Source organism: uncultured Cocleimonas sp. (assembly GCF_947495625.1).
Classification (GTDB): domain Bacteria; phylum Pseudomonadota; class Gammaproteobacteria; order Thiotrichales; family Thiotrichaceae; genus Cocleimonas.
This window is the reverse complement of record NZ_CANLZW010000032.1, coordinates 1-54,504: the sequence shown is the minus strand read 5'-3', so window position 1 is coordinate 54,504 and position 54,504 is coordinate 1. Positions and strand designations below refer to the sequence as shown.

Genomic DNA, 54,504 nt, shown 5'->3' with positions numbered 1-54,504 from the left:
ATTGAAGCGGAACGAATTGAAGCGGAACGAATTGAAGCGGAACGAATTGAAGCGGAACGAATTGAAGCGGAACGAATAGAAGCAGAACGAATTGAAGCGGAACGAATAGAAGCAGAACGACTCGAAGCAGAACGCATCGAAGCAGAACTCATCGAAGCAGAACTCATCGAAGCAGAACGACTCGAACAAAAAAGGCTAGAACAAGAAAAGCTTGATAAAGTGAAACACGAGAAAGAGAGGCTCAAAGCAGAGCAACTAGAAAAGGAGCGGCTCGAACAAGAGCAATTAGAAACAGTAATGCTAGAACAAGAAAATCTTGAGCTGGCAAAAATTGAGCAAGAAAAAGCTGAAATAGAGCAAAGAGAAAAAGCGGCTTTAGAAAAAGAAAGGCTCGCAATGGAGAGAATAGGCCGCGAGCAAGAAAAATTAAGGTTAGAGCGCGAGAAATTAAAGCATGAAAGGATGTTGCTCAAACAGCAAAAAATTGAAGCCAGTAAATCAAATCTTGAAAAACAGTCTGATCCTAATGATTTGGCGGCTAAATTAAATCAGGCTTTGGAGACGCAATCTAAAACTCAGAAAAAGGCCAGTGCTGTTCAAGAGCCCGAGATACAAACTGTTGCAAACGAATTAGAATCGACTTCTAGCTCTAACGCGTCATCAGATTTTGAACAGGTAGATGATCAGGGGGGGGCTCAAGAAGTTCTCACTGAAGATATCGATGATATCCTTTATGATTTTGAAGAAGAGTCTGAAATAACGCCTGAAAGTGGGGGGGTGAGTTTATTTGTAGATGATAATGTAGATAATGTCTCTGATGAATCAATGTTAGAGAGTTTTGTGCCAGAAAAACACATGTTATCTATCTTCTTGCGTCAACTGGAAATAGCTAAACAAACCTATCAGCTTATCGAAATTAAACTAAACGGTTTTTTAATTATTATCGATCATAGGTTAAATACGGTTTACTGTAATATCGCTTTGGATTCTCCTAAATTTAAAGAATACTGTTCTGTATTGGTTGAGCCCGGGGAATTTTCTGTTAGAGATTTAGATTATGATGAAGCTAAAACACACCAAAGTTTTAGGCGAGAGAAGTCAGAGCTCTCTCATTCGATAGAGTCGTTTGTTTGGGCTGCTAGTGTGTTTACCTCTAAAGGCAGGTCGCCTCAGAACACGGATTTATCAAGAATTATCGGTTTGAAAAATCAGTTAAATCTAAAGCAATTGATGATTGTGCCTCACATGGCTGAAATAATTGATTTATTGCAAGAGGGAGCTTACAGCTTATCTGAGGTACAACAGAAACTAATTGTAAAGCATGCTCAAGTTATTGATGTTTACAATGCCTTGTTAAACCTTGGTTTGATTGAGTTTAATCCGAGCCCGGGTAAAAATAATAAACCTTCCGCAGCAAAAAAAGACGATGCTCCGAAAAAATTATTTGGTGGGTTCTTCAAGCGCAAAGGAAGATAAATCCTTTCGATATTCCTTATAATATAATGTGCAGATGAAATGAATTTTTGTATGATTCACCCTATGAAAAATAGAAACAGTCACAAAGGAGTAATGCTGTGCCACATAGATCTAACCCTGTAATTGCAAAGAAAGGTCCTTACGTCGTTGAATTAGAGCCAGGGAAAACTTATTACTGGTGTGCTTGTGGGAGATCTGAAAATCAGCCTTTTTGTGATGGTTCTCATAAAGATACAAACCTCGAACCGCTAAAGTTCGAGGTTGATGAACAGAAAAAATATGGTTTATGTGGATGTAAGCACACTAAAAATAGCCCTTTTTGTGATCGGGAGCATAGTAAGCTTTAATATTCATATATGAAATAGAGTGAATAGTGTAAACGAGTGCTGTTTTATGGTTTTTTAAGTAAGTTTTCTTTGTCGAAGTTTCTGCGATAGTAAACGGCTATGTTGCCAATGCGCTGCAAGAGTTCGGCTTTGTATTTTTTGCCTAATTCTTCGATTAAAGCATCTCTGGAGCCACGATCCCCAAGATTTACTTTTAGTTTTACCAGTTGATGAAACTCTAGCGCAGAATCTAATTCTTCACCGATTGAGTCTTTCATGCCATGTTGTCCAACGGTAACAATCGGCTTGAGTTTGTGAGCTAATGCTTTAAGCTGTTTAATTTCTAATTTATTCATGGGCGCAATCATAATGCGGGTAGATGTAAATGGCTAGAAGCAAAACCAGTGGAGACTGGTTAAAAGAACACTTTAATGATGAATATGTCAAAAGATCGCAGAATGATGGTTATAGATCTAGGGCTGTTTATAAGTTGGAAGAGATTCAACAGAAAGACAATTTAATCCGCCCAAACATGCAAGTCGTCGATTTGGGTGCAGCTCCAGGCGGTTGGAGTCAGTATGCTGTCGAATTAGTGGGAAAAAATGGTCGTGTGGTTGCTAGCGATATACTTGATATCGATCCATTGCCATTTGTTGAGTTCATTAAAGGGGATTTTACGGAAGAAAGCGTCCTTAATGATATTTTGAACGTATTGAATAAAGATTCAACTAATTACAAGGCAGATGTTGTAATTTCAGATATGGCCCCAAATATGTCAGGTGTGGAAGCAACAGATCAACCTCGATCAATTTACTTGTGCGAACTTTCCTTAGATATGGCTTGTCAGATATTAAAGCCAGGTGGTTCTTTCGTTGCAAAGGTGTTTCAAGGTGATGGATCGGATGCGTTTTTAAAAGACGTTCGTAGTCATTTTAAAAAGGTTAAAGTACGTAAGCCAAAGGCTTCTAGGCCTCGTAGTCGTGAAGTATATGTTGTAGCTCAGGGTTTTTATAACTAATTATCTTTTAAATAATAGTGTAAGATCAGAGGCAAATAGTTTGTTCTTTTTTAACAAGCATAAGATTTAAGTAGAGGAATATTTCTTGAACGATTTAAATAAAAATATAGTCATGTGGGTGGTGATAGCGCTGGTCTTGGTTGCTGTTTTCAGTAAATTCAATGTGCCTACTGCGCAATCAACTGGCATGTCTTATTCGGATTTCATCAAGCGCGTTGATAATAAAGGCGTTAAAGAAGTTGAAATCAGTGGTCAAACTATCACTGGTCAAAGTACTTCTGGTGAAAAGTTTCAGACTTATGCGCCTTACAACGATCCTAAATTAGTGGATGAGTTGATCGTTAATGATGTGAAAATTAACGTAAAAGAGCCAGAAGGTCGTTCAGTTCTTGTAGATATTCTGGTGAATACTATTCCATTCTTATTGATCATCGGTCTTTGGATTTACATCATGCGCCAAATGCAAGGCGGTGGTGGTAAAGGTGGTCCAATGTCATTCGGGAAAAGTAAAGCGCGAATGATGACGGAAGACCAGGTTAAAGTAACATTTAATGACGTTGCAGGTTGTGAAGAAGCGAAAGAAGAAGTTTTTGAAATAGTAGAGTTCTTACGTGACCCGAGCAAATTCCAGAAATTGGGTGGAAAAATTCCTCGCGGCGTTTTATTGGCTGGTTCTCCTGGTACAGGTAAAACGCTTCTTGCTAAAGCAATTGCTGGTGAGGCTAAAGTACCTTTCTTTAGTATTTCTGGTTCTGACTTCGTTGAAATGTTTGTTGGTGTTGGTGCATCTCGAGTTCGTGATATGTTTGAACAAGCAAAGAAGCACGCGCCTTGCATAATTTTTATTGATGAAATTGATGCGGTAGGTCGTAAGCGTGGCTCTGGAATGGGTGGCGGTAATGACGAGCGTGAGCAAACACTTAACCAACTTCTGGTTGAAATGGACGGCTTTGAAGGTACTGAAGGCGTTATTGTAGTTGCTGCTACTAACCGTCCTGATGTTCTGGATGAAGCATTGCTTCGCCCAGGTCGTTTTGATCGCCAAGTCGTTGTTCCGTTACCAGATGTTCGTGGTCGTGAACAAATCTTGAAAGTACATATGCGTAAAGTACCTTTAGGTGAAGATGTTAAGCCTGCAATTTTAGCGCGTGGTACTCCAGGTTTTTCTGGTGCTGATCTAGCAAACCTTGTGAATGAAGCCGCACTATTTTCGGCAAGAGGTGATAAACGCGTAGTTAGCATGGAAGAGTTCGAAAAAGCCAAAGACAAAATCATGATGGGTGCTGAGCGTAAGTCCATGGTGATGAATGAGAAAGAGAAATCAAACACGGCTTATCATGAAGCAGGACATGCAATCGTCGGTTTGACAGTTCCTGAGCATGATCCTGTTTATAAGGTGACTATTATTCCTCGTGGCCGTGCTTTGGGTGTGACAATGTTTTTACCTGAAGAAGATAAGTACAGTGCCAGTAAGCAAAATCTGGAAAGTCAGATTTCTACACTATTTGGTGGACGTATTGCTGAGGAAATGATTCTTGGTAAAGAAGGTGTAACTACTGGAGCATCAAACGATATCGAACGCGCCACATCCATCGCACGTAATATGGTGACTAAATGGGGGTTGTCTGAAAAACTAGGCCCATTGTCATACAGTGATGATGAGAATCAAGGGTTTATGGGTGCGCCAACTAAGAGTGTATCTGATGATACGGCTCATGAAATTGATGATGAAGTTCGTAAAATAATAGATACTAACTACATTCGTGCTGAAACTATTCTGAAAGAGAATATTGATAAGTTAGATGCAATGGCTAAAGCACTTATTAAGTATGAGACAATTGATCAGCTGCAGATCGCGGCCATAATGAAGGGAGACGTACCTCCTCCGCCAGAGGGTTGGACTGATGATGATTCTCCTCTTGATGGCGATAATGATGGTGGTTCAGTGGTAGAAGCCGAAGCATCTAAAGATGATAAAAAATCTAAAAAAGATGTAATTGGTGATCCTGCTGAGTCTATTTAGTCTATTTGTTAAGAGTTGTGAAAAAGGACGCATTTAGCGTCCTTTTTTATTGTGAACTTATTATTAAGGTCACCCCCCCTACTTGTAGGCCTTTTTTTATTTAGTAGTTCTTTTATGGTTTCTTTTACCTGCGTTTGTTTAATTGGGTAGGGGTATTTAGATAAAGGAAAAGTGCTATAATGTGCCGCACAAATTAAACAAAACCCTAAGCAGTACAAAATTTATGAGTAGAAAATATTTTGGCACAGATGGTATCCGTGGAGAAATAGGTAAAGCACCTATGACTCCAGATTTTGTTTTAAAGCTAGGCTGGGCTGCGGGCAAAGTGTTAGCCGCTCACGGCACTCCGCTTGTTGTTATTGGGAAAGATACTCGTATCTCAGGCTACATGCTCGAATCAGCGCTTGAAGCTGGTTTAGTGGCTGCTGGCGTGAATATTCGTTTGCTGGGGCCTATGCCAACTCCTGGTGTGGCATATCTAACTACAACCTTCAGAGCGTCGGCTGGCATAGTTGTCAGTGCCTCTCATAATCCTTATCAGGATAATGGCGTTAAGTTCTTTTCTGCGGAAGGGACTAAGCTTTCAGATGAGACTGAGCATGAGATTGAAGAATATCTAGAGCGAGAGTTGGTTACTGTTAGTTCTGATAAGCTAGGTAAAGTAGAGCGCGTTGATGATGCTGCAGGCCGTTATATTGAGTTTTGTAAGCGCGCCATACCTTCTCACATTACGTTAGAAGGTCTTCGTATTGTTGTTGATTGTGCCAACGGAGCTACTTATCACGTCAGCCCTGATGTGTTTTCTGAATTAGGTGCTGACGTCGTAAAGATAGCGGCGAAACCAGATGGATTTAATATCAATGATGGTTGTGGTGCTACATCTTTGGCTTTATTGCAAAAGAGCGTCAAAGAGTATCGAGCAGATTTAGGCATCGCCTTAGATGGTGATGGTGATCGTTTGATGATGGTTGACCATAAGGGTGAAGTAGTTAATGGAGATGAAATTTTAGCTATAATTGCTGCTCATAGAATGCAGAATGAAGGACTCAAAGAGGATGTGGTTGGCACCTTGATGAGTAATCTTGGCTTGGAGAAAGCGATGGTGGAAATGGGTCTGAATTTTCATCGTGCAGATGTAGGCGATCGATATGTGATGGAATTGCTGCGTAAGTCGGGGGGTATTCTTGGTGGAGAGTCGTCTGGGCATATCATCGTTCGCGATCGAATAGCAACAGGTGATGGGACCATTGCTGCGCTTCAAGTTCTTTATGCGGTAATTGTAAGTGGTAAAAGCTTGCATGACTTGAAGCAAGTTATGACTAAATACCCTCAAACACTAATTAATGTTCGGATCAATAATAAAATTGACCTGAAAGATAATAAAGAAATTCAGGCCGCTGTTAAAGATGCTGAATCGCAGATGGGGAATAGTGGTCGTGTTCTTTTGAGAGCGTCAGGTACTGAGCCTCTAATTAGAGTGATGGTAGAGGCTGTAGAAGAAAAACATACGAAGCAATACGCGCAACTTATTGCTGATGTTGTAGAGAAAGTCGCGCGTTAATGCACAAAACAATTGATTTATGTGTGGGCTAGGGTTAATCTTCCGCGATTCGAAAAACACGGCAGGGAAAACACATGCGTAAAACTCTGGTAGCTGGTAATTGGAAACTAAACGGTTCTAAAGAAAGTATTAAAGAATTGTTAAATGGTGTTCTGGCGGGAATGTCAGAAGCTAAAACAGAAGTAGCAGTATGTGCTCCTTATATTTATATACCTCTTGTGCAAGAGTTGTTATCAGGTACTGATGTAGCTTACGGCTCAGAAAGTATATCTGAGCATGATTCGGGTGCATTTACAGGTGAAATATCTGGACCTATGTTGAATGATTTTGATTGTGAATATGCAATCGTAGGACACTCGGAAAGACGTACTTTGTTTGCAGAGAAAGACGAAGATACAGCAAATAAATTTGCAGCTGCACGTAAGCATGGTTTGAAGCCAATTTTATGTGTTGGTGAGTTATTAGAAGAGAGAGAGCAAGGGATCACAGAAGAGGTGGTTGCTCGTCAATTAGACGCAGTAATTGAGCTTGAAGGTGTAGAAGCTCTTGCAGATGGTGTTATTGCTTATGAGCCTGTTTGGGCTATAGGTACAGGAATGACAGCATCGCCACAACAGGCACAAGATGTGCACGCGTTTATTCGTGGAAAGATTGCTGCATTGAATGCTGATGTGGCTGAGAAAGTACAAATTTTATATGGTGGAAGCGTAAACGGTGGAAATGCCGATGAGCTTTTTGCCATGGCTGATATAGACGGTGGTCTTATTGGTGGCGCTTCATTGAAAGCAGAAGATTTTTTAGCGATTTGCAAAGCAGGTTAAAGACTAAATTGAGTCTACTCTGGCTTGCTGCGCTTGCTTAATAAGGTAAAGGTTTTACATGTTATATAACGTATTGTTAATTATTCAAATCATGGTAGCTCTAGGTATTATTGGTCTAGTGCTAATTCAGCACGGTAAAGGTGCGGACGCAGGAGCTGCTTTTGGTGGCGGTGCTTCAGGCACAGTGTTTGGTTCGCGTGGTTCGGGTAATTTTTTAACAAAACTAACTGCAGTACTCGCAACGGTATTTTTTGCTAATTCGCTAATGCTCGCGTGGTTAGTTGCACACCCTGATGGTGTTGTGGGTGAGTCAATTATACCTACTGCAATCACTGAGCCTGCTCCTGCAGGATCGTCAGAAGTAGATCTACCAAAAGGCTCGGGTGATGTTGCTCCTGCTATTGAAAATGAAGCTCCCTCAGATATACCAAAATAGCGTCATATTAGCCGATGTGGTGAAATTGGTAGACACGCACGCTTGAGGGGCGTGTTGCGCAAGCAGTGCCGGTTCGACTCCGGCCATCGGCACCAAATTCCTGAATTTATTCAGACTAAATCCCGCTTCATGCGGGATTTTTTGTGTCCGAAATATTTTATTTTCAATGGTATTCTCAAGTGGAGTTGGCGATTTTAAATGGTCAAATACCCTTCATTGAAGAATATGAGGGTTTAGGCTACTCCAAAAGAGATATAATTATATGATCTAATCTGCGCATAAATTAACTTAATTACAATGGAGAAGTATTGCAAATGGGAAATGAAAGTTCGAAAATCATTTATACACTTACTGACGAGGCACCACTTTTAGCAACAGCCTCATTACTTCCCATTTTGAGAGCGTTTATGTCAGCGGCAGGGGTTGAGATAGAGATAGAGAAGAGTGACATATCCCTGGCGGCAAGGATAATTGGTGAGTTTGGAGATTTTCTTCCTGAAGAACAGAGAATTCCGGATAATCTGGCGGAATTAGGCAAGGTCATTGCTGAGCCAAGCGCGAACATAATTAAGTTGCCTAATATTAGTGCTTCGGTACCACAGTTACTGACTGCAATTGATGAGTTGCAATCGCATGGGGTTAGTGTTCCTGATTATCCGGAGTCTGCCGAAACAGATGAAGAAAAAACCCTTCAACAGCGTTATTCGAAGATTTTAGGTAGTGCAGTTAATCCAATTTTACGTGAAGGTAATTCCGATCGTAGAGCGCCACCAGCGGTTAAACGCTATGCACAGAAAAATCCTCACGAAATGGCTGACTGGAGTCCTGCATCAAGAACTCATGTGGCTCATATGCGTCACGGTGACTTTTATTCCAGCGAAAAATGTAAAACCGTCGACAAAGACTGTAGTGTCAGGATGGAGTTTGTTAATAAAGAGGGTAAAGTAACAATCCTCAAAGAAAAAACAGATCTACTGGAAGGTGAAATCATAGACAGCATGTTTATGAGTAAAAAAGCACTCTGTCAATTTCTCGAAGATACGATGGATGACGCCAAGGAAACTGGCGTAATGTATTCCTTACACGTTAAAGCAACGATGATGAAAGTGTCGCATCCGATTGTTTTTGGTCACGCGGTAAAAGTATTCTATAAAGACCTGTTCAAAAAACATGGCGAGCTATTCGATAAGCTGGGTGTTAACCCAAATAATGGAATTAGCAGTGTTTACGAAAAAATAGAAACACTTCCTGGTTCTGTTCGAGAAGAAATTCTAGAAGATATTCATAATTGTTATGCAGAACGACCAGAATTAGCCATGGTAAATGCAGCTAAAGGTATTTCGAATTTGCATGCACCAAATGATGTGATTGTTGATGCGTCTATGCCAGCCATGATTCGTAATGGCGGTAAAATGTGGGGGCCTGATGGCAAGCCTAAAGACACAAAAGCTGTGATGCCAGAAAGTACTTATGCGCGTATTTATCAAGAGATGATTAACTTCTGTAAAAGTAATGGAAAATTTGATCCTACGACAATGGGTACAGTGCCTAATGTTGGTTTAATGGCGCAAAAGGCAGAAGAATACGGCTCGCATGATAAAACTTTCGAAATTACTGAAGACGGCACAGCAAGAATAGTGTGTGAAGAAAGTAATTTTGTTATCGAACAGGAAGTCGAGAAGGGTGATATCTGGAGAATGTGTCAAACCAAAGACTTTCCTATTCGTGACTGGATTAAATTAGCGGTGGATCGCGCGCGAGAAGCTCAAATTCCTGCTGTTTTCTGGCTTGATGAATACCGCCCTCATGATTTTGAGCTCATCAAAAAAGTTAAGCATTATTTGAAAGATCATGATCTTACGGGTGTGGATATTGAAATCATGTCTCCTTTACGTTCAATGCGTTATACCCTGGAAAGAATAATTCGCGGTAAAGATACAATTTCTGTGACAGGTAATATATTGAGAGATTATCTAACGGATCTTTTCCCGATTATGGAATTAGGAACTAGTGCAAAAATGTTATCTGTTGTTCCGCTGATGGCGGGTGGTGGATTATTTGAAACCGGTGCGGGAGGAACTGCACCTGTTTTAGTTAAGCAGCTATTAGAGGAAAACCATTTAAGCTGGGATTCTTTGGGTGAGTTTTTGGCAATTACTGTCTCTCTTGAAAAAGCCGGTGACTTTACCGGTAATGATAAGGCAAAGTTATTAGCCAAAACGCTAGACCAGGCAGTTGGAAAATTACTGGATGAAAATAAATCACCTTCTCAACGAACTGGAGAATTAGATAGCCGCGGAAGTCATTTCTATCTGGCTATGTATTGGGCTGAAATTCTGGCAGAACAAAATGAAGATGCAGAGCTTGCAGCTCAGTATGCGCCTTTAGCAAAAATATTAGCCGAGAATGAAAACAAAATCATTGAAGAAATGAATTCAGTGCAAGGTGTTGCGGTTGATATCGGTGGTTATTTCTATGCTGATGCAGAAAAAACCAAGAACGTCATGCGACCTAGTGAAACATTTAATAAAGCCATAAGAGATTTTAGGGCTTAATTGTTTTATCGCCTGACGATCAAATTAATTATATTTTATCGTCAGGCTTAAATTCTCATAGTTACTGTATTAATCAAAATAAAAATAAACAGTTAATTTGTGATGTTGTTGTAATGCATAGCCTGAAATGATTTATGAAACGTAGATAAATAATCGTTTCATTTAGTCCATTTAAGCAGTACCAAAAAAAGTGCCCAAAAGTAGGGGGGTGACTTTCATATCGTTTCTTCTTGTTTCAATACTTTAGTAATCAATTAGCATGATTCTTACTTATGGTTTATTAGTATTATTTATTCAATGATATTTTTTATGTTTATATAAATATAAGAAAAAATTATATAAATATTTTTCACTTGGTTTGTTGTGAACTGGGTAAAAATAAGTGTATATTCGACTTAGTCAGTAAATAAACATCATTAAGAATTCATTGATTGTTTAATATAATAATAAAATCTTAAGTGCTATGGAGAGTTTATGCTTGCAGAATATTTGCCTGTTCTTGTATTTCTGAGTGTTGGATTTGCAATGGCGATTTTTATGTTGATACTAGGCTCTTTGCTTTCACCTCGTCGCCCTGGCGAAGCGAAGGATTCCCCATTTGAATGCGGTTTTGAAGCGTTCGGTGATGCTCGCATGAAGTTCGATGTGCGTTACTATCTGGTTGCTATTCTATTTATTATTTTTGATCTCGAAATAGCCTTTCTATTCCCCTGGGCGGTGGTACTCGACAAAATAGGTCTGTTTGGCCTTATCGCAATGGGCGTCTTTCTTGGTATTTTAATCATCGGGTTTATTTACGAGTGGAAAAAAGGAGCCTTGGAATGGGAATAGAGGGAAAACTCAATGAAGGCTTTGTAACCACAAGCGCAGATAAACTCATCAACTGGGCAAGAACTGGCTCAATGTGGCCGATGACCTTTGGTTTGGCGTGTTGCGCTGTTGAGATGATGCAGGCAGGTGCGTCACGTTATGATATGGATCGCTTTGGTATCCTGTTTCGCCCAAGTCCACGTCAATCGGATGTAATGATTGTTGCTGGCACACTCACCAATAAAATGGCTCCCGCTTTACGCAAAGTATACGATCAGATGGCAGAACCGCGCTGGGTGATTTCCATGGGTTCATGCGCGAATGGCGGTGGTTATTATCATTATTCTTATGCGGTTGTACGTGGTTGTGATCGTATCGTGCCGGTTGATATTTATGTGCCGGGTTGTCCTCCAACAGCAGAAGCTTTGTTATATGGGATAATTCAGCTACAAAATAAAATAAAGAATACCAACACGATTGCCCGTCAGGAAGAAGTTGCATGACGGAAGCTTTAAGAACGTTAGAGACACACATTACTAAGTCTTTATCCGAGAAACTAATTTCCAGTAAAATTGAAATCAATGAGCTTACGATTGAAGTAGCACCTGTGGACTTGCTTTCGACAGTTATTTTTCTGCGTGATGATGAATCCTGTTGTTTCGAACAATTAATCGATTTATGTGGCGTCGATTATCTCGCCTATGGTGAATCTGAATGGGATGTTGATGCAAGTAGTTTCTCCAGAGGTGTTAAAAGAGAGTTCTCATTTGATGATAGTGAATTAGATGAAATGGATGTTGAATTTGAAGGTAAGCGTTTTGCTTCAGTGATTCATTTACTCTCAATAAAACATAATCATCGTATTCGCTTAAAGACTTACTGCGATGATAATGAATTCCCGGTTGTGGATTCTGTTACAGATATCTGGAATTCTGCCAACTGGTTCGAACGCGAGGCATTTGACCTTCTTGGGATTATGTATAGCGGTCACCCAGACTTACGTCGAATACTCACCGATTACGGTTTTTCGGGGCATCCATTCAGAAAAGATTTTCCATTAATTGGGCAAGTAGAAATGCGCTACGATGAAGAGCAGCAAAGAGTAGTGTATGAGCCAGTATCGATAGAACCTCGGGTTCTTGTGCCAAGAGTTATCAGGGATGATTTACGCTTTACTGCCGCTAAAGAAAATAAGACGAAAACAGAGGCTGAAGAATAATGCCTGAGATTCGCAATTTTACACTAAATTTTGGCCCGGCTCATCCCGCTGCGCATGGTGTTTTACGCCTTGTTTTAGAAATGGATGGCGAGGTTATTCAGCGCGCAGATCCTCATATAGGTTTATTGCATCGAGGCACCGAAAAGTTAGCCGAGAGTAAACCGTATAATCAAAGCATTGGTTATATGGATCGTCTCGATTATGTTTCGATGATGTGCAATGAGCACGGTTATGTTCTGGCATTGGAGAAAATGCTGGGAATTGAAGCGCCAATTCGTGCGCAATATATTCGAACCATGTTTGATGAAATCACCCGCATTCTTAATCATCTTCTCTGGATTGGCGCACATGCTTTGGACGTTGGTGCGATGACCATGTTTTTGTATGCATTTCGCGAGCGTGAAGATTTAATGGATGTTTACGAAGCTGTTTCAGGTGCGCGTCTTCACGCTACCTATTACAGGCCGGGTGGTGTTTACAGGGATTTACCGGATGTTATGCCACTGCACGAAAAATCACGCTGGCACAGTGATGCGGATATCGAGCGTCTGAATCAAACGCGTGGCGGCACGGTATTAGACTTTATAGAAGATTTTACCAATCGTTTTCCTAAATGTGTGGATGAATACGAAACATTACTGACAGACAACCGAATCTGGAAACAACGATTGGTTGATATTGGAATAGTTTCACCTGAAAGAGCGTTGCAACTTGGTTTAACCGGAGCAATGTTACGTGGGTCAGGTGTCGAGTGGGATTTAAGAAAGAAACAACCATACGCAATGTACGATCAAGTGGATTTTGATATTCCTGTGGGTAAGAATGGTGATAGCTATGACCGCTATTTAGTCCGTATCGAAGAGTTTCGTCAATCAAACCGTATCATCAAACAGTGTGTTGATTGGTTGCGTAAAAATCCGGGTCCAGTGATGCACCCTGATCATAAAATCACACCACCAAAACGCGAAGAAATGAAAGGTGATATGGAAGCATTAATCCATCACTTCAAATTAGCGACTGAAGGTTATTGTTTGCCAGAAGGTGAGGCTTATGCAGCAATCGAGCATCCTAAAGGTGAGTTTGGTTGCTATATTATTTCCGATGGTGCGAATAAACCCTATCGTTTAAAAATCCGCGCTCCTGGTTTTGCTCATATGTCAGCCATGGATGAACTGACTAAAGGTCATATGCTAGCTGATGTGGTAACGGTTATCGGAACCATGGATATTGTATTTGGAGAGGTAGACAGATAATGGCTACTACGAAAACTATTTTATCTAAGCACGAGACTGATGAAATCGACAGATGGCTAGAGCGATTTCCTAAAGATAAGGCTCAGTCAGCATTATTGGCAGCCTTAAGGGCAGTGATGCATGAGGATCATTATCTCTCTACAGCCAAGATGGATGCGGTTGCCGATTATTTGAATCTTCCAAAAATTGCCGTTTATGAAGTAGCCAGTTTTTATTCGATGTATGAACTGGATGAAAAAGCAGCGGCTAAAAATACGATTGCGGTTTGTACTAATGTGTCTTGCATGCTCAATGGGTCAGATGGCATCGTTGAACATATTGAAGAAAAACTAGGTATTAAAATGGGTGAAACAACAGCAGATGGAGAATTTTTCTTTAAAGTTGAAGAAGAATGTCTCGCTGCTTGTTGCGGTGCTCCAATGATGCAGTTGAATCATGTCTATCACGAAAACTTAACTAATGAAAAAGTTGATGAACTTCTTGATGCCGTCAGAAGTAAGCGCTCCTTAAAAGATAAGGAGGCAAGCTAATGGTTGATCAGGTTTGTTTTGCAACGAAGCAATATGGTGATGATTGTTATTCCCTTGAAAATTATTTGAAGTCAGGCGGTTATCAATCCTGGCAGAAAATACTGGAAGAGGGCACGGATGTTAATGACCTGATTGAAGAAGTTAAAAACTCTGGATTACGTGGCAGAGGTGGCGCTGGTTTTCCAACAGGGCTTAAGTGGAGCTTTATGCCACGCAATATGCCCGGTCAAAAGTACATCGTTTGTAATTCGGATGAATCAGAGCCCGGTACCTGTAAAGACAGAGATATTTTACGATTCAATCCACATGCATTAGTTGAGGGTATGGCTATCGCTGGCTATTGTATTGGAGCGACGGTCGGCTACAACTATATGCGTGGTGAGTTCATGGATGAGCCATCTATACGCTTTGAGCAAGCTGTCAAAGAAGCTTATGAAGCTGGTTATCTTGGTAAAAATATTCAAAAAAGTGGTATTGATTTTGATTTATATGGCGCTTTAGGCGCTGGTGCATATATTTGTGGCGAAGAAACGGCACTGCTTGAATCACTGGAAGGCAAGAAAGGACAGCCAAGATTCAAGCCACCATTTCCCGCTAGCTTTGGTTTATATGGGCGCCCTACAACTATAAACAACACTGAAAGTTTATCTTCAATACCAGCAATTCTAAGAGGTGGTGGCGAGTGGTTTAAAAATATGGGTGTTGAAGGTTCTGGAGGAGAAAAGCTATTTTCTGTCTCTGGCCATGTAAATAATGCTGGGAACTTTGAAGTTCCGATGGGTATGCCTTTTTCAGAATTACTTGAGATGGCCGGCGGTGTTAGAAATGGGAATAAGCTCAAAGCAGTGATTCCTGGCGGATCATCAGTCCCGGTACTAACTGGCGACCAGATGATGGAATTGACCATGGACTACGACACTATTGCTAAAGCAGGCTCTTATTTGGGTTCTGGTGCAGTAATCGTTATGGATGAAACCACTGATATGGTTAAGGTTCTACAACGCATTTCTCGTTTCTACTTTTCTGAATCGTGTGGGCAATGCACACCTTGCCGTGAAGGTACGGGTTGGTTGTACCGTATGTTGTGTCGCATCGTAGAAGGTAAAGGGACTTTAGAAGATATTGATCGTCTGGATGAGGTCGCACATAAAATTGAAGGTCGCACTATCTGTGCCTTGGGCGATGCTGCTGCAATGCCAGTGTGGAGCTTTGTGCAAAGCTTTAGAGAAGAGTTTGTTCACTATGTAGAAAATGGTTGCTCAATGGTGGATGAAAGATGAGTAATTCTGATAACAAATTCGTAACAATCACTATCAACGATAAGGAGATAGAGGCTGTTCCTGGGTCGATGCTTATTGATGTTGCTGATAAATCAGATATCCATATTCCACGATTCTGTTATCACAAAAAATTATCTGTAGCCGCAAACTGCCGCATGTGCCTTGTTGATGTCGAGAAAGCACCCAAGCCATTGCCAGCCTGCGCTACACCAGTAAATGAAGGTATGGTAGTCTGGACAAGGTCTGAAAGGGCATTGACTGCACAGAAAGATACCATGGAATTCTTGCTTATCAACCATCCATTGGATTGTCCTATTTGTGACCAGGGTGGTGAATGCGAGTTACAAGATTTATCAATGGAGTTTGGCAGCGGTTCATCAAATTTCCATGAAATGAAACGTGTAGTAGTCGATAAGGATATCGGTGAACTTGTAGCGACTGAAATGACTCGATGTATTCAATGTACCCGATGTGTACGTTTTGGTGAAGAAATTGCTGGAATGCGTGAAATGGGTGCAACCGGCCGTGGTGATCGAATGGAAATCGGAACTTTTGTTGAAAAGAGTTTAGATTCAGAAATATCAGGGAATATTATTGATATTTGCCCCGTTGGTGCACTTACTGCCAAGCCCTCACGTTATCATTCACGAGCCTGGGAAATGATGCAAACGCCCTCCATCGCGTCTCATGATAGCGTGGGTTCTAGTGTCAAGTTACATACATTCAAACAAAAGTTAGTACGTGTCATTGCTGCTGAGAATGAAGACATAAATGAATGCTGGATTTCTGATCGAGACCGTTTCAGTTACCAAGGTGTTTATGCTGAAGATCGTGTAGAAAAACCAATGATCAAATATAACGGTATCTGGAAAGAGGTTGACTGGTCAACAGCGTTAGATAGAACCGTTGAAAATCTCACTGAGGTTGCGGCCAAAGATATTGCAGTGTTAGCTTCTCCCCGAGCTACGCTTGAAGAACTATATTTACTGCAGAAGTCTATGCGCGGTATTGGTGTTTCAAATATCGATCATCGCCTTCGCCAGATTGACTTCAACGATCAAGAAAGTGCAGGAGCTTTTCCGTCACTGGGTATGAAGATTGCTGAAATTGAAAATCTGGATAGCATTCTGTTGGTAGGTTCTAATGTTAGAAAAGAACAGCCAATGATTAATCATCGCATTCGTAAAGCCGCTCTCAACGGCGCTAAAGTGATGTGTGTTAATCCTATGGAGCTAGATTTTAATTACGAGGTAGACACTCAAAGAGTGAGTAATCCGGTTGAAATGATTAACACCTTGGCAATTATTGCGAAAGCCAGCTATACCTTGAGTAAAAATAAAATTCCGGCCGGTTTAAAAGATTTATTTACTGGCGTTAGAGTCAATAAAATAGATAAAGCAATCGCCGAAAATTTGATGAAATCAAAAAAATCTGCAGTGTTTCTGGGTAATATTTCTAAACAACATCCAGGGTATTCGACGTTACGGGCTTTATCTAAAGCGATTGCGGCAAATACAAAGTCTACATTAGGCTATTTGTCAGAATCAGCAAATTCAGCTGGAGCATGGCTAGCAGGTGTAGTGCCTCATAAAAAAGAAGCTGACCAAGTTGCAGATGTCATCGGTAAGAATGCAAGCGAGATGCTCTCGAGAGCCAAAAAAGTATACGTACTTTTGGATTTGGAGTTAGAACGAGATTCGGATAATCCACAGCAAGCTAAAGCAGCGATGAATCAGGCAGATACGGTAATCGCTATCACTCCTTATGCAAATAAAAGCCTACTGGCGTTGGCTGACATAATATTACCGAGTGCAGCCTATGCCGAAACCTCAGGTACTTATGTAAATACAGAAGGTACCTGGCAAAGTTTTAAAGCGGCAGCGAAAGGAAGCGGCGAAGCAAGACCAGCATGGAAAATACTGCGTGTTTTAGGTAATAAATTAGACGTAAAAGGCTTTGATTATGTGAGCTCTAAAGACGTGAGAAACGAGCTTCGTGAACTTTGCAAAGATATTAATAATGAAAACTCAGTAAGTGTTGAGGGTATATATACAAAACTCGATGACGTGCCTACTCAATGTTTATACCGTATAGGTAATGTTGGTGAGTATTCGGGTGATTCTTTAGTTAGAAGAGCAGCTGCATTACAGAAAAGTAGTCCTGAGCAAAATGCGGTGCAACTCAATTCTAAAGAAATTGCTTTGCTTGGATTGAAGGATTTGGTTGATGACAACAGTAAAGAAGTTACGACAGTTGAGGTAAAGCAAGGTGAAGTTGTCGTTTCTATGCCTTTAATCATCAATGACTATATTCCCGATAAATGCGCTTTGCTGGCTTCGGGAACTCAATCAAGTAGTTTATTAGGCTCAGCTTTTGGGGAAATAGAAATAACAGCATAAATTTAGAATAGTATTTAGTGTAATACAGCGTGTTTTAAACCAGCTTTTAAACGGACAAATGTAACAGGGATAAATTGGATACTTTAACGACATTTTTAAACAGTTTCCTGCCAGAGGGTTTAGCCACTCTGATTGTGATCTTGCTTAAGATCATCGCTATCCTATTGCCGTTAATTCTAGCTGTGGCGTACACTACATTTGCCGAGAGAAAAATTATCGGTTATATGCAAAGTCGCATGGGGCCGAATCGTGTTGGACCAAAGGGTTGGTTGCAACCCATTGCTGATACCGTAAAACTGATGTTTAAGGAGATTATTACTCCAACACGTTCAAGCAAGGTCGTATTTTTTATTGCTCCAATGCTGGCGTTAGCCCCAGCGCTAGCTGTCTGGTCAGTAATTCCATTTTGGGATGGGGGGGTTCTAGCCAATGTGAACGCTGGTTTATTACTTATTTTGGCGATTAATTCACTGGATGTTTTCGGTATTATTCTTGCTGGCTGGGCTTCAAATTCCAAGTATGCGATCTTGAGTTCACTTCGTGTTGGCGCACAGGTAGTCTCTTACGAAATTGCAATGGGCTTCGCTCTAGTAGGCGTTCTAATGGTTTCAGGGAGCTTGAATCTAACAGAAATAGTAAGAGCTCAAAGTGGGGGGCTGTTCGGTTGGAATGTATGGCCACTCTTTGGTTTGTTCGTGGTGTTTTTTATCTCTGGTGTAGCAGAAACCAATCGTGCTCCATTTGATGTGGCAGAAGGCGAGTCAGAAATCGTTGCTGGTTTCCACGTAGAGTATTCTGGTATGGCGTTTGCGCTATTCTTCCTCGCTGAATATGCCAGTATGATATTGATTTCAACGTTAACCGCTTTACTATTTTTCGGTGGTTGGCTGTCTCCATTTGGAACATCTATGGATGATATTCCTGTTCTCGGTTTTCTAATGGGTGATGGGTTCCACTGGTTGCTGTTAAAAGCGATGTTCTTTCTATTTTGCTATTTATGGTTTAGAGCGACGTTCCCTCGATACCGTTACGATCAGATTATGCGTTTAGGCTGGAAAATATTAATTCCTGTAACGCTAGTCTGGATTTTTGGTGAGGGTGTTGCAATAGCGCTAGGGTGGCAGCCATGGTTGTAAATACAGGTTTAAATAGTATTAAAAGGTCACCCCCCCACTTTAAGGCACTTTTTTCTGGAATGACAAAGCCGTTAGAAGAAATGAAATTTGAAGCTGTGAATCAAAGAGCAAATAAAGGAGAGTGCAATGATTAGATCAATCAAACATTACATTAAATCCTTTACGCTATTTGAATTGTTTAAAGGACTGGGTGTTACTGGAAAGTATTTATTCAAACGTAAAATCACCATTCAGTATCCAGAACAAAAAACCCCGATGTCACCTCGTTTCAGGGGGCATCATGCTTTGCGCAGATACCCTAACGGTCAAGAGCGATGCATTGCTTGTAAATTGTGTGAAGCGGTTTGCCCTGCCTTGGCAATTGACATAGAAATGGAAGAACGTGAAGACGGAACACGTCGAACCACTAAATACGATATTGATTTCTTTAAGTGTATTTACTGTGGGTTCTGCGAAGAAGCCTGTCCGGTAGATGCTATTGTAGAAACCCATATTTTTGAATATCACTTTGAAGAACGTGGCAAAAACATCATCACTAAGGAAGAGTTATTAGCCTTTGGTGATAAGCATGAAAGCGAAATCGCAAAACGAAAAGCAGCAGACGCGCCTTATAAATAATAATTAAATAATGATGTTTGGTAGAACTAATTTTGTAGAACTAAGAAGTAAGTAAGGTTAAACAAGGAAGAAAATGACATTCGAGCTATTCATATTTTACGTATTTTCAGCAGTAACACTGTTTTCTGCAGTACGTGTAGTGACTGCGCGTAATCCTGTTTATGCTGCTTTATTTTTGATTTTGGCGTTTTTTACCAGTGCCGCAACGTGGGTATTACTTGAAGCAGAATTTCTGGGAGTAGTGTTAGTACTCGTTTACGTAGGCGCTGTCATGGTGCTATTTTTATTCGTGATTATGATGCTGGATATCAATATAGATATCTTGAAAGAAGGCTTTACGCGGTATATGCCACTAGGTATTTTGGTTGCAGTTGCAGTCGCTGCTGAAATGATTTTGGTAATGAAGTCAAAAACCTTTGATCGACCGATACCAGAAGCCGCGCCATTAGACAGCAGCAATACCGAAGCATTGGGTGAGATTCTATACACTGAATATGTCTACCCATTTGAGATTGCAGCAGTCATTTTAGTGGTTGCTATTATTGCTGCTATTGCCTTAACACTGCGTCGACGTGAAGGCGTTAAAAAGCAGGATCAGGGAGCGCAAATTCGAACTCGAAAAGAAGATCGATTACGCATCATTAAAATGAAAACAGAAGCTAAGCAGGGAGAAAGATAATGATACCTTTATCACACTTTCTCATTGTTGGTGCCTTGCTGTTTTCAATCGCTGTGGCAGGAATTTTTTTGAATCGGAAGAATATGATTATTCTTTTGATGTGTATCGAGCTAATGCTACTCGCAGTGAATTTGAACTTTATCGCCTTTTCTCATTATCTTGGTGATATGGCTGGACAGGTTTTTGTATTCTTTATTCTCACCGTTGCTGCTGCAGAAGCAGCTATCGGGCTTGCAATTTTGGTTACGGTTTTTCGAAATCGTCGTACCATCAATGTGCAAGAGCTTGATGATATGAAAGGGTAAGGGCATTTATGGAAAGTATCTATTTAGCTATTCCTCTTGCTTCTCTTATTGGCGCAATTATTGCCGGTTTATTCGGCGGTATTATTGGCCGAAAAGGCGCACATACTATTACCATTTTAGGTGTAGGCATTTCGTGCTTATTGTCTTTTGTTGTTCTTAAACATGTCGGTTTTGATGGGCATACTTTCTATGGTGATGTGTATACCTGGGCTCAAGTTGGCAATACGAAATTCGCAGTAGGTTTTCAGATAGACCGCCTAACATCAATGATGATGGTTGTGGTGACCTTTGTGTCATTAATGGTGCATATCTACACCATTGGTTATATGCAAGACGACAAACATAACTGGCCTGAAGATAGTCGTGGTGGTACGAATAGTTATCAACGTTTCTTTTCTTATATCTCTCTCTTTACCTTTTCTATGCTGATGCTGGTTATGTCTAATAACTTCATGCAGCTGTTTTTTGGTTGGGAAGCGGTAGGTCTTGTCTCATATTTATTGATCGGCTTCTGGTCTACCCGAGACACCGCAATTTTTGCCAATATGAAAGCATTCTTGGTGAACCGTGTTGGTGATTTTGGCTTTTTATTAGGTATAGCGGCAATCTGGACTTATACCGGATCTGTCGATTATAAAGAAGTCTTTGAGCGTCTCCCCGCCATTGAACATATTACCCTGACTATTTTGCCTGATACCGAGTGGATGTTGGTGAGTATCATAGCGATCTCCCTATTCGTTGGCGCAATGGGTAAGTCAGCTCAAGTTCCACTGCATGTTTGGCTGCCCGATTCGATGGAAGGCCCGACACCCATTTCTGCATTGATACATGCGGCGACAATGGTGACCGCGGGCATTTTCATGGTGGCTCGTATGTCACCCATCTTTGAAATGTCGGACACTGCATTAAGCATGGTGTTAATCATTGGAGCGACAACAGCGTTCTTCATGGGACTGATTGGTATAGTGCAAAACGATATTAAACGCGTTGTTGCGTATTCTACGTTGTCACAATTGGGTTACATGACAGTTGCCTTAGGTGCATCGGCATATAGCGCTGCTGTATTTCATTTGATGACACATGCCTTCTTTAAAGCACTATTATTCTTGGCGGCAGGTTCTGTCATTATTGCCATGCATCACGAACAAGATATACGCAAAATGGGTGGCTTGAAAAAGTATCTACCGATTACTTACTGGACTTCACTAGTGGGTTCTTTAGCCTTGATTGGCTTTCCATTCTTCTCTGGTTTCTTCTCCAAAGATTTAATTATCGAAGCAGTCCATGCTGCAAATATTCCCGGCTCAGAATACGCTTACTGGATGGTTTTACTCGGCGTATTCGTTACCGCATTTTATAGCTTCAGAATGTTCTTCCTGGTGTTCCATGGTGAAGAGCGCATGGATGAACACACTAAATCACATTTACATGAACCTGCAAAAGTCGTGACGTGGCCATTGATAGCATTAGCTATTCCAGCAGTGTTAACAGGTTACTTTTTAGACCCGATGGTTGTGGGTGATTTCTTTGATGGTGTAATACATGTTAATGAAAATCATCCTGCTATAGAAACGATTACACATCACTTTCATGGAAGTGACAGTTGGATAGTAAACATATTTAGTTTTGTTGGCCATGGTTTGATGGCATTGCCTTTCTGGTTAGCAATGGCTGGCGCAGGAAGTGCTTATTATATCTATATGAAACAACCTTCAATTGCTCAGTGGGGTTATGACAAGTTACGCTTTATTTACACAATTCTTGATAAGAAATACTTTGCCGATGAGTTCAATATGGCAGTCTTTGCAGGCGGTGCGCTAGCTCTTGGTAAAGGGCTGTGGGCTGTTGGTGATCGCTTCTTAATAGATGGATTACTAGTAAATGGTTCGGCAAAAGTTACGGGTTGGTTTGCGTCATTTATCAGACGCATGCAAACGGGTTATTTATATCATTATGCTTTTTCAATCATCATTGGTGTCCTGGCAATTATGAGTTGGTTATTGTTTGGAGCGAATAATGTTTGAGGGTAATTTGCTCAGTATTTTAATTTGGCTGCCGATCATCGGTGGGTTGATATTGCTGTTTACTGGCGATAAGTTTGCGCCTCGACCTATAGCATTTGTATTCAGTGTCTTAACCTTTTTGCTCAGTATTCCACTATGGACTGACTTTAATCCCGTCGGTCATCAAATGCAGTTTGTTGAATTAGCGCCGTGGATAGAGTCTTTCAAAATAAACTATCACTTGGGTGTTGATGGCATCTCAATGCCACTAATTCTACTCAATACATTCATTACCGTTTTGATTGTTATTGCTGGATGGGAAGTAATTAAACATAAGCCAGCGCAATATATGTCTGCCTTCTTAATCATGGAAGGCATCATCAATGGAGTGTTTGCCGCGCAAGACTCTATCTTGTTCTATGTGTTCTTCGAAGCGATGCTGATTCCGATGTTTATCGTGATTGGAATCTGGGGTGGCGATAACCGTATTTATGCGACTATCAAGTTCTTCCTCTATACCTTCTTTGGCTCGGTATTCATGCTAATCAGTCTTGTGTATATGTATTCACAGGCCGATAGTTTTGCGATCGCAGATTTCCATACTGTTAAGTTAGGAATGACGCCACAGATTTTAATATTCTTATCCTTCTTGGTAGCCTTTGGTGTCAAAGTGCCGATGTGGCCAGTGCATACGTGGTTGCCAGATGCTCACGTACAAGCACCAACCGGTGGTTCGGTGATACTAGCAGCGGTCATGTTGAAAATAGGCGGATACGGTTTCTTACGTTTCTCTTTGCCAATGGTTCCTGATGCTTCGAGCGAGCTCGCTTGGTTAGTAATATTTATGTCGTTAACCGCAATTGTATATATCGGCTTTATCGCTTTGGTACAAAACGATATGAAGAAGCTTGTGGCTTATTCATCGATAGCTCATATGGGCTTTGTGACTTTAGGTTTCTTTGTGTTGTTCCCGATTGTTGCGAAAACAGGAAGCGCTGAAGGAACACTATTAGGCCTGCAAGGTGGCATGGTGCAAATGATGTCACATGGATTTATTTCAGGCGCGATGTTCCTCTGTATCGGTGTGTTATACGATCGTATGCATACTCGTGAGATTACCGCTTATGGTGGTGTTTCAAATCGCATGCCATGGTTTGCAGGATTTTTTGTTTTATTTGCGATGGCGAATACAGGTCTTCCGGGTACCTCGGGTTTTGTCGGTGAGTTCATGGTAATCCTTACCAGCTTCAAGGCTAATTTCTGGATAGCATTTCTTGCTGCGACTACCTTAATTATTGGCGCTGCCTATACCTTATGGTTGGTTAAACGAGTGATCTTCGGTGCGGTTGCTAACGATAATGTTGCAGCGTTAACTGATATCAATAAACGCGAGACCATCATATTAGCCTCATTAGCCTTTTTCGTTTTGCTCCTGGGTCTATGGCCAGAGCCTTTGGTACATGTGATGAATGATTCACTAGCTCATGTGATTGAGCAAGCCACAACCAGTAAATTGGGGAATTAATATGCTAGTTTCTACAATAGTGGCGACTTTAATCCCTATGCAATTCGCTATTCCGGATTTTACTCCTGCGATACCTGAAATATTCCTGTTAGTGGGGACGTGTCTGGTTTTGTTAGTAGATTTGTTTTTGAAAGACTCAAATCGTTACGTTACTTACTTATTGTCACAAATTGTGTTGTTGACCACGGCTGTTTTAGTGATTAGTGGTATGAACGATGTCAATATGGCAGAAGCACTGCAAACAACTGGAAAGGCAAGCCTAACCACATTTAGTGATATGTTTGTGCTTGATCCAATGTCACAGGTACTAAAGGTTTCTATCCTGTTAATTACGGTTGGCGTATTTGTATATTCTCGACCTTATTTAAAAACTCGGCAAATGTATAAGGGTGAATACTTCACCTTAGGATTGTTTGCCGTACTAGGCATGATGATTATGGTTTCAGCGAAGACCATGCTGATCATCTATTTAGGTTTAGAGCTACTGTCACTAGCTATGTATGCAATGGTGGCATTCAGACGTAACGATGGCAGGGCTTCAGAAGCAGGTATGAAGTATTTTGTACTTGGCGCTATTGCATCAGGCATGTTGCTCTACGGCATGTCGATAATCTATGGTGTTACCGGTAGCTTACATCTTGATCATATTGATAATTTCATGATGGGTCATGATGTGATGAAGAATATGGGCTTATTACTGGGCTTATCTTTCATTCTAGTTGGTCTTGGTTTCAAACTCGGTGTTGTTCCTTTTCATATGTGGGTACCAGATGTTTATGATGGCTCACCTACTGCAGTAACTTTATTTTTGGGAACAGCGCCCAAAATTGCTGCTTTTGCCATGATGTTCCGTTTATTGGTAGAAGGTCTGGATGAGATGTTGTTGGGATGGCAGCAGATACTCTCTTTACTCGCTGCCTTATCGTTGTTTATCGGTAACATTATTGCCATCGCGCAAACCAATATCAAACGCATGCTGGCGTATTCAACTATTTCACATATGGGTTTTGTACTGCTTGGAATTCTTGCAGGTACGGAAGTAGGTTATGCATCTTCGATGTTCTATATCATCACTTACTCAATAGTCGCGATGGGTGCATTCGGAATCATTATCCTACTCAGCAGAGATGGTTATGAAGCGGATCGATTGATCGATTTACAAGGCTTGAGCACACGCCATCCCTGGTATGCCTTTATGATGATGCTGTTCTTATTCTCCATGGCAGGCGTTCCGCCAACCGTGGGTTTTTACGCAAAGCTCTCCGTATTAAAAGCGGTTGTCGGTGCTGAAGTGGTTTGGCTTGCAGTGTTTGCAGTGGTGATGTCAGTCATCGGCGCTTACTATTACTTGCGTGCGATAAAGCTTATGTACTTTGATCAGCCCGATGAATTTGTAGGTGATGAGGAATTACTCGTACCTGCTAAATCGGGTTTCGATTTCAAATTGCTTTTAAGTGTGAATGGCCTATCAGTATTAGCACTAGGGATTTTACCTGGCGCACTGATGTCTTTATGTGTTCTCGCGGTTGAAGCCAGTTTATAATCGTCGGTCTTAGTCTTTTCATCGTTTAATTTAGCTGAATCATGTCCGACACTAAAAAATCCACGAACTTTCTGACGATTATCGCATTGCTTGTTTTTGCTTGCGGTATTGCTGCGAGTTACTTTTATAAAAAATTTCTGGTATCAAATTATATTGCCGAAGCATCGTTGCAAGAACCCTGTGATCTTAGGCAAGACTCTTGTATCAATGTGTTTCCTAATGGCGAATCTGTCACTTTTTCATTAAACCCCAAAGACATACCAATTTTAACGCCTCTAACGTTGCATGTTGAAACCAAAGGAATCACAGCTTCATCAGTCAAGGTAGATTTTGTCGGTTTGAATATGGATATGGGTTTTAACCGCAGTGAGTTAAAACTGGAAACACCAAATAGTTATAGCGGTAAATTTACTATTCCTATTTGTGTGAATACGCGAATGGAATGGGAAGCCCAAGTAAAACTTGAAACGGAAAAAGGCGTAATGATGGCGCCGTTTCGTTTTTATACTGTTAGGTAAAGTTACTAAATAAAGCTCATTAAAAAAACGCTTTAAAAAAGTGCCTTAAAGTAGGGGGGTGTACTTACAATTAACAAGAATGTTAACTGTAAGTACATTCGATGTAATTTTTACTCATTACTACTAATACTACTAATACTACTATTTAGAACTCAGCCGTTATTTTAAGCCAGGCAGTTCGTCCAGGCTCATTAACTTTGATTGAATTAATATCCATAATGTTAGATCGGCTTGCGTGCTCAGCATAGGTCTTATCCATCACATTATCTATTCCAGCGCGGAGGCTAACGGTCTTATTTAATTTGTAATTACCATAAAGATCTAAAGTGCCGTAACCTGCCGTTTCTCCAACTTCCTGCTTGCTAAGGACATCAATTCTATCTTGACGAGATGCAAAATTGACTCTTGCTCCTGCGCCCCATTTACCACCTGTATAATCCAGTTGTAGCTTTCCGTTAATAGGCGGCGTTTGAGCAATGGGCCGATTATCATCAGTGGTATTTGTGGCTCGAACGAATGCAATACTGCCACTTAGATCTAATCGGTTTGAGAGCTTAATTTTGCTTTCAAACTCCAGGCCATAAAGCTCAGCATCAACATTCCGGTAAATATCCGCACCGTCAGATTTGAGAATTCCATCTTGCCCGCGAGCAGTATCACGCAAGATGTAATCATCAACCTTGTCATAAAATGCAACAGCACTGAAATCTAATGTATCAGTTGTTTTACTTAAACCAATATCAAATTGGTGGTGTTTCTCAGGTTTGATATCCGGGTTTCCGATCCAGCGCCCAGCTAAAATAGTTTCTTGCGCTTCAACAGGCGCAGTTCCCGGCACAGCTGACCATTTGTTGATTCCTCTTTCGGTACTATCAGCTGTTCTTACACTTCGGCTTAGGCCAGTAAAAAGCGATATTCCATTACCCATGTCTTTGTCATAACGCAGCAAGCCACCAATATTAGTTTCATCTTTATCATCCGCATTACTGCCATAGTATTCGGCATAAGACTGGTTTGCAGAGTGACCACCCATTGGCATACTAACGATCATATCGTTAGCTTTACCCGCTGAGACATCGACTTGATCAATTCTTAATCCGTATTTTAAAGTATCTTTTTTAGACAGTGATTGAGTACTTTCTGCAAACAGTCCTAACTGTTGAATAGTAATATCGGGCCACATCAATGTGATGGGTACAGCAGTCCCGCTATCCATATTATTAAGTGATGCATTTCTGGTGTTACGCTGAAGATCAACCCCATATTCCCATTTGTTTGCGCCAGCTGTTGAATTGAGAATTATTCTTCCACCAGTCGTTTTAGACGTTGTCGGTGTTGCGCGTAACATATCCTGCCCCGCTTTTGGGTGCCAGGCCATATAAGTAGGTGGTGTGCGCAAGCTATAATTATCCATCAGATGATCTACATCGCTTAAATAAGCTTCTGCTTTAATACTATCTATTTTATCTGTGGCTGGCTTATCTTCATAACGTAGTCGAATGATATCGGCATCTTCGGTCGGACTATCCATTCCTGCACCGGGGTAAAGTGCATCAGAGAATGAATTTCTTTCGAAACTAAACTCGAAGAGCCTATCTTCTGTGGGTGTGAAACCAGCGATGATGCCAGCCTGTTTGTGATCATAGGATGATCGAACTTCGACACCATCACCATCTTCATAGTTTTGTGCTTTTTTTATTTCTCCAATACCACGTAGATAACCTTTTTCACCCGCCGCGACAACATCTGCAAGTAGGTCATGAGAAATCCCATTATCAGTAAAAGTTGCGCTTACTCGACCATGGACGCCTTTATCTTCGGCCAGATCTTTAGTATCGCGCTCAAACAAAACGGTTCCACCACTTCCACCGCTGCCGTATGCAAGTGTTTGAACGCCTTTAAGTACTGTAACATTCTCGTAAGTTTCTAATGCAGCCCAACTTGCTGGAGGATCCATACGATTAGGACAGCCGCCATGGATATATGCCCCATCTAATAAAATATTCAGACGAGTTTGACTTTGGCCGCGTACGATAGGCTCTAAACCTCTGCCACCAAAACGGCTCATGGAAACGCCATTCACCTGTGTTAAAAAATCTCCTCCGTCAGAACTGGTAGGGCTAACTCGATTAATATCATTAGCATCGGCTGAATTCGGATTAATAGTTAATACATCTTCAATAACGATATTATCTAGTTCTTCTGCAAGCACATTTGAAGATACCGCCAATGAAAGTGAAAGCAAAAATAAGAGGTTTTTATTTCCCATGTTTATACCCGTCAATAAGTCATATAATGTATCCGCCCAAGTATATGAATTAGTATTTGAGGGTGATACGGATAAAATTTCGAATAGGTTAATTGACACAGAAGTGTGTGATATCACACACTTTGGACGTAATTATTATTTGCAAAAGAATATAAATGTTAGATTCTGTTTGCGTTTTACATGAGTGAAGAAATATAACGATGGATTTTTTGAGAGATAATTTAGACTATATGGTCTTTGGCGTTCTGGGCCTGATGAGTTTTTTTATGCTGTGGTTCGTCATAGAAAGATATTTCTACTTCGCGCGTGTAAAAGTAGAGGGTTTTACCCATGAAGATAATTTGAATGTGTCACTAACCCAGAATCTTACTGTCATTTCTACCATTGCAGCGAATGCGCCGTATGTTGGTCTATTAGGGACAGTACTTGGAATTATCATTACTTTCTACGATATGGGTCAAGGTGGAAAGATAGATGTACAAAATATTATGACTGGACTGGCATTGGCACTAAAAGCGACCGCGGGTGGTTTGTTAGTCGCCATTCCAGCCATCATTTTTTACAACGCTCTGCTTAGAAAAGTGGATGTGGTAACGGCAAGATGGCGCGAGTTTAGAGACACACAAAATACTGCTAATGCTACGAATAAAGAAGCGCAAAATAACCCATGAAACGATTTGACCAAATCAATATGATTCCATTTATTGATATCATGTTGGTGTTACTCGCGATTGTGCTAACAACGGCTACCTTTATTTCTCAAGGGGTGATTGATATCAATCTACCTGAAGCACAAAGTGCCAAGCCGATATCAGAACAAGCAGAAGTAACAACCATCGAAATTGCGATCAATGCAAATAAGGAACTTTTTATTGATGGTGAGCCTGCAACACGAGAAATTCTTGCGACTAAGCTAGAAAATATAGCCAAGGATACCCCGATACGCTTACGAGTTGATCAAGAAATCGCTTTTAAAAACTTTGTTGATGTCATCGATTTATTGAAAAAGAATAATCTCGAAAAACTCAAAATTATTACCAAAGAAGGGTCTTGATTAGATCCACTCTTTCGATGAATAATTATCTCGCAGGCTTTTTACTTTCAGCATTTCTCCATCTTGGAGTGGTTGCTTTAGTCATTAATTTTGACTCAAAAGAGGTGCCTAAACCATCTGAGCCTGAAGAAATTGCGATCTCCCTGTCGATGTTTGAAGAAGCAATTGCAAAGGAGGCTCCTGTTGAAGAACCTATTGAAGAAGTGAAGCCTGAACCTATTGTGCTTCCTAAAATCGCAGAAAAAACTCTGCCAGAGCCAGAGCCAGAGCCTGAGCCAGAGCCAGAGCCAGAGCCAGAGCCAGAACCAGAACCAGAACCAGAGCCAGAACCAGAGCCAGAGCCAGAACCAGAGCCAGAACCAGAACCAGAACCAGAACCAGAACCAGAACCAGAACCAGAACCAGAACCAGAACCAGAACCAGAACCAGAGCCAGAGCCAGAGCCAGAACCAGAGCCAGAACCAGAGCCAGAACCAGAACCAACGATAATTCCAGAAGTTCTAGCTGCGCCTATTATTAAAAAAGCTGTTGAGCCTGTTGTTAAAAAACTTGAGCCAAAGAAAGTAGAACCCAAACCTGTTGAAAAAAAGAAAACGGTTAAGCCAAAACCCATCAAAAAAGAACCGGTCAAGAAAGAACCTGTCAAGAAAAAGCCGATCAAGAAAAAAATAGTAAAAAAGCCTGTTAAAAAGAAAAAGGTTGTTTCAAAGCCAAAGAGAATGGCTCCTAAAAAAAATGTTAGAAAGGCTCCGCCGCGTCCAAAAATCGTTCGTAAGCCAAACCCACAGGCAAACCCAAGAGTTGCCCAAAGACCAGCGCCGAATAGAGTACAAAGACCTCAGGCTAACCCCAATAATGCAGTACGAACTGCTCCACAACGCAAGCCTCAGCCTAAAGCTGTAGCAAAACCAAGGCCCGCAAATAAACCTGCTAATAACAGTGTGCAGATTAAAAAGTTAGAGGCAGCTTATAAATCAAGGCTTAGACAGTTAATCGCAAAGAATAAGCGTTATCCAAAACGTGCAAAGCGTCGCCGCGAACAGGGAACAGTCACTGTTTCATTTGTGCTACTTGCTAATGGCCAGATCACTCAAATAAGGGCAATTAAAAGCTCGGGACATGCAACTCTGGATAAAGCTGCAATTAAAGCTATCCAGTCTATTTCAGGGAAATTGCCTATTCCGAGAGAGCTGAAAAAAGCACAGTGGCAGATTTCGATACCTGTAACGTATAGGCTCAGGTAATTTATGCTAATTGCTTTTGTTGTCGGTTTACTGAGCACTATTCATTGTATTGGCATGTGCGGTGGGCTTGTTGGCGCAATGACCATGAGCCTAAGTTCTGATATCAGAGGGCAAAAACTACAGTTGCTGCAATACACGCTGGCTTATAACCTAGGCCGAATTTTGAGTTATGTATTTGCTGGAATACTCATAGGTTTACTAGGCCAGGTTTTCAAAGACTTTATAATGCCAGAGCATGGCATTGGACTTCTGCGCTTAATCGCTTCGATCATGATTATTGCCATGGGCTTTTATATTGCTGGCTGGTTCCCTCAGTTTTCACGGATAGAGAAAATAGGGGCTCCCATTTGGTCACTATTGCAGCCTTTAGGTCAAAAGCTGTTACCCGTAGACAGAATCTGGAAAGCATTCTTTTTTGGCATGGTGTGGGGTTGGTTGCCCTGTGGACTAGTTTATTATATGTTATTAATGTCACCCGCTAATGATGGCGCAATTAATTCAGCATTATTCATGTTAGCTTTTGGATTAGGTACTCTTTTACCATTGATGAGTACAGGTCTTCTTACTGGAAAGATTACACAGTTTAGGAATTCGAAGAAGATACGATATTTATCAGGTCTTTTACTGATCATTATGGGTATTGTTAGCTTGTTATTGGCAATATATCCTAACTTACATCATCAGTTACATTTCAGAGTGTTTTGATAGAGCAGTTTACCTATGAATCATCGGCAAAAACCTAAACAGGAATATCGACAGATACCTGAACTAATAGGCTCTTCCGCATCATTTCAGGAAGTGCTTAGAGTGACTGGATTAATCGCAAAGCTTAATGTGCCTGTATTGATTTTAGGAGAAACAGGTTCAGGTAAACATTCAATCGCAAAGCATTTACATGCTCAAAGCAATCGTAGTAATTTCGTTAATGTAAATTGTACAGCGATACCTAAAGAGTCCTGTGAGGGGCTATTATTTTCACTAAATAATACGCTAGCTCTTGAAAAGAATGGCTATGTTTTTCAGGCCCACAAAGGGACCCTGTATTTGCAGGATGTTTCTAGTTTAACTTTAGAAGCACAAGCTCAATTATTATATTTAATTGATAATGACAATGTATTGTCTGCCCAGACACTCAAACAACAAAAGCTAGATGTGAGAGTAATCGCTAGCAGTGATAAAGACTTAAGAAAATTAGTCGCCGAAGGAAAGTTTAGCGCTGATTTATTCTATCGATTAGGGAGTATCCCCGTTGAACTTCCGCAACTTGCAGATAGGGAAGATGATTTGTTATTGCTGATGGATCACTTTTTTAGAGGGCTAGTTGAGAAACATCTACGATCAGCCCCTGTTTTCACCAATGCAGCCAAAGAAAAACTCAGGGACTATAACTGGCCGGGAAATATTCAAGAGCTCAGAAATTTCTGTGAACGAATGTTTCTGCTATTCCATAGCCAACAAATTGATGTAACTAATCTTCCGGCAGAGATACAGCACCATAACAGGAAAAGTTCTAATTCGATTTTTACCCTTCCTGAATCTGGCGTGCAGTTAGATAATATTGAAGTTGATTTAATGCAACAGGCATTGCGGAGTAGCGGAGGTAATAAATCTAAAGCGGCGCGTTTATTAGGTTTAACTAGAGATACTCTGCTTTACCGATTGAAAAAATATTCTATCAATTCATAACAGACGGTGAAAGTCACCCCCCTACTTATACCTAGTTTTTAGTTAGTCGTAGATATAATAGTGGCAGCTTCTTCGGTAACTCCGCGGCATTTCGTATAAGCACAAAAGACCGACTGCCAAATAGATACGGCATATAATCTTCAGCTTGCTCATCTATCGTCACACAAAATGGTCGTATACCAAGCTTTTCCGCTTCCAGGATTGCCATGCGCGTATCTTCAATACCGTAACGACCTTCATACTTGTCCAGGTCATTTGGTTTGCCATCGGTAAGTATCAATAATAGTTTTTGCGTGGTTGCCTGTTTAGACAGTTGGTCGGTTGCATGACGAATTGCCGCACCCATTCGCGTGTAGTAACCCGGTCTTAATGCATCAATATGTCCACGAACTTCATCGTTGTAATTTTCATCGAAATCTTTGATATTGTAAAAACGGATATGATTACGATTGCGCGAAGAGAAACCGTGTAGAGCAAAACGATCACCCGTTGCATTAAGCGCTTCTGAGAATAAAAACAGAGAATCACGAATAACATCAATCACGCGTGATTCATTATTAATATGTGCATCAGTTGACAGTGATAGGTCTGCCAGTAATAAACACGAAAGGTCACGGTCTTGATTTCTCAGTTCTCGATAAACCGGCGTGTCACTATTTACATGACCATGTTTGCGATCCGTCAGGTAATTAATATAGTTTTCCAGATCTAATTCGGTACCATCGCTTTGGCGGTTTTTCCATACACGCTGTGGTTTAAGTACTTCAAATTGTCGACGAACTTTATGTGCCTGTGCTCGGAGCCTTTCAGGTAACGCTGTTGGGACAGCATCGCGAGACATCATGGTTTGCAATCGACAGTGAGCTTTTTGCATTTCTTGTTTTTTATAGTCCCATTCATCGATTGGAATACCTTCTCCCAGTACGACGTCATCATAGTTACTGGATGGCAGATCGAGATCCAGTTTAATCTTGCTGGATGTGGTCTGACTGTCTTGGGCAACGGTAATATTGTCCATGTCTTCTGCGGTTCGCATCGCATCGTCATCGTCATCTTCCGTTGTAGTGCGATCGACTTTGCTGTATTCACCCCAGCTCCATAGGCTTTCTAGGCGAAAACTCATCAGACCAGAATTACCTTCAGGCATTTCAGTGCGGTTCCCTTGTTTGCGCTTTTGTTGTTTGTCCTGATCCTTTTTCTTTTGCTCTTTTGAGTGAGCTGCGTCCTCTATATCAGGATCTGGAGGTGCACTACTGCTAGTAAATTCATCTTGGGGCGGTGAAGGGTGCAACCATAATGAAACTGGCTGAGGTGGTCTCTTTGCATACTGAAGTTGTACTGTTTTGTCAGAATCCATCAGTGCTGCACGAATCGCTGTTTCCTGCCCAGCTTCGTCTTTTGATAACTCTTTCGCATCAGGTCGTTGAGCTAAATGAGCTTGAAGAAGATCTTGGTAACGGGTCTTTAGGCCTGGCCAGATTTCCAGTGTTTGTAACGTGCGGTATTGGTTTCGACTGATCCAGTCTTTTGCTTTTGCATCGTCATTGTCATTGTCATTGTCGTCATCATCAATCACGGATAACGCTGTTAACCACAGGTATAAATCCAGGTTTAGCTGACGGGTAGGAAATAGGGCGATGCTATCTGGTAATCTTAGGGTTTCTTCATCTCTCCATGCATATTGGGTTTTATCGCCAACACCTGCGATACGTTGCAAGATAGTGCGCTTTGCATGTACGTCAGAATCGGTTGCATTTTCAACGCGTAATCCACCTTCACCACCAAGGGCTCTGAAGAATATCCCCGCGGTGCGTCGAACTTCATCCAGATACACCGTTGCTTCGGGATAACTTTTATCCGCACGTTTGGTAATAAACCGATGCCACGTTTCGCCAACAAATTCCTCTAACATAGTCTAGCGCCCCGGGAATCTGGTCGAGCCGAAGAAGGGCAATAAATAAATCATCACCGCACAGAAAATCACAATGCCGATAAACCACCAAATAAATTTACGCTGGGGTGATTTTCTTAAGTGAGGTGCTAATGGCATCCCACAATGAGGACAAGATTGATCATCGGCGGCTATGGTTTTACCACAATGGGTGCAATTGAGTTCTCTCATCTGATATGACTCTGAAGGTGATTAAGGTCGCCCCCCCACTTATAGCTACTTTTTTGTTTATTGAACATTTTGCTGTTCATCTTGCTGTTCTTTTTGCTTTTCATCGTTAAAGCACCGTCCATTTTACAATCTGTTCCGGAAATAAATAAACCAGAATTATCAGTGTAGGTATCACATAAAAATACACTCGCATGAGTGTGCGCAAAACCACGTGTGCATCTTTCAATTCCATAAAGTGGTCGACAATTATTCGACCTTTTATGGCGAGTACTAGTGACATAATGAGGATGCTGGTCAACCCAGGTTTTGCCTGTTCTGCCATATAAGCACTGAACAGTGTCAGCGATATCAGAATTACCCAAAAGGTATTGATAAGTTGTATATGTGTCATCTTTTTGTTAATTGATATTTTCATTGCATGGTTCTCATCAGATAGCCCTCATCGAATTACGTACAGCAAAGGAAAAATGGTAATCCAGGCAAGATCGATCATATGCCAGTAAACAGCAATGTTTAATAAACCTTCGTGTTCATTTTTGGTATAGATGCCAGTATTTACGCGGTAAATAACCCAAACTATGGCAGCGCTACCCCAGCCTACATGCAAAAAATGGTTAAAGGTAATGTAGTAATACACGCCGTAAAAAATATTGGTTTCGGTTTCTAGTCCTTGTGCAGTATTCCAGCGGTACTCAAAATACTTGATAACAAGATACGACCCGCCGCAAATAACTGCTCCCCATAACCAGCGACTACAAGCGACGCTATTATTGTTTCTTAATGCAATAACGCCTCTGACAACAAAGAAGCTGCTAGTTAACATGATCAAGGTATTTACAGTGCCAGCTGTGGTATTCAGCTTTAATGGGCCTTCTGCAAAAATTTCAGGGTTATGTACTTTTGCCAGAAAATACACGATAAACATCACCGCAAATTCACTCATCTCTGCGAGTATTGCTGCCCATATCGCCAGACTACCAGGAATTTTTCTGGGCTTAGCGCCAAAGGGGCGTGCAGGATGTGTGATAGCATTCATAGTTCATTATTGGCTTTTAGGTTTTGATATAAATTTGCTGATCAGGGGGAATCTAAAATCCAACCCTTGAACTGCTTTGGTAAAACCCAGAATACCCAATATCAAAAAAGCAGGAACGATTAGCATGAGATACATTTCTGCCAAAATGAGGGCAGTCGCAGAGGCATATCCTGTCGTCAGTAAAATAATAATATTCAGTAATATCGCGATAGCTGTCGTGACACTACTCGCTATCAATGTTTGTTTTATATGATGCTTACTCACGGTAGATGCATTTTTATATGCCATGAAATACAAACCCCAAAGTAACACGTAAAAAATCCCTACAAACAATAGATTCGCAATGAAGAAAGCTTCTGCAATAGTTCCAGCGTGATCTTCAGCGTGCCTGGGTTCTATCAATTCATACTTGGTAGTGATTTCTGGGTTTTGTTTATTCATTGAATCGAAACCTATATGTCTCTACTCGTTGCTACACTTTTCGTTTGTACAATTTTTGCTCTGACAACTTCCATTAACGCTTCAACTGTTTCTTCGTCATCGCTTAAAGGCTCAATGATTGCGGCGCGGCAGGCATCGATCGGATCAAATCCAGACTTTATTAACGTGGCTGCATAAACCAATAAACGGGTAGATGCAGACTCTTCCAGATCATGATCTTTCAATACGCGTAAAGCATGCGCCAGTTCGATTAATTGAGTCGCAGTGTCTTTATCGATCTGTGTTTCTTGTTGGACGATAGTGGTTTCAGTTTCAATATTTGAATAATCAAAACGCATAGAGATAAAACGCTGACGTGTTGATGGCTTCATTCCTTTTAGTAGGTTTTGATAGCCGGGGTTATAAGATACGACCAGCATAAACTCTGGTGATGCAGTAAGTACTTCACCCGTACGTTCAATAGGTAAAATACGGCGATCATCAGAGAGCGGGTGAAGCACAACCGTCGTATCTTTACGCGCTTCAACCACTTCATCCAGATAACAAATAGCCCCTTCACGAACGGCTTTGGTCAGTGGGCCATCTTGCCAATAGGTCTCACCATCGCCAATTAAATGTCTACCGACGAGGTCTGCCGCAGTAAGGTCATCATGACAAGCAACCGTATAAAGTGGGCGATTCAGTTTGGCAGCCATATGTTGAATAAAACGTGTTTTGCCACAACCTGTCGGACCCTTGATTAACAGAGGGAGCTGATTGTTATACGCATGACCAAACAGCTCAACTTCGTTATTCTGGTTTTGGTAGAAAGGAATGTCGCTCATTTAATGGTGCCTATTTAGTGTTGAGTTGTTTAGTTTAGTTAAATTTAAGCGAGCTAAGCTAAATAGTAATTGCGTAAGTAATCGCAATCGTAAGAATAACGGTCCATAACCAGCCATACATAATGACTCGCCATAACAAAGAAACGCCACGTAATTCCATAAACTCACTGATAATTAATACGCCTTTAATAGCAGCTGTTAGTAGCAGGACTATCACTATTGGAAGCCCGCTAAAACCAAGCGCACCCATCGCGTAGGTAGATAAGGTTAGCAATATCAATGCTATCCAGATGGTGTGAATGTTGTAATAACTTTTCATCGTATTGTCATCTTCCCGTTATCGCATTACGTAAACAAGAGGGAATAAAATAATCCACACCAAATCCACCATGTGCCAATAAGATGCGCCAGACTCAACACCGATGTGGTTGCTTGCGCTATAGCCACCGCGTTGCGCTTTTATCGCAATTGCCAGCAGGATAATCATGCCGAGAATGACGTGTAAAAAATGGAACATCGTGAGTGATAAATAAAACATGTAAAACGTATTGGTGCTGAGACTAATGCCTGCAGAAAACTTGTCGTAATATTCGAATGATTTTAAAACGAGAAATAAACCACCACCTGCTACCGCCGCATATAACCATCGTGAACAGCCAATATAATCGCCATGTTTTTTAATCGTATGCACTGCACGCACGACAAAGTAACTGGAAGTAATCAATACGATGGTATTAATCGCGCCTAATTCGGTATTCAGTGTTAACTGGAATTGATTGAACATTTCCTCGTTTTGCACACGAACCACGGCGTAACTGATAAACGCAATGCCGAAAACAAGCAGTTCCATAAATATAAAAAACCAGATAGCTAGATCGCCCGGAAGCAGCTTTGGCTCTTGATCGATAATGTCAGTATTCACAGTATTTCTATTCTATTTTTAATGACTTAACTGTAATGCTGATTAGGGGGTAATGCCTTGATGATCATCAAGTGATGAATAACGATTCGCTCTAAAAAAGTGCCTGAAAGGTGGGGGGTGACTTTGCTTATCTGTAGTTATCTAAAATTATCTACTTTTTGTGTTTAGATTTTAATTTATCACCTGACCATGATCGTACCAATGCCCAGATTGCAAAAACGATAAATATCGTATGTACAATGGTGAAATAAGTGATTACATACACCCATGTCCAGGGAGAATGAAATCCACCTAGCAATATCATCAATGTGCTGACTAAAAATAATGCGATCGTCGCAGTAAGATTAATTTTTATACCAAGCACAGCATGATAGTGATCTATGTTTCCTGGCTGTGTTTTTTTATAAATAAATAGCAGTGCGATAAAACTAATAACGGGCAAAATCGTTAGATTAAGCAAAGAGGCGAGGGCAGCATTTGATGCGTTTTTAAGTTGCTGTTCTTGATTCTTTGATGTTTCTGATTTCATCATTACTTTTTCCTTATTAAGTTATTCTGGTATTCAGTGATGTTTTATTTACGAATGTGTTACTAAAAAAAATACCGCTCAAAAAGCGGTATTTTCTTAAAGCTTACATTTAAGTAAAACCTTCTAACGAGCTACTTAATTAGCTACTGTAGTCGTTTCTAGCATCTCAACTTCTTCACCTTTGGCAAAGAAACTGTAGACGTAAACCAGCAAACCAATTAGGAATACTAATCCAGCTCCTTCACGTGCCCAATAGAATATCTCGAGCTTGTCCTGAGTTGCCATAAAACCTAATGGTGTATCTGAATAACGCTGTAAATAAACCTGTAAGATGCCAGCACCTGTAAGGAATAGGGTGATAAACACCATCGCTACAGTCATCAACCAGAATGACCACATTTCAATAACCTGAGCTCTTGCATTGCCTGCCTGTTTACCGCGCATTAATGGCATTGAGTAAGAGATCATGGTTAAAATCACCATTACATAAGCACCGTAGAACGCCATGTGGCCATGAGCCGCTGTGATCTGAGTACCATGAGTGTAAAAGTTAACCGGTGCAAGTGTGTGTAGGAAGCCCCAAACACCAGCGCCAAGGAAAGCCATAACCGCTGTACCGAGTGCCCATAATACCGCTGCTTTATTTGGATGGTCGCGGCGTCTTTTATTCACCACATTGAAGGCAAATAAAGTCATCATGAAGAATGGAATTGGCTCGATTGCTGAGAATATAGATCCCAACCATTGCCAGTAATCCGGTGCACCAATCCAGAAGAAGTGATGACCTGTACCGATTAAGCCAGAGATCAAAGCCATCGCGATGATGATGTATAACCACTTCTCAATAACTTCGCGGTCCACACCAGTTACCTTGATTAATACATAGGCCAGCATAGCTGCCATGATTAATTCCCATACGCCTTCTACCCATAGATGTACAACGAACCACCAGAAGTATTTATCCAGAACCAGGTTGTCTGGGTTGTAGAATGAGAACAGGAAGAATACGGCTAGACCAATCAGGCCCGTTAATAGCACCAGAGAAATTACTGTCTTACGACCAGTAAGAATTGTCATGCCAATATTGAACAGGAAGCCAAGGGCAACTATGACGATACCTATCTTGGTAATGGTGGGTTGTTCAAGGAATTCTCGTCCCATAGTAGGCAACAAATCGTTCATGGTGAGTTCTGCCAAAGCAGCATAAGGCACCAATAAATAGCCCAGTATCGTGAGTGCGCCTGCAACCAGGAATATCCAGAATAAAAGTTTGGCTAGCCAGGGTGCATACAGTTCACGCTCTGATTCTTCGGGAACAAGATAGTAAGCTGCCCCCATAAAACCAAACAGTAACCAAACAATCAAAAGATTAGTATGCACCATACGTGCAACGTTGAATGGTATATATGGAAAGAGGAAATCGCCTATTACATATTGAAGCCCGAGTGTTACACCAAAAAGGATCTGTCCCACAAAGAGTCCAATAGCGGCAATAAAATACAGCTTTGCTATGGATTGTGATTGATATTTCATGTGATTTCTCCCTTACCCTTCTTTATTTGGTGGCCAGTCTCTGGCAACTTTAATGCCATCAACGTACTTAAGAAACTGCGCAATTTCTTCTAACTCATCTGGAGTAAAGTTGAATTGCGGCATACTGCGACGGCCCGGGATACCATTTTTTGGGCGGCTCATAATAAAGCCTTTGATTGCATCAGTGCTTTCGCCAAATCGGGTGTAAACATTACCAAGTTCAGGTGCAAAGTAAGCGCCTTCTCCTAATAAGGTATGACATCCAATACAGTTATTTATTTCCCACAGTCTCTTACCCGCTGCAACTTCTTCGGTAAGGTTTTGTGAATTATCGGTTTTCGGTAGGCCTCTCACCGTATCCACGGTTAATCCAATAAGTACCAAGAAGAAGAAAACGCCTCCTCCATAATAAATATTGCGAGCCATACCTTTTGTAAAGGTCTCTCTCATAGCAATATACACTCCAGTCCATTAATAGTTTTAGCGACTGTATCTATATAGCGTCTGGCTAGCCTTGATGTGCATCAAGTGCCATGGGGCCAATGAAAGTTATTTGATAAATATCAATTCGGCAGGTAATGTTATTTGTTATGCACAAAGGTATTGTTGTTAATCCATATCGTAATGAGCTAAAGACACCCCCCAGCTTTAGAGCACTTTTTTCAAGAATGTTTTAACTTTATTTAGTCTCACTCTTAGTTGTAAAAAGCAGGCCAATTTATTAGTCGTTTACCAAACGTGAATTGATGTAATGATGTAATAAAGGATGACCTTGATGTTGATCAAGTCATTACAACTATGCAGTGATTAGGTATACTCTTTTATTAGCGCTGAGAGACTTAAACGGTAGCTAGAAAATGAATACTTAAATGAAGGAAAGTGATGCAAGTTTTAAACCCTGATTTTCAAGAAGCGATGCGTAGCAATTTCTTATTTATGGATATTAATAAAGAAGATTTTGCGACAATATTGCAGGGCACTTCTGTTTGTGAATTGCGTGCGGGTGAGATTTTGTTTTCACAAAAGCAACCGGCAACCGATTTTTTCTTACTGGTAGAAGGGAAGATTAAGATTAGCTTGTTGTCATTTGAAGGGACGCAAAAAGTCGTTGATATCATCAATCCTGGAAATACCTTTGCGGAAGTGATTATCTTAAATGGCATGGAAGGGTATCCCGTTAATGCAAAAGCATTGAGTAACGCCACAGTTCTTCGTATTAATGCTCAGAAATATATCCAGGTGTTAAGTAACTCATCTGAAGCCTGCCTCAAAGTTATTAGTCGTTTAAGTGCCCGTTTGCATTGGTTAATGAATGAAATGGAGCGTTTAAGTCTGCACAATGCATCCTATCGTTTGATAAGTTATTTGCTTGAAGATATTCATCATGAAAGTGTTGAGGAAACCAAAGTAATGTTAGGTGCGCCTAAACGTATTATTGCTTCCAGGATATCAGTCACTCCTGAAACTTTTTCACGTACCCTAAAAAATCTAACAAAAGATGATTTGATAGAAGTCTTTGATGAACATATCCTTGTTAAAAACCCATCTAAATTAAGAGAGATGTTATTCATATAAATAAAGAGCAAAGTCCCAATACAGCCTTTTAGCCAAAGCTTCTTTTTATCCATTTCAAAATCACTTTTCTAAATTTCACCCAATTTTTCACTCATAATTCAATCAAAAATTGATATATATCAAATCTAACTGGCGCCTGTTGATACACATCAAGGCTTAAAGTTCTTGGGGTCACTATATTAACGGTGAGAATTTACTCTCCGAACATAATTTGAATGGTGATGATATGAAATTAAAACTAATTGCTTCCGGTAGCAAGCTACTGGTCATGACAGCTTTGGCTTTTGCTTTACAGCTCTCATACGCTGAAACAGTTGCCGCCGATGCCGCTAAAAAAGCCGCTCCGGCAGTGGGTGAGAAAGGAGAAACCAAATACGAAAGTGCCCCAATAGGGATTGATCCAGCATCGACGAGGGACACACTTGATCCTAAAGCGCCTCCAATCACACCAGAAGAATTCGAATTTGCAAAGAAAACCTTCTTCCAGCGTTGTGCAGGTTGTCATGGTGTTTTACGTAAAGGTGCAACCGGAAAACCATTAACACCAGATATTACCCAAAAGCGTGGAACAGCTGTTTTAACCGCTTTAATTACCTATGGTTCGCCAGCAGGTATGCCTAACTGGGGAACATCGGGCGACCTGACAAAAGAAGAAATCGATATCATGGCGCGCTATGTTCAGCACGAGCCACCACAGCCTCCAGAGTGGGGCATGAAGGATATGAAAGAATCCTGGAAGGTGTTAGTCAAGCCTGAAGATCGTCCTACTAAGCAAATGAATAAACTAGATTTGACTAACATCATGTCTGTGACATTACGTGATGCTGGTGAGATTGCGTTAATCGATGGCGATAGCAAAGAAATTGTTAGAATCCTCAAAACGGGTTACGCAGTTCATATCTCTCGTATCTCTGCATCGGGTCGTTACCTATTTGTTATTGGACGTGATGCTAAAATCAATCTGATTGATTTATGGATGGCAGAGCCTGATACGGTTGCCGAGATTAAAGTAGGTCTGGAGGCGCGTTCTGTTGAAACCTCTAAATACAAAGGCACTGAAGACAAGTATGCAATTGCTGGATCTTACTGGCCTCCACAATTCACAATCATGGATGGCAATACCTTAGAGCCTCTACAGATTGTTAGTACTCGTGGTATGACAGTAGATACTAAGGAATATCATCCTGAGCCACGTGTTGCTGCTATTGTTGCGTCACATGAACATCCTGAATTTATTGTCAATGTGAAGGAAACTGGCAAGGTATTGATGGTTAATTACTCGGATATTGATAATTTGAAAATAACCAGCATCGGTGCTGCTCCATTCTTGCATGATGGTGGTTGGGATTCGACTAAGCGTTACTTCTTAACAGCGGCGAACCAATCTAACAAGGTTGCGGTAATAGACTCGAAAGAAGGCAAGCTGACTGCATTGGTTGATGTTGGAAAGATTCCTCATCCAGGTCGTGGCGCTAACTTTATTGACCCTGAGTTCGGTCCTGTATGGTCAACCAGTCATTTGGGTGACGATACTATTTCACTGATCGGAACTGATCCTGTAGGTCATAAAGATCAAGCGTGGAAAGTGGTAAGAACGTTAAAAGGTCAAGGTGGCGGTTCTTTATTCATAAAGACACATCCAAAATCTACCAACTTATATGTCGATACTGCATTGAATCCAGATGCTAAAATTAGCCAATCTATTGCTGTTTATGACATCAATAACTTTGCTGCAGGCTTTAAAGTATTGCCGATAGCAGAATGGGCTAATCTAGGTGACGGTCCTAAGCGTGTGGTACAGCCAGAATTCAATAAGGCTGGAGATGAAGTTTGGTTCTCAGTGTGGAATGCCAAAGACAAGAAATCTGCATTGGTAGTTGTTGATGACAAAACGTTAAAGCTTAAAAGTGTTATCGATGATGAACGTATCGTTACTCCAACAGGCAAGTTCAACTTGACCAATACCTTGCACGATATTTACTAATATTTCTCCCCGAAATATAAGGAAGCGTTGATGAGCTGGTTGATTAGCTTAATAGATTCAACGTTACCCTAGCCAGGAGAAATAGGTAAATAGGTAAAATAGCTAAATCTGAAGCCCCCAACCTGAGAAGGAAGGGGGCTTTTTTATTGTCAGAAATTAGGCTTGTATATGTTAAACAAATTGTTATTCATTGCTTTTCTTTTATTTCAGTTTTCACTGTTTGCAGACTCTGCTAGTTACGAAGGTTCTGTAGGTTCTGTTGTTAATGACGACCCACAAGTTAAGATCATTAAAGAAAAAGTAAAAACAGAAAAAAGCATAGGCGATTATGCAATCTCCACTGACGGTAAATATCTATTGGTGGTGCGTAAGCAGTCACAAGCATTAGAGTTGCTCGATGCTTCAGATTTCAGTGTGATGAAATCCTTCCCAGTTCAAGGAACTACAGCTCATAAAAAAATAGATATAGTTTTTAATATCGCATCACGACAAAGTTTTATCGTTGGAATAAGTAGCGAGAAAGGTGTTGATAACCAGCTTTGGGAAATACTTTATAAAGATAGCCCTTTACCTGTTTACAACGGAGTGATGCATGATTATCGAATGAACGAGGGGATGGTAAGAGATCAGAGCCAATTTCCAGTAAGGATAATAAACCTTGTTGGTAAAACCTTTAACCCAATTACTTCTTATTATTTTTACGCAGACAGTGGTTTTTTATTTATCGCCAGAGCTAAAGCCATAGAAGTCATTCAGCTAGATGCGCGCCAAACAATTGCCACAATTGTGCTCAATGAAATTCCTAATCTAACAAGGAGCAAATTAATAACAGTAAAAGGCACCCCCCACCTTTCAGTGCCTTTTTTGGGTAAGCCAGGTACTAAGCTGATTAACATGAAAAACTGGGAGCTGGTGGGATATCAGGATCTATAAATTCAAAATTGCTATAACATAAGTTACTGATTTAATTTATATATTAACTATTTAACTAGCTGATTTATCAAAGGGCATTGATCTACCTCAAGGTCGTTGTGCAAATTAGTTGCTATAAACAGATGGCACACTATTTTTCTACTTGGAGTAAGACATTATGATTTCTAAATTATCCTCTACCAGCGCTCTTTTAATAACAGCTGGCCTATTAACATTTAGCAGCGCTTCTTTCGCCGCTGATGGAAAAGAACTTTACACTGCTAAAGGCTGTGTTGCTTGCCATGGTGCAGATGCTAAAACCCCAATGACTGCTATGTACCCTAAGGTAGCCGGTCAAAATAAAGAATACCTAACGCAACAAATGAAAGATATCAAAAGTGGTGCACGTAGCAATGGCCAATCAATGGTTATGAAAGGCATTATGGCTGCAGTCAGTGATGAAGAAATTGAAGCGCTTTCTGAGTACCTTTCTGGATTAGAATGATACTAGTTTAGTCATGCATTATTAGTCATACAATATTAGTAATATCGTATGACTAAGAAACAAAAAAGCCCCAGCAAATGCTGGGGCTTTTTTGTTTATAGAGGTCTTTATTTGTCCGTTTAAAGCATGGTCGTTTAAAACTTGCCGCGTAACTCCAAACTCAAAGTACGTGGATATTCCTCATGAAGAAAAGCATCTGATTTATCTTCCAGGCGAACATTGGTCAGGTTGTCTAAACGAATAGCCAGATCTAAATTCTTGTTGATAGATCTGCGTGCGCCTGCATTCAAGATGGTATAGCTAGGAACATCTGTTGAAACGTTATTTTTCTCGACAATCTGCCCTGATAGATACTCTGCATTGAGGTTCCATTGCCACTTGTTTTTATCCCATGTAATGCCCGTTGAAAGTGTATGTTGAGGGCGCTGATTCAAGCGAATACCATCACCATCTTTAGCATCAAGGTATTGATAACCGGTGTTCAGCGTTAAGGCTTCCGTTAATAGAATCTTGCTAGAAATTTCTACGCCTTTCAAGCGCGCTTCGTTGATGTTTTGATAAGTTCTATCGGTCAGTGGTCCTGTCAACTCAATCAGGTTCTTAACTTTGCTGTCGAATATAGCTGCATCAATGCTGAATTTTTCTCTAGTGTAGTTTGCACCTACCTCAAATGAATCACTGGTTTCAGGCTCAAGATCAGAGTTTCCAGAAATTGAGTATGGGCCAAATGCAAATACATAATCAGATGAAGCCTGTTTGATATTGGGTGCTTTAAAACCATGGCCGTAGCTACCTTTTAACTTTAAATTATCGCTAGCACTCCAGACCACAGAAACGCGAGGGCTCACTTCGTTGCCGAAGACCTCATGGTCGTCGAATCGAGTACCCAGGGTTAATAAGGTACTGTCTGTGATATCTATTTCATCTTGTATATAAAGCGAATTAAGCGAGAAATTTTCTTTATTGCTAACCAAATTCGAATTTTCTAATTCTTCAATACGATGTTCCAAACCAGCAGTAATAAAATGCTTTTCTCCTAATGGAGTACTGATATTACCTTCCACAACGGTATCGGTAAGTTTTTGAGGAGCAGTCCCCGCGACGCCATTGGTGGCTTTATTACTAATATCGACTTTGCCTTGATAAGCGCGTAGCGAGCTTGTGATTTTACCCACAGTCCCTTTCCACCCTAAAGATAACTGATCGCGATCAATGTCATATTGGCTTTGATAGAGAACATTCCTGCTGGTTGCAGTGTCATACCAGCGTTTTTCCTGTCCGGTACTGTATTTCAGCTCGATATTGTGATCTTCGGCAGGCTGCCAGTCTGCACCTAGTGATAGTTGCTCTTTTTTGCGTCCTTCAATGGCTGATTGCCCCAGATTCAGCTGGCTATCGACAGAAGCGCGTCGGGAGTTTTCCGCACCCACACTCAATTGAAAATTATCACTTACACCGCCACTGATATTGAAACTGGCATCGTGACCATCTCCGTCATCTTTGCTGCCATTTATAGAATCACCATTCGCTAATCGACTGGTTAGTTTTACATTTCCTGTGAGCTCGTTGCCAGGTCTGCGGGTAATGATATTTATCACACCACCCAAAGCATCGGAGCCGTACAATACCGACATAGGACCACGAACCACTTCGATACGTTCTATCTGGGATGTAGGAACCCAATCGTATTGGTAATCGGTATTCGGACCAATCGTATCATTAGTGCCAGGAATGCGTTTTCCATCAACCAATATAAGAGTGTGTTTACTTTCCATGCCCCGCAAACTGATAGTTTTACGTCCACCAGAACCGATACCTTGCAGACTAACACCCGTTGTTCCGCGAATTAGATCGAGTACATTCTCACCACCTTTTTCCTCAATTTCTTTACGACTTATTACAGTCACGCTACCTGGGGCTTCTGTAGTGTCTATTTCTGATCGGGTTGCAGTAACGATGACTTCATCTAGCACATCATTTTCTGCAAAAGCGGATCCCGTAACTGCAGAGAGCAGGCTAAGTAAAACTATTTTTTTCATGGTGATATTACTCATCGTTCTTTTGTAAGAGTCCCAATTAAAACAGAGCGCAGTAGCTAAGTACTTGATATATGTTAACCAGTTCAGTGAGGGTAGTTTAAAAATGAATGAGTATTCAATTATATAGTTTTTGGATGACCGCTAATCTTCAGGTTTGCATTTTTTGTAAATAGCAAAAACTAGAATATTTTTTATACTAAAATAATGTCTAGAAGATATCCGCAGATCATTTTTTAAAATAATGTAAACAATAAAGTAAAGGTGTAAGTTATGTGTGATTTAGACGGGTGTGATGATCAGAGTCATCTACCAGAAATAAAAGTAAAACCAGAAGACAGACGTTTATTCTTAAAAGGGCTAGCAAGTTTACCTTTGGCATCAGTACTAGCCTTTCCTGAACTATCTCAGGCAGCTGCAGCAAAGCTTGATAATGTAACGATTAAACTAGCAGATGGCACAGAAGTAAGTGCGGCAATCGCGTTACCCAAAGCAGAAAAAGCACCCACGGTATTATTGATTCATGAGTGGTGGGGCTTAAATGATCAAATCAAAGCGGTCGCTGCGGAACTGGCAGATATGGGTTATGTCGCTTTGGCAGTAGATTTATATGGCGGCAAGGTCGGAACGGATGCGCCATCAGCGAAAGCATTAATGTCAGCTGTTGATGGTGACAAGGCAACCGAAACCTTAGTGGGTTGGGTTGATTATCTCAAAAACCACAAACAATCTAATGGCAAAGTAGGGACCATGGGTTGGTGCTTTGGTGGTGGTTGGTCAGTGAACGCCTCAATCGCAACACCTGTTGATGCAACCATCGTTTACTACGGTTATGTCACACAGAAAGCAGATCAGCTCAAATCATTAAAAGGTCCAGTACTCGGGCATTTCGGTACCCAGGATAAAAACATCAATAAAGAGATGGTCGGTGGTTTCGAAACTGAAATGGAAAAAGCAGGCAAGAAAGATTCATTAACCGTCAATTGGTACGATGCCAATCACGCTTTTGCTAATCCCACAGGTGCAAGATACGATGCAGAAGATGCGGCAACTGCATGGAAGAGGACTACTGAGTTTTTGAAAGCTAATCTTAGTTAGAATTCATTAGCTAGAGCGAAAAAAGTGCCTATAAGTAGGGGGGTGACTAAAATTAAGTCACCCCCCTACTTATAGGCCTTTTTTTAATTAGTCATCCTTTAAATCAAGCTTAATAAATTCCTGCCAAACTTCACTAGGTTTCCAGGTAGCTACCATAGGGATGATCTCATCCTCAGTTCGATGCATTACACTGCGTTGGTAGTGCTGCATAAAAGCAGAAATTCTATGGTTTAACGCGCAGTGTACCCAGACTTTATCGCCTTCTAAAATGCTCATCTGTTTAAGAAATAATTGGAGGTGATCTATCGTTGGGGCATCAAACGGGACTGGAATATGAAAGTAGTTCATACCTGCTTCTGCTACGAAACTGCCTTCTTCTGGTAGCGCATTATCTGAATCATGCATGGCAAGATTTATTACGTGCTGAAAACCTGCATTAGCAATAACTTCGAATTCGAAAGGGGTAGGTTGGCCTGAAGTGCTGATCGCGTCAGAAATTTCAATGAAGTTAAAGATATCTTTAATGCTCATTTTCTTGGTCTCTCCCTAGAAAAAAGGCTCAGAAGTAGGGGGCTGACTTTATCTATATGACTTTATTAACTACGTTATCAATACAAATAAAGATTAGTCTCAAGCTTTAATAAGCAGATCTTTCAATAAAATCTTAGACTTTCTCTGGAAGTTATACAGCGCTTTTTTATGCTCTGGCAAATCTTCTACCTCACCGGGTTTAAACCCACGCTCTTTAAACCAGTCTATCGATTGCGTAGTCAAAACCAATAACTGACTGAGTTTCCGATTCATTGCTTCCTGACTAATGCGTTTCAACAGTCTATCGCCACGTTCACCGCCTTTATAATCCGGGTGTACGGCAAGACAAGCGAGTTCACCGGTATTCGTATCAGGGATCAGATATAAGGCAGCACAGGCAATGATTTTTCCATCACGTTCAATCACGCTGAATTTATCAATTTCTAGTTCTAGCTGTTCGCGAGAACGTTTGATCAAAGCACCTTTTGCTTCCAGTGGTTCGATCACATCTATAATGCCGCTGACATCTTCAGTTTGTGCCTGACGAATATTTTCATACTGGCTGGCGTTAAACATGGTGCCAATACCATCGCGTGTATAGATCTCTAATAACAATCCATCTTTGGTTTCAGCGCTGACTAAATGGACGCGTTCAACGCCATCATTCATCGCGGCTTTAATATGGTTGAGTAAACTTTTTTGCTCTGGATTTGCGTCGATAAAATTATCCAGTTGTTGCAGGTCTACATCGAGAGTAGGTGTCGCAGCATCCGCATGGAGAAAGATCAATTTGTCAGCGTGTAATGACTTCGCCGCAAAACTCGCCACATCTTCATAACGTAAATTAAACGCTTCACCAGAAGGTGAAAATCCTAATGACGATAATAAAACGATGCTGCCTGCTGACGTTAATTGCTTGATGAGATTGGCATTGATTTTTCTAACCGTTCCCGTGTGTTGGTAATCAGTACCATTAAAAATACCCAGCGGTTGCGCCGTAATAAAATTACCTGACAACACACCCAGGCTTTCATTAACCACGGGTGGCATACTCAAGGCATGGCTCAGCTGGTTTTCTATTTCAACGCGTAATGCACCAATCACTTCTTTAGCGGTTTGCAGGGTTACCGCATCAGTCACGCGCATATCGTCAACCACTTGAATCTCATGATTCATAGCGTTGAGGCTTCTATCTACTTGCGGGCGTGCGCCATGTACCAGAACGATCTGGGTACCCAATGCAGAGAGAATCGCGATATCTTTGATGAGCTGTGAAAACTTCTCGCACTCGATCACTTCACCGGCAAAGGCGATGACAAAAATCTTGCCACGATGCTTGTGGATGTAAGGTGCCGCTTCCCTTAGGAAGTCGATGCGCGAGTTATTCATAAATGTCTTTACGTTGCGGTTATTATTCGTCTGTTATTCGTTTGTTGTTTGTGTGCTATAGCCTATTTAAAAACCACTGAAAGCATTTTCTATCCAGTCGATTTTAGGCTTATTGTTGATATTATCGCCTTCTATAGCAACCACGTCAAAACGCATAGACGATTGGGGCGCATTCTGCTGCTGATAGGCAAGGGCGGCTTTAATGATTCGTTGCTGTTTTTTAGGTGTGACACTGGCGGCGGCTCCACCATAATCTGCATTTTTACGGTAGCGCACTTCTATGAAAACCAGTGATTCATCTGACATGCTTTGATTGCCTGATCTGGCATCAAGCATAATCAAATCAACCTCCCCCGCAGGCGTATTGAAATTCTTCTGTTTAAGAATCAGCCCTTTTTTAAGCAGATAATCACAGGCAATATCTTCCGCTTGATTGCCTTTTTTGCGTTTAGCAGTCAGTTTCTTCGCGTCAGATGACAACGACTTTAACTTATCCAGCTGTTTCGCAAATAAAGATAACTGCTTCGGCATTAGCGTGTCATTAATAGCTTATTGGCGTGTTGATACGCTTAACCACCAAATGGCATCGCAACGCCTTTATTGAATCGCGCTAAACCAGATTTACGGTGGAAGCTTCCATCTTTATCAAGACTAATCGTGCCTGTCTTACCGCTAATTGTACTGCCATAGGCTTTAAGAGATTCAGTGCTTGATGAAAGCTTGTAAGCATCCATACCCATCGCATACAAACGAGGGAAGGCGCTAGATGAAGAATTTTGACGACTTGCGCTATCCAGTACCCATGGTGTTTCGGTGAAAACTAAACCTTCCAAAACAGAATCTTTATCCGTGTCTGGCAAACCGCTGTAAACATGCGACGTTGCATAAACGGGCAATGAGCGAATCTTCTGGCGTAAATCAGGATACAAACGTCTAATCTGAGTCGGAGAAGCAGCCACCAAAATAGCATCAAGTTCGTTTTCGCGTGCGCCGATACTCTCTGCAGGTTTCGCATAGCTAATCGCGCTATTGCGGAAGCTTTCGCTCATCACAACCTTGCCGCGTTTTTCAATTGTTGCTCTGCGCATCGCATCGTGCAGGCGATTACCCCAGTCAGAATCTGGCGTTAAGATTGCTACACGTTGTAAACCTTTGCTCATCGCATAATCCACAATCTGTCTCGCTTCATCTTCGGGTGATAAGCCAAATTGGTATAAATTGCCCGACGTATTCTGTAAGCCTTCGACGTAATTCAAACCAATCGTAGGCACAGGAATCGTGCTTCTCGATAAGCTACTCAATGCAGGTTTAATAAATGGCCCAATGACCGTTTGCGCACCACCGTTTAATGCTGTTTTGTAAATGCCATCAATGCTTCCACTAGACGTATTTAGCACTTTCAACTCACTGTTATTGGGATTCAACTTGTGCGCATCCTGAATACCGTTCAACAAGGTTTTACCGATTCCAGCTAAATTACCTGTTAATGGTAAAAGCACCGCGATCTGTTTTTTAGAGCTTGTTGATTTAGCTGGTTTGGCAGCGGCAACAGTGCTATTCGTTGTGCTTGTTGTAGCATCAGTCTGGTAGGGCGTAACCGTCGTTGATGGCACCACATTCAATAACTCAATCGCTTTGCTTTTGCCGGGGTGATTCGGGTTTTGTTGTAACCACTTTGCAGTATCACCGCGCAGAGACGTCTTTACACTTGCATTATCACTCTTTGAAACTTTTCCCAGCTTCGCCAGCATCAACCAGTTTTTAAGCACAGGATGGTTAATTCTGCCGATACCTTCATCCAGCTGGTAATTAGGGATTTGTTGCGCATAATTCCAGATACGGTCATTGTTCAGGTCTTTCTGGTGTTGCTCTGTAAGGCTAGACTCTTGCAATACTAACTCTTGTACTAATGCCAGTTTGTCACCGCTCGATTGCGCTGCACTCATGCGTGCATTCAATATTTTAGTACCAAGCTCCGGTGGCAAGGTATTCACCCGTTGAGGAAGAATACGCAATGTTTCGCGGTAGTTATTATCATTTAACGCAAGCTGTGCCTGAGTAAAACGGAAACGCGCCTGATTCTCGGCGTTCAAACCCGCAAAATTCACAGGAGCTAAATAACGTTGCGTGAGTGGTGTATCTTTTAACACCGCAGCAAGTTCGGCGGCTTGTAAAATCAGTCTCTCACGTTCTGGCGAACGGTAATTATTAGATGCTTCAAAATAAGCCGCTGCCGCTTCGCGTTTTTTACCCTGGGTTAAAAAAGCATTGGCACGACCAATATCCTGACCCGCAGGTAAAGAGTAATTATCAGCTCGGGGTAAAGGTAATTGCGGTACAATATTTGGTAATGAGGCACAGCCTCCTAGAACCACAACGGCAAAAAGTAACGAGACTGGTAACAAGCGCAGTATCTTGGTTTTAGCCAGTTTGCATTTCATAATAAATCCCCATTTATATGCTTTATTTAGTTTGTATTTTTTAGCGTGTACTTTACTTGCTTAGCACTTTGATTTTAGCTAGCACGTTTTTAAAAATGTACAAAATTTACCCAATTTCAAGTAAGAATATCATTAATGACAACAAAAAACACAGACACGACCAGCGGAATTTTATATATCGTAGCCACACCCATCGGTAATCTAGGTGATATTACACATCGCGCTATCGAGACTTTAAAAAAGGTCGATAAAGTCTGTGCCGAAGACACCCGAAATACACGTAAATTACTCACGCATTTCGGTATTCAAGCCGACCTACAAGCGCTGCACGATCATAACGAACAACACAAAATCGCACAGATTAAAAACTGGTTAGATGCTGGGGAAAATATCGCACTCGTCAGCGATGCAGGCACACCACTGATTAGTGATCCCGGTTATCACTTGGTTAATGAATTGGGGGCTGAGAATTACAGAATAGAACCCATTCCAGGTGCGAGTGCAATAATCACCGCACTTTCAATCGCAGGCTTACCGACAGACCGTTTCACCTTCGAAGGCTTTCTACCCGCAAAATCAGTCGGCAGAAATAAAGCACTTCAAGCGAATGCAAAAGAAACCCGTACTCAGGTTTACTATGAATCCAGTCATAGAATAGACAACACCGTCGAAGCCATGCACACCATATTCGGTGCTGACAGAAAAGTCGTACTAGCGCGCGAATTAACCAAACTCTACGAACAAGTATTCCGTGGAGACTTAGAAGGATTGCTGGACTGGATAAACGCAGACCCAATGCATCAAAAAGGCGAATTCGTTTTAATGGTCGATGGCCACGAAGAAGAAACCGACAGCGAAGCAATCAATAGCTCCAGCGAAGAATTACTCACCATATTGCTGGATGAATTACCGGTTAAACAGGCGGCAGCAATAGCGTCGAAGATAACGGGTAGAAAGAAGAATGAGTTGTATCGTTTGGCTATGGAGTTGAAAGGTAAGTAAGGAATTGAAAAAAACAGCTTAAAAGTAGGGGGGTGACTTATTCAACATATTGAATAAGTCACCCCCCTACTTTTAGGTACTTTTTTATAACAAATAAATAAGCAGTGTAAAAATAAAAATCTGGCATAATAAATTAAGCTTATTCGATTAATGCAATCGGCGTACAATAACCAAATAAGAAACAGGGACGGAATCCCTACTTTTAAATTTTCAAATTCTGACCAATCAGTATTTCTTATTAATTTATAGATGCTTAGAGTGAATATTGCAAACATGGAAAAAGAATTATCGGGATTCCCTATAATATTATTAAGAGGGACGACGTCCTTCTTAATAGTCTGTTATGTGTATTTACTACTACCCTATAGTTTGTTTTTTACAACCGGTCTCATCACTAAGCTATCTATAACTTAACACTACTTAAGGCTATCAATGACAAAACTTAAAAATCAGTTTCAACCTAAAGATAATAGTAAGTTACAACGTTTTTTCTTTTTTATGGGACCTATGCTAGCAAGTTTTCATGTTGCTACATATATTGTCAGTTTTTTTGGAGTAGGAGCAGTTGCGAAGTGGATATCTGAGCAATGGTTTCCATTTACACGTTGGTTATGGACTGAGTTATTTATTTGGGCTGAGCAATACATATCGTTGCCTTTATTCAATGATGTAGAAAAGGATGCATTGACCACTGCTCTATTTTTTTCTCCCTTAGGAATTTATGCAATGTTCTTTAAAAAAGATCATCCTCTAGATGATAAATACAAAATCGCAGCGATATTCATCGGCTTATTCTTCGTCATAGTAGTTGGTATTCGTTTATTAAGTGTTGTTTTTGGAGCAATTTTTAGTATTGATTTTCTTCCTTTAACTGGTTGGGGCTGGTTATACTTGATTTTATCAGTAACATATATTTTATTTCACTTAATCATGAAAGGAGTAACATCAAAATCATCAATACCATTAACATCTTCGGATGTATTTAATACTATTAGCATTGCCGCAATTTTATATGCTTTAGTTCTCATTACAGAAAGAGTACTTAATCTCGGAATAGTTACAAGCTTTTGTTTTATAATAGTATTCGTCCTATCGGGCTCCGCAATTTACCATACTCCTTACAGACTGAGCTGGGGCCTCGGAAGTCTTTTTGCCTTCATTTTATCTGGTTTTTTATTTGATGGAGTTTTACTTTTGGCGGAATTTATAGAAATGAGAAAATAATTAGACTGTTTCAAAATCAGAACAAAATGCAGATACATAACAACACGCCCTGAGGAGGACTGTCTAGTATTTTCACCTTGAAATCGCATACGCCAACAACGGTGAATGGCGCT

The 54,504-nt window shown here is 40.9% G+C and carries 53 protein-coding genes and 1 tRNA gene; 36 read left to right on the top strand and 18 right to left on the bottom strand.

Annotation, left to right across the window (positions count from 1 at the left end):
* Both Q1A31_RS16380 and Q1A31_RS16375 read left to right on the top strand, forming a co-directional pair.
* Positions 1–1,476 (top strand): hypothetical protein (locus Q1A31_RS16380; protein WP_299879215.1); only part of this gene is annotated, 1,476 nt, incomplete at its 5' end.
* Between the two features lie 98 nt (positions 1,477–1,574).
* Entirely contained in the window at positions 1,575–1,823 is a 249-nt protein-coding gene (locus Q1A31_RS16375; protein WP_299879212.1) for a CDGSH iron-sulfur domain-containing protein, read from the top strand.
* Positions 1,824–1,867: 44 nt separating this feature from the next.
* Here the strand turns inward: Q1A31_RS16375 and Q1A31_RS16370 are convergent, their stop codons facing one another.
* Entirely contained in the window at positions 1,868–2,158 is a 291-nt protein-coding gene (locus Q1A31_RS16370) for a YhbY family RNA-binding protein (RefSeq protein ID WP_299879209.1), read from the bottom strand.
* Positions 2,159–2,187: 29 nt separating this feature from the next.
* Between Q1A31_RS16370 and rlmE the strand changes: the two genes are divergently transcribed.
* The 22 genes from rlmE (at position 2,188) to Q1A31_RS16260 (ending at position 26,034) form a co-directional block, all read left to right on the top strand.
* A complete protein-coding gene (gene rlmE / locus Q1A31_RS16365) occupies positions 2,188–2,820 on the top strand; it encodes a 23S rRNA (uridine(2552)-2'-O)-methyltransferase RlmE (RefSeq protein ID WP_299879206.1) in 633 nt (210 codons plus the stop codon).
* A gap of 85 nt (positions 2,821–2,905) precedes the next feature.
* On the top strand, positions 2,906–4,843 hold the full coding sequence (gene ftsH / locus Q1A31_RS16360) for an ATP-dependent zinc metalloprotease FtsH (protein ID WP_366943039.1): 1,938 nt from the start codon (positions 2,906–2,908) through the stop codon (positions 4,841–4,843).
* 223 nt (positions 4,844–5,066) lie between these two features.
* On the top strand, positions 5,067–6,404 hold the full coding sequence (gene glmM, locus Q1A31_RS16355) for a phosphoglucosamine mutase (protein WP_299879203.1): 1,338 nt from the start codon (positions 5,067–5,069) through the stop codon (positions 6,402–6,404).
* Positions 6,405–6,478: 74 nt separating this feature from the next.
* Complete coding sequence (gene tpiA, locus Q1A31_RS16350) at positions 6,479–7,225, top strand: triose-phosphate isomerase (protein ID WP_299879200.1); 747 nt, start codon at positions 6,479–6,481, stop codon at positions 7,223–7,225.
* Positions 7,226–7,283: 58 nt separating this feature from the next.
* On the top strand, positions 7,284–7,661 hold the full coding sequence (secG, locus tag Q1A31_RS16345) for a preprotein translocase subunit SecG (RefSeq protein WP_299879197.1): 378 nt from the start codon (positions 7,284–7,286) through the stop codon (positions 7,659–7,661).
* 10 nt (positions 7,662–7,671) lie between these two features.
* Positions 7,672–7,756: transfer RNA gene (locus Q1A31_RS16340), tRNA-Leu, on the top strand.
* A 219-nt stretch (positions 7,757–7,975) separates the two neighbouring features.
* On the top strand, positions 7,976–10,216 hold the full coding sequence (locus Q1A31_RS16335; protein ID WP_299879194.1) for an NADP-dependent isocitrate dehydrogenase: 2,241 nt from the start codon (positions 7,976–7,978) through the stop codon (positions 10,214–10,216).
* A gap of 474 nt (positions 10,217–10,690) precedes the next feature.
* A complete protein-coding gene (locus Q1A31_RS16330) occupies positions 10,691–11,047 on the top strand; it encodes an NADH-quinone oxidoreductase subunit A (RefSeq protein ID WP_299879191.1) in 357 nt (118 codons plus the stop codon).
* Positions 11,038–11,529, top strand: a complete 492-nt coding sequence (locus Q1A31_RS16325) for an NADH-quinone oxidoreductase subunit B family protein (protein WP_131904066.1) — start codon at positions 11,038–11,040, stop codon at positions 11,527–11,529. Before Q1A31_RS16330 ends, Q1A31_RS16325 begins: the two co-directional genes overlap by 10 nt.
* Complete coding sequence (locus Q1A31_RS16320) at positions 11,526–12,245, top strand: NADH-quinone oxidoreductase subunit C (RefSeq protein ID WP_299879188.1); 720 nt, start codon at positions 11,526–11,528, stop codon at positions 12,243–12,245. The genes Q1A31_RS16325 and Q1A31_RS16320 overlap by 4 nt, the downstream gene beginning before the upstream one ends.
* Positions 12,245–13,498 (top strand): NADH-quinone oxidoreductase subunit D, encoded by a 1,254-nt coding sequence (locus tag Q1A31_RS16315; protein WP_299879185.1) that lies wholly within the window; start codon positions 12,245–12,247, stop codon positions 13,496–13,498. Before Q1A31_RS16320 ends, Q1A31_RS16315 begins: the two co-directional genes overlap by 1 nt.
* Positions 13,498–14,028 (top strand): NAD(P)H-dependent oxidoreductase subunit E, encoded by a 531-nt coding sequence (gene nuoE, locus Q1A31_RS16310; protein ID WP_299879182.1) that lies wholly within the window; start codon positions 13,498–13,500, stop codon positions 14,026–14,028. The genes Q1A31_RS16315 and nuoE overlap by 1 nt, the downstream gene beginning before the upstream one ends.
* Positions 14,028–15,308 carry an NADH-quinone oxidoreductase subunit NuoF gene (nuoF, locus tag Q1A31_RS16305; protein ID WP_299879179.1) on the top strand — a complete coding sequence of 427 codons (1,281 nt, stop codon included), beginning with the start codon at positions 14,028–14,030 and terminating at the stop codon, positions 15,306–15,308. The genes nuoE and nuoF overlap by 1 nt, the downstream gene beginning before the upstream one ends.
* Positions 15,305–17,707 carry an NADH-quinone oxidoreductase subunit NuoG gene (gene nuoG, locus Q1A31_RS16300; protein ID WP_299879176.1) on the top strand — a complete coding sequence of 801 codons (2,403 nt, stop codon included), beginning with the start codon at positions 15,305–15,307 and terminating at the stop codon, positions 17,705–17,707. The genes nuoF and nuoG overlap by 4 nt, the downstream gene beginning before the upstream one ends.
* A 74-nt stretch (positions 17,708–17,781) precedes the next feature.
* The gene (gene nuoH / locus Q1A31_RS16295; RefSeq protein WP_299879173.1) at positions 17,782–18,843 is read left to right on the top strand and encodes an NADH-quinone oxidoreductase subunit NuoH; all 1,062 of its coding nucleotides are present in this window, start codon (positions 17,782–17,784) and stop codon (positions 18,841–18,843) included.
* A gap of 126 nt (positions 18,844–18,969) precedes the next feature.
* A complete protein-coding gene (gene nuoI / locus Q1A31_RS16290) occupies positions 18,970–19,461 on the top strand; it encodes an NADH-quinone oxidoreductase subunit NuoI (protein WP_299879169.1) in 492 nt (163 codons plus the stop codon).
* 73 nt (positions 19,462–19,534) lie between these two features.
* The gene (locus Q1A31_RS16285; protein ID WP_299879166.1) at positions 19,535–20,140 is read left to right on the top strand and encodes an NADH-quinone oxidoreductase subunit J; all 606 of its coding nucleotides are present in this window, start codon (positions 19,535–19,537) and stop codon (positions 20,138–20,140) included.
* Positions 20,140–20,445, top strand: coding sequence for an NADH-quinone oxidoreductase subunit NuoK (gene nuoK / locus Q1A31_RS16280; RefSeq protein WP_131904057.1), 306 nt, complete (start codon positions 20,140–20,142; stop codon positions 20,443–20,445). The genes Q1A31_RS16285 and nuoK overlap by 1 nt, the downstream gene beginning before the upstream one ends.
* 8 nt (positions 20,446–20,453) lie before the next feature.
* Entirely contained in the window at positions 20,454–22,469 is a 2,016-nt protein-coding gene (gene nuoL, locus Q1A31_RS16275) for an NADH-quinone oxidoreductase subunit L (RefSeq protein ID WP_299879163.1), read from the top strand.
* Entirely contained in the window at positions 22,462–23,973 is a 1,512-nt protein-coding gene (locus Q1A31_RS16270; protein WP_299879160.1) for an NADH-quinone oxidoreductase subunit M, read from the top strand. Before nuoL ends, Q1A31_RS16270 begins: the two co-directional genes overlap by 8 nt.
* Before the next feature lies 1 nt (position 23,974).
* A complete protein-coding gene (nuoN, locus tag Q1A31_RS16265; RefSeq protein ID WP_299879157.1) occupies positions 23,975–25,516 on the top strand; it encodes an NADH-quinone oxidoreductase subunit NuoN in 1,542 nt (513 codons plus the stop codon).
* 41 nt (positions 25,517–25,557) lie between these two features.
* Positions 25,558–26,034 (top strand): hypothetical protein, encoded by a 477-nt coding sequence (locus Q1A31_RS16260; RefSeq protein ID WP_299879154.1) that lies wholly within the window; start codon positions 25,558–25,560, stop codon positions 26,032–26,034.
* 145 nt (positions 26,035–26,179) lie between these two features.
* Here the strand turns inward: Q1A31_RS16260 and Q1A31_RS16255 are convergent, their stop codons facing one another.
* The gene (locus Q1A31_RS16255) at positions 26,180–28,303 is read right to left on the bottom strand and encodes a TonB-dependent copper receptor (protein ID WP_299879151.1); all 2,124 of its coding nucleotides are present in this window, start codon (positions 28,301–28,303) and stop codon (positions 26,180–26,182) included.
* 200 nt (positions 28,304–28,503) lie between these two features.
* Between Q1A31_RS16255 and exbB the strand changes: the two genes are divergently transcribed.
* The 5 genes from exbB to Q1A31_RS16230 are packed head-to-tail and all read left to right on the top strand — an operon-like array spanning position 28,504 to position 32,287.
* Positions 28,504–28,974, top strand: a complete 471-nt coding sequence (exbB, locus tag Q1A31_RS16250; RefSeq protein WP_299879148.1) for a TonB-system energizer ExbB — start codon at positions 28,504–28,506, stop codon at positions 28,972–28,974.
* On the top strand, positions 28,971–29,357 hold the full coding sequence (gene exbD, locus Q1A31_RS16245; RefSeq protein WP_299879145.1) for a TonB system transport protein ExbD: 387 nt from the start codon (positions 28,971–28,973) through the stop codon (positions 29,355–29,357). The genes exbB and exbD overlap by 4 nt, the downstream gene beginning before the upstream one ends.
* Positions 29,354–30,601 (top strand): energy transducer TonB, encoded by a 1,248-nt coding sequence (locus Q1A31_RS16240; RefSeq protein ID WP_299879142.1) that lies wholly within the window; start codon positions 29,354–29,356, stop codon positions 30,599–30,601. Before exbD ends, Q1A31_RS16240 begins: the two co-directional genes overlap by 4 nt.
* A gap of 3 nt (positions 30,602–30,604) precedes the next feature.
* Positions 30,605–31,306, top strand: a complete 702-nt coding sequence (locus Q1A31_RS16235) for a sulfite exporter TauE/SafE family protein (protein ID WP_299879139.1) — start codon at positions 30,605–30,607, stop codon at positions 31,304–31,306.
* A gap of 15 nt (positions 31,307–31,321) precedes the next feature.
* Positions 31,322–32,287 carry a sigma 54-interacting transcriptional regulator gene (locus Q1A31_RS16230; protein ID WP_299879136.1) on the top strand — a complete coding sequence of 322 codons (966 nt, stop codon included), beginning with the start codon at positions 31,322–31,324 and terminating at the stop codon, positions 32,285–32,287.
* Positions 32,288–32,318: 31 nt separating this feature from the next.
* Here Q1A31_RS16230 and Q1A31_RS16225 read toward each other — a convergent pair whose 3' ends face one another.
* The 11 genes from Q1A31_RS16225 to Q1A31_RS16175 form a co-directional block, all read right to left on the bottom strand.
* The gene (locus Q1A31_RS16225; RefSeq protein ID WP_299879133.1) at positions 32,319–34,199 is read right to left on the bottom strand and encodes a nitric oxide reductase activation protein NorD; all 1,881 of its coding nucleotides are present in this window, start codon (positions 34,197–34,199) and stop codon (positions 32,319–32,321) included.
* A 3-nt stretch (positions 34,200–34,202) separates the two neighbouring features.
* Complete coding sequence (locus Q1A31_RS16220) at positions 34,203–34,409, bottom strand: DUF2116 family Zn-ribbon domain-containing protein (RefSeq protein WP_299879130.1); 207 nt, start codon at positions 34,407–34,409, stop codon at positions 34,203–34,205.
* A gap of 106 nt (positions 34,410–34,515) precedes the next feature.
* Positions 34,516–34,824, bottom strand: a complete 309-nt coding sequence (locus tag Q1A31_RS16215) for a cytochrome C oxidase subunit IV family protein (protein WP_299879127.1) — start codon at positions 34,822–34,824, stop codon at positions 34,516–34,518.
* Between the two features lie 24 nt (positions 34,825–34,848).
* A complete protein-coding gene (locus Q1A31_RS16210; protein ID WP_299879124.1) occupies positions 34,849–35,445 on the bottom strand; it encodes a cytochrome c oxidase subunit 3 family protein in 597 nt (198 codons plus the stop codon).
* Positions 35,446–35,451: 6 nt separating this feature from the next.
* Positions 35,452–35,886, bottom strand: coding sequence for a hypothetical protein (locus Q1A31_RS16205; protein ID WP_299879121.1), 435 nt, complete (start codon positions 35,884–35,886; stop codon positions 35,452–35,454).
* Positions 35,887–35,897: 11 nt separating this feature from the next.
* Positions 35,898–36,710: a CbbQ/NirQ/NorQ/GpvN family protein gene (locus Q1A31_RS16200; protein WP_299879118.1), complete on the bottom strand. Its 813-nt coding sequence runs from the start codon at positions 36,708–36,710 to the stop codon at positions 35,898–35,900.
* A 58-nt stretch (positions 36,711–36,768) separates the two neighbouring features.
* A complete protein-coding gene (locus tag Q1A31_RS16195; RefSeq protein WP_299879115.1) occupies positions 36,769–37,029 on the bottom strand; it encodes a cytochrome C oxidase subunit IV family protein in 261 nt (86 codons plus the stop codon).
* Positions 37,030–37,047: 18 nt separating this feature from the next.
* The gene (locus tag Q1A31_RS16190; protein ID WP_299879112.1) at positions 37,048–37,632 is read right to left on the bottom strand and encodes a cytochrome c oxidase subunit 3 family protein; all 585 of its coding nucleotides are present in this window, start codon (positions 37,630–37,632) and stop codon (positions 37,048–37,050) included.
* 151 nt (positions 37,633–37,783) lie between these two features.
* The gene (locus Q1A31_RS16185) at positions 37,784–38,164 is read right to left on the bottom strand and encodes a hypothetical protein (protein WP_299879108.1); all 381 of its coding nucleotides are present in this window, start codon (positions 38,162–38,164) and stop codon (positions 37,784–37,786) included.
* A 132-nt stretch (positions 38,165–38,296) separates the two neighbouring features.
* Positions 38,297–39,694: a cbb3-type cytochrome c oxidase subunit I gene (locus tag Q1A31_RS16180; RefSeq protein ID WP_299879105.1), complete on the bottom strand. Its 1,398-nt coding sequence runs from the start codon at positions 39,692–39,694 to the stop codon at positions 38,297–38,299.
* Between the two features lie 12 nt (positions 39,695–39,706).
* Positions 39,707–40,144 (bottom strand): cytochrome c, encoded by a 438-nt coding sequence (locus tag Q1A31_RS16175; RefSeq protein WP_299879102.1) that lies wholly within the window; start codon positions 40,142–40,144, stop codon positions 39,707–39,709.
* A 432-nt stretch (positions 40,145–40,576) separates the two neighbouring features.
* Here Q1A31_RS16175 and Q1A31_RS16170 point away from each other — a divergent pair, with 432 nt between their 5' ends.
* The 4 genes from Q1A31_RS16170 to Q1A31_RS16155 all read left to right on the top strand — a co-directional run bounded on the left by Q1A31_RS16170 (position 40,577) and on the right by Q1A31_RS16155 (position 44,670).
* Positions 40,577–41,269 (top strand): Crp/Fnr family transcriptional regulator, encoded by a 693-nt coding sequence (locus Q1A31_RS16170; protein ID WP_299879099.1) that lies wholly within the window; start codon positions 40,577–40,579, stop codon positions 41,267–41,269.
* A 226-nt stretch (positions 41,270–41,495) separates the two neighbouring features.
* A complete protein-coding gene (locus Q1A31_RS16165) occupies positions 41,496–43,253 on the top strand; it encodes a cytochrome D1 domain-containing protein (RefSeq protein WP_366943037.1) in 1,758 nt (585 codons plus the stop codon).
* Positions 43,254–43,421: 168 nt separating this feature from the next.
* On the top strand, positions 43,422–44,186 hold the full coding sequence (locus Q1A31_RS16160; protein ID WP_299879096.1) for a hypothetical protein: 765 nt from the start codon (positions 43,422–43,424) through the stop codon (positions 44,184–44,186).
* Between the two features lie 157 nt (positions 44,187–44,343).
* Complete coding sequence (locus Q1A31_RS16155) at positions 44,344–44,670, top strand: cytochrome c (protein ID WP_299879090.1); 327 nt, start codon at positions 44,344–44,346, stop codon at positions 44,668–44,670.
* Between the two features lie 134 nt (positions 44,671–44,804).
* Here the strand turns inward: Q1A31_RS16155 and Q1A31_RS16150 are convergent, their stop codons facing one another.
* Positions 44,805–46,709, bottom strand: coding sequence for a TonB-dependent siderophore receptor (locus Q1A31_RS16150; protein WP_299879087.1), 1,905 nt, complete (start codon positions 46,707–46,709; stop codon positions 44,805–44,807).
* 270 nt (positions 46,710–46,979) lie between these two features.
* Here Q1A31_RS16150 and Q1A31_RS16145 point away from each other — a divergent pair, with 270 nt between their 5' ends.
* Positions 46,980–47,804 (top strand): dienelactone hydrolase family protein, encoded by an 825-nt coding sequence (locus tag Q1A31_RS16145; protein ID WP_299879084.1) that lies wholly within the window; start codon positions 46,980–46,982, stop codon positions 47,802–47,804.
* A gap of 87 nt (positions 47,805–47,891) precedes the next feature.
* On the opposite strand, the gene Q1A31_RS16140 is transcribed toward Q1A31_RS16145, so the two are convergent.
* The 4 genes from Q1A31_RS16140 to Q1A31_RS16125 all read right to left on the bottom strand — a co-directional run bounded on the left by Q1A31_RS16140 (position 47,892) and on the right by Q1A31_RS16125 (position 52,165).
* The gene (locus Q1A31_RS16140) at positions 47,892–48,335 is read right to left on the bottom strand and encodes a protein tyrosine phosphatase family protein (RefSeq protein ID WP_299879082.1); all 444 of its coding nucleotides are present in this window, start codon (positions 48,333–48,335) and stop codon (positions 47,892–47,894) included.
* 99 nt (positions 48,336–48,434) lie between these two features.
* Positions 48,435–49,724 (bottom strand): amino-acid N-acetyltransferase, encoded by a 1,290-nt coding sequence (gene argA / locus Q1A31_RS16135; RefSeq protein ID WP_299879079.1) that lies wholly within the window; start codon positions 49,722–49,724, stop codon positions 48,435–48,437.
* Positions 49,725–49,790: 66 nt separating this feature from the next.
* Positions 49,791–50,255 (bottom strand): YraN family protein, encoded by a 465-nt coding sequence (locus Q1A31_RS16130; protein ID WP_299879076.1) that lies wholly within the window; start codon positions 50,253–50,255, stop codon positions 49,791–49,793.
* 38 nt (positions 50,256–50,293) lie between these two features.
* The gene (locus tag Q1A31_RS16125) at positions 50,294–52,165 is read right to left on the bottom strand and encodes a penicillin-binding protein activator (protein WP_299879073.1); all 1,872 of its coding nucleotides are present in this window, start codon (positions 52,163–52,165) and stop codon (positions 50,294–50,296) included.
* A 135-nt stretch (positions 52,166–52,300) separates the two neighbouring features.
* Between Q1A31_RS16125 and rsmI the strand changes: the two genes are divergently transcribed.
* Both rsmI and Q1A31_RS16115 read left to right on the top strand, forming a co-directional pair.
* On the top strand, positions 52,301–53,167 hold the full coding sequence (gene rsmI / locus Q1A31_RS16120) for a 16S rRNA (cytidine(1402)-2'-O)-methyltransferase (RefSeq protein WP_299879070.1): 867 nt from the start codon (positions 52,301–52,303) through the stop codon (positions 53,165–53,167).
* Between the two features lie 432 nt (positions 53,168–53,599).
* The gene (locus Q1A31_RS16115; RefSeq protein ID WP_299879068.1) at positions 53,600–54,391 is read left to right on the top strand and encodes a hypothetical protein; all 792 of its coding nucleotides are present in this window, start codon (positions 53,600–53,602) and stop codon (positions 54,389–54,391) included.
* The last annotated feature ends 113 nt before the right edge of the window (positions 54,392–54,504 follow it).

Coding starts and splice junctions, on each gene's coding strand:
- Q1A31_RS16205 (WP_299879121.1), bottom strand. CDS start 35,886: ATGAATAAACAAAACCCAGAAATCACTACCAAGTATGAATTGATAGAA.
- glmM (WP_299879203.1), top strand. CDS start 5,067: ATGAGTAGAAAATATTTTGGCACAGATGGTATCCGTGGAGAAATAGGT.
- Q1A31_RS16235 (WP_299879139.1), top strand. CDS start 30,605: ATGCTAATTGCTTTTGTTGTCGGTTTACTGAGCACTATTCATTGTATT.
- Q1A31_RS16125 (WP_299879073.1), bottom strand. CDS start 52,165: ATGAAATGCAAACTGGCTAAAACCAAGATACTGCGCTTGTTACCAGTC.
- rsmI (WP_299879070.1), top strand. CDS start 52,301: ATGACAACAAAAAACACAGACACGACCAGCGGAATTTTATATATCGTA.
- nuoK (WP_131904057.1), top strand. CDS start 20,140: ATGATACCTTTATCACACTTTCTCATTGTTGGTGCCTTGCTGTTTTCA.
- Q1A31_RS16115 (WP_299879068.1), top strand. CDS start 53,600: ATGACAAAACTTAAAAATCAGTTTCAACCTAAAGATAATAGTAAGTTA.
- nuoE (WP_299879182.1), top strand. CDS start 13,498: ATGGCTACTACGAAAACTATTTTATCTAAGCACGAGACTGATGAAATC.
- Q1A31_RS16165 (WP_366943037.1), top strand. CDS start 41,496: ATGAAATTAAAACTAATTGCTTCCGGTAGCAAGCTACTGGTCATGACA.
- Q1A31_RS16270 (WP_299879160.1), top strand. CDS start 22,462: ATGTTTGAGGGTAATTTGCTCAGTATTTTAATTTGGCTGCCGATCATC.
- Q1A31_RS16335 (WP_299879194.1), top strand. CDS start 7,976: ATGGGAAATGAAAGTTCGAAAATCATTTATACACTTACTGACGAGGCA.
- Q1A31_RS16175 (WP_299879102.1), bottom strand. CDS start 40,144: ATGAGAGAGACCTTTACAAAAGGTATGGCTCGCAATATTTATTATGGA.
- Q1A31_RS16155 (WP_299879090.1), top strand. CDS start 44,344: ATGATTTCTAAATTATCCTCTACCAGCGCTCTTTTAATAACAGCTGGC.
- Q1A31_RS16130 (WP_299879076.1), bottom strand. CDS start 50,255: ATGCCGAAGCAGTTATCTTTATTTGCGAAACAGCTGGATAAGTTAAAG.
- exbD (WP_299879145.1), top strand. CDS start 28,971: ATGAAACGATTTGACCAAATCAATATGATTCCATTTATTGATATCATG.
- nuoN (WP_299879157.1), top strand. CDS start 23,975: ATGCTAGTTTCTACAATAGTGGCGACTTTAATCCCTATGCAATTCGCT.
- argA (WP_299879079.1), bottom strand. CDS start 49,724: ATGAATAACTCGCGCATCGACTTCCTAAGGGAAGCGGCACCTTACATC.
- nuoI (WP_299879169.1), top strand. CDS start 18,970: ATGATTAGATCAATCAAACATTACATTAAATCCTTTACGCTATTTGAA.
- Q1A31_RS16185 (WP_299879108.1), bottom strand. CDS start 38,164: ATGATGAAATCAGAAACATCAAAGAATCAAGAACAGCAACTTAAAAAC.
- nuoL (WP_299879163.1), top strand. CDS start 20,454: ATGGAAAGTATCTATTTAGCTATTCCTCTTGCTTCTCTTATTGGCGCA.
- Q1A31_RS16230 (WP_299879136.1), top strand. CDS start 31,322: ATGAATCATCGGCAAAAACCTAAACAGGAATATCGACAGATACCTGAA.
- rlmE (WP_299879206.1), top strand. CDS start 2,188: ATGGCTAGAAGCAAAACCAGTGGAGACTGGTTAAAAGAACACTTTAAT.
- Q1A31_RS16320 (WP_299879188.1), top strand. CDS start 11,526: ATGACGGAAGCTTTAAGAACGTTAGAGACACACATTACTAAGTCTTTA.
- Q1A31_RS16195 (WP_299879115.1), bottom strand. CDS start 37,029: ATGAAAAGTTATTACAACATTCACACCATCTGGATAGCATTGATATTG.
- Q1A31_RS16150 (WP_299879087.1), bottom strand. CDS start 46,709: ATGAAAAAAATAGTTTTACTTAGCCTGCTCTCTGCAGTTACGGGATCC.
- Q1A31_RS16255 (WP_299879151.1), bottom strand. CDS start 28,303: ATGGGAAATAAAAACCTCTTATTTTTGCTTTCACTTTCATTGGCGGTA.
- Q1A31_RS16315 (WP_299879185.1), top strand. CDS start 12,245: ATGCCTGAGATTCGCAATTTTACACTAAATTTTGGCCCGGCTCATCCC.
- Q1A31_RS16285 (WP_299879166.1), top strand. CDS start 19,535: ATGACATTCGAGCTATTCATATTTTACGTATTTTCAGCAGTAACACTG.
- Q1A31_RS16180 (WP_299879105.1), bottom strand. CDS start 39,694: ATGAAATATCAATCACAATCCATAGCAAAGCTGTATTTTATTGCCGCT.
- Q1A31_RS16145 (WP_299879084.1), top strand. CDS start 46,980: ATGTGTGATTTAGACGGGTGTGATGATCAGAGTCATCTACCAGAAATA.
- Q1A31_RS16225 (WP_299879133.1), bottom strand. CDS start 34,199: ATGTTAGAGGAATTTGTTGGCGAAACGTGGCATCGGTTTATTACCAAA.
- Q1A31_RS16220 (WP_299879130.1), bottom strand. CDS start 34,409: ATGAGAGAACTCAATTGCACCCATTGTGGTAAAACCATAGCCGCCGAT.
- nuoF (WP_299879179.1), top strand. CDS start 14,028: ATGGTTGATCAGGTTTGTTTTGCAACGAAGCAATATGGTGATGATTGT.
- Q1A31_RS16170 (WP_299879099.1), top strand. CDS start 40,577: ATGCAAGTTTTAAACCCTGATTTTCAAGAAGCGATGCGTAGCAATTTC.
- Q1A31_RS16325 (WP_131904066.1), top strand. CDS start 11,038: ATGGGAATAGAGGGAAAACTCAATGAAGGCTTTGTAACCACAAGCGCA.
- Q1A31_RS16210 (WP_299879124.1), bottom strand. CDS start 35,445: ATGAATGCTATCACACATCCTGCACGCCCCTTTGGCGCTAAGCCCAGA.
- Q1A31_RS16160 (WP_299879096.1), top strand. CDS start 43,422: ATGTTAAACAAATTGTTATTCATTGCTTTTCTTTTATTTCAGTTTTCA.
- Q1A31_RS16330 (WP_299879191.1), top strand. CDS start 10,691: ATGCTTGCAGAATATTTGCCTGTTCTTGTATTTCTGAGTGTTGGATTT.
- nuoG (WP_299879176.1), top strand. CDS start 15,305: ATGAGTAATTCTGATAACAAATTCGTAACAATCACTATCAACGATAAG.
- tpiA (WP_299879200.1), top strand. CDS start 6,479: ATGCGTAAAACTCTGGTAGCTGGTAATTGGAAACTAAACGGTTCTAAA.
- Q1A31_RS16370 (WP_299879209.1), bottom strand. CDS start 2,158: ATGAATAAATTAGAAATTAAACAGCTTAAAGCATTAGCTCACAAACTC.
- secG (WP_299879197.1), top strand. CDS start 7,284: ATGTTATATAACGTATTGTTAATTATTCAAATCATGGTAGCTCTAGGT.
- Q1A31_RS16215 (WP_299879127.1), bottom strand. CDS start 34,824: ATGAAAATATCAATTAACAAAAAGATGACACATATACAACTTATCAAT.
- exbB (WP_299879148.1), top strand. CDS start 28,504: ATGGATTTTTTGAGAGATAATTTAGACTATATGGTCTTTGGCGTTCTG.
- Q1A31_RS16200 (WP_299879118.1), bottom strand. CDS start 36,710: ATGAGCGACATTCCTTTCTACCAAAACCAGAATAACGAAGTTGAGCTG.
- Q1A31_RS16140 (WP_299879082.1), bottom strand. CDS start 48,335: ATGAGCATTAAAGATATCTTTAACTTCATTGAAATTTCTGACGCGATC.
- Q1A31_RS16260 (WP_299879154.1), top strand. CDS start 25,558: ATGTCCGACACTAAAAAATCCACGAACTTTCTGACGATTATCGCATTG.